Raw genomic sequence first — 56,284 nt, forward strand, 5'->3', positions numbered from 1 at the left:
TCGCTGGCAGGTGGCGATACGGCGGTCACCATTAAAGCGGCAGCGCAGCAAACTTCTGGCGTGAACGCGGCAATGGCCTATGGAACGGATGGCCCGGTTGCGGCACTCGGTTTGCAAACGCTGAGCGATCCGAAAGGGGTGCAGCCAATCTACGCGCCAACGCCGGTTGTGCGTGAAGCGGTGTTAAAAGCCTACCCGGAAATGGACGCCTGGTTAAAACCTGTGTTTGCATCTCTGGATGAAAAAACGTTACAACAGCTTAACGCCAGTATCGCGGTGGAAGGGTTAGATGCCAAAAAAGTGGCGGCTGCCTACCTGAAACAAAAAGGCTTCGTGAAATAGCTTTTGTGGAACAGGTTTTGTGAAATAAAAAAACAGGACGTTCGTTTGCCCAAAATTCATAATCGCGTCCTGCTACTGCTGGTTTTTTTGCTGGTAGTGGCGGGCGCAGTATTACCGTTTATCAACTTTGCGCCCAACCGCCTGGTTTCCGGGGAGCCTATCGCGCTCAGCCAACTCCCGGCGCAAACCTGGTTGCTGTTCTCTGTCCCGGTATTCGTTCTGGCAATCCTCGTGCTGACACCATGTCGGCCACTCCCATTGTTGCTGACTCTCATGGTGGGCGAGTTCCTGTTCATCGCCATTTTGTGGCGGCTTGGACAAACGGCGACGCAATTTGCTCAGCAAGGCAGCATGCTTGCGCGGACATCGCCCGGCAGCGGATTGTGGATGTCGTTAACGCTGTGCTTGCTACTGTGTGCCGATGTTATCAACCGCCTGTCGGCAAAAGCGCTGTGGCGATTGCTGCTGAATCTGCAAATCTGGATTGTGCCTTTTGGTTTGTTACTCAGCGGCTACTTTGCCGATCTTTCTTTGCTAAAAGAGTATGCCAACCGCCAGGAAGTTTTTGACGATGCTTTATTGCGCCACCTGGCTTTGCTGGTCGGAACGTTGTTGCCCGCATTACTGATTGGCGTGCCGTTAGGTGTGTTTTGTTATACCCGTTCGGCCTGGCAATCCTCGGTGTTTTCGGTGCTCAACGTCATTCAAACCGTGCCGTCGGTAGCCTTATTTGGTTTGTTGATTGCGCCACTGGCGGGATTAGTCAAACTGGCGCCATGGTTGGCTTCGCTCGGCGTGAGTGGGATTGGCATCGCTCCAGCGTTAATCGCCCTGGTGTTGTACGCGCTATTGCCCCTGGTGCGTGGTGTGGTCGCCGGGTTGCAGCAAGTCCCGCGCAATATCATTGAAAGTGCCGAAGGCATGGGCATGTCGCGCTGGCAGATATTCTGGCAGGCCGAAGTGCCACTGGCGCTGCCGGTTTTGTTGAGAAGCCTGCGCGTCGTCTGCGTGCAAACCATCGGTATGACGGTGATTGCCGCGCTGATTGGGGCCGGTGGTTTCGGGGCGATCATTTTCCAGGGGCTGCTCAGTAGCGCGCTGGATTTGGTGTTGCTCGGCGTGATTCCGGTTATTGCATTGGCGGTTGTTTTTGACGCACTTTTTAAACTGTTTATCTCATTGCTTGAGGAAAAACAGCCATGATTGAATTTGAAAATGTCAGCAAGTTTTTCCAGGGCGAGGCGGCGGTCAGTGATTTGTCGTTGAACATCAAAGAAGGGCAGTTCACGGTGCTGATTGGCACTTCCGGCTCGGGCAAGTCCACCACGCTGAAAATGATTAACCGCCTGGTGGAGCACGATACCGGGCGAATCCGCTTTGCCGGAGAAGAAATCCGTAATTTTGATGCGAAAACGCTGCGCCGCCGGATGGGGTACGCGATTCAATCTATCGGCCTGTTCCCGCACTGGAATGTGGCGCAGAACATTGCCACTGTGCCGCAATTGCTAAAGTGGCCGAAAGCGCGAATCAACGCGCGTATCGACGAATTGCTGGACTTACTCGGCCTTGAAGCCGCGCAGTTTCGTGACCGCTATCCGCATCAGCTTTCTGGTGGGCAACAGCAGCGCGTCGGCGTGGCACGGGCGCTGGCGGCTGACCCGGAAGTGCTGCTGATGGATGAGCCATTCGGCGCGCTCGATCCCGTCACCCGTGGGGCGCTACAGCAGGAAATTATCCGTATTCACCAGTTGCTCGGGCGCACCATTGTGCTGGTCACGCACGATATCGACGAAGCGCTGACCCTTGCCGACCGTATTGTGCTGATGGACAACGGGCAGGTGATTCAACAAGGCACGCCGTTGGAACTTTTAACCCGCCCGGCGACAGATTTTGTGCGTGATTTCTTCGGTCGTAGCGAGCTGGGCGTGCGGCTGCTTTCGCTGCGCCATGTTGCCGACCGGGTGAGAACTCATGAGCGAATAGAAGGTGAGCCGATAAGCGAATCCGTCACGTTACGTGAAGCGCTGTCATTGTTTGTCCATCGCCAGTGCCGGCAGTTGCCGGTGGTGAATCAGCACGGCGAACCCTGCGGCGTACTGCATTTTAGTGATTTGGTTGAGGGTGAAAATGCGCCTGCTACGTGACCCCTTATTGTGGCTGATTGCGGTATTCATCGCATTATTGGCGGTGATGCCATCCAGCAGCACGTTGTTCAGCTGGCTGTTTCCAGAACTGGAAAGGCCGGTTTATCTGCAAGACAGTTTTATGGCGCTGGCATTTAAACATTTGATGCTGGTCGGTGTTTCCAGCGTGGTGGCGATTGTGATTGGCGTCGGGTTGGGCGTTGCGGTAACGCGCCCGGCGGGGCTGGAGTTTCGTTCACTAGTTGAAACTATTACCGCTGCCGGGCAAACCTTCCCGCCGGTGGCAGTGTTGGCGATTGCCGTTCCGGTGATGGGTTTTGGCCAACAGCCTGCCATTATTGCGCTCGTGCTTTACGGTTTATTGCCCATTTTACAAGGGACGTTGGCGGGAATAGGGGCGGTGCCGGAAGCGACAAAAGAGATTGCGATGGGGGCCGGGATGAGCCGTTGGCAAATGCTGCGAAAAGTGGAGTTGCCACTGGCAGCACCGCTGATTCTGGCGGGCATCCGAACATCGGTGATTATTAATATTGGTACTGCGGCGATTGCGTCAACCGTGGGTGCCAGCACTTTAGGTTCACCGATAATCATTGGCCTGAGCGGTTTTAACACCGCATACGTGATTCAGGGCGCTCTACTGGTTGCGCTGGCGGCAATTGTTGTCGACCGCCTGTTTGAGCGCGTTTTGCGTCATATCACGCGCCATGCAGAATAACGATATAACCTACCAGCATCACGCCGCCAATTCCGCCGATAGCCATGACCAGCATGCCGCCCACGAGGGCAATTTTACTCAGTTTCATCTTCGCTCCTTATATTGCGGGGGAGATTATAAGATGAAGCCGGCTTGTTAATGAACCTTTAAATTTATCTTATGCGTGCTCAGTCGAATGGCCGTTGCTCATCAGCGGGAAAATTTGCAGGCCCGCGCAGCGCCAAAGTTCCAGTTGGTCGAGCTGATGAGTGGTCGGCGTATCGCCACACCATACCAATAATGTCTGTTGGGCGAATATTTCCGGACGAAGCTGATGCAGCGGGTGCGCCAGCACATCAATCCGCCAGCCTTGTTGGATTGCCATCCATGCTGCCATCCACAAACGCGTGGTATCTGGCGTATCCCAGCCCACCAACAACGCATCTTTACCGCTACGCTTACGTGCCGATGAGAGGCATAACGCGATGTAATTAATCAGTGCGCCGTCCAGCAGGCTTAACAGGGTATTGAGGGTGACTTGTTGGCATTGAAGGCGACGACGCAGAGGGATGTAGAGTTGTTGAACAAGAGTTTCAGCCGGATAATCACGGCCCACATCCGCAATCCAGGCGCGAAGACGAGAAGGGTTACCGCTTTGCAAATGGTGAAGTAACAATTCCTGGCGTTCTCGCCAGCCACTTTCCATATCCTGAAGTTCGCCGCTCAGAAGGGCTTTCACCTTGCTGACCTGAACCCCATTTTCAATCCAGTGTTTGATTTCACGGATACGTTCGATGTCGGCATCATCAAACAGCCGATGGCCGCCATCCGTTCGCTGCGGTTTCAGTAGCCCGTAACGCCGTTGCCAGGCACGCAACGTTACGGGGTTGATATCACAAAGCACAGCCACTTCACCAATGGTAAAAAGTGCCATGTTATCCCCACAGTCTGCCCGGGAAGCCCCCGTATAACTGTAGTCAGTCGCATACACTCTGTGTAATTTTTACTTAACAATGTAACTAAAAATTAATCATCAAAGTACCAGTAGCCCTGATTAACCAGTTCGGTCAATACGTTAACAAACTCGGGGTTTTGCAGCGCATCGCCCAATTCGTTTTGGCTTACCGTGGTGTAACGGCACAATGCATCAGCAGCCTCTGGAACGGGAGCTTCCATAGGTTCGCTATTAACGAAGAACTGACCATCAACATTGAGAACACGTAAACCACTTAAGCGCGTCAGACATTCGCCCCCGAGCAACGCATCGACGAGTTCGTCTTGCTGATAGGGCGGTTCAGCCGGGGCGACATCGAGTTCGTGACGCGGAGTGGTGACGAAGCGGCCGAACCACTGTTTGAAATCTTCAGGCTGGCTGATGACTTCCATCATCATGTCGCGCAGGCGGTTGAGCTCATAGCTTTCAACTTTGCCAGGATGCTCGCGAACCGTTAAATCCGGGTCGCTGTAGTGCTCGCCGCCCAGATCGTTTTCCAGTGCGTAATCGGCAAAGCTGCTGATCAAATCGCGGCCATTTGGCCCACGGAAACCGACGGAATAATTGAGCGCCGTTTCATGCGTGAAGCCATCGTGTGGGAAACCAGGCGGAATATACAGAATGTCGCCAGGCTCCAGATCTTCATCAATAATCGGCTCGAACGGATCAACGTGCAGCAAGGCCGGATGCGGGCAGAACTGGCGCATTGGCAGTTTATCGCCCACACGCCAGCGACGGCTGCCCATCCCCTGAATGATAAACACATCGTATTGGTCGATATGCGGACCCACACCGCCACCCGGCACCGAGAAGGAGATCATCAGGTCGTCTAAACGCCAGTCAGGCAAAACGCGGAATGGGCGCACCAGTTCCGCAGACGGCGCATGCCAATGGTTTACGGCTTGAGCCAGCAGCGACCAACCGGTATCACCTAAATTGTCAAAATGCTCAAATGGCCCGTTAGCGGCTTGCCATTGGCCATTGGTATGACTGACCAGGCGGCTGTCCACTTCTGCTTCCATAGCAAGACCGGCTAATTCGTCCGGGGTAATCGGATCGACAAAATCAGGAAACGCATTTTTTAAAACGACTGGCTTTTTCTGCCAGTATTTCGCCATAAATTCAGGCCAGTCTAAATTGAGTTGATAATCCATTTTTTGATACCAGTGGAGGATAAACGGGCTCGATTATAGAGACGCTCGCCCACAGGCCGCCTTGTTGTGTATCAAGGCTTGCTCACAGTAGCGGCGAAAAAACAATACAGCCCTACAGCAAAAAGTGGGACAATAGTGGCTGTTTATACAGTAGAAGTGGTTCCCATGGCTTTGTCCTCCGCGCAAAAAGAGCAAATCGCCGCCTGGTATAAGGCGCTACAACAGCAGATCCCGGACTTTATTCCGCGCCCACCGCAACGGCAGATGATTGCAGAAGTGGCAAAAACACTGGCGGGTGAAGCGGGGCGTCATCTGGCGATTGAAGCACCGACTGGCGTGGGGAAAACCCTTTCCTACCTGATTCCGGGCATTGCGATTGCCCGCGGCGAACAAAAAACGCTGGTGGTCAGTACCGCTAACGTCGCATTGCAGGATCAAATATTTAGCAAGGATCTGCCCTTGCTCCGCAAAATTATCCCTGACTTAAAATTCACCGCCGCCTTCGGGCGCGGGCGTTATGTATGCCCGCGTAATCTTGCTGCACTGGCGACGGACAACCTGGCGCAGGGCGACTTGTTGGCGTTCCTCGAAGATGAAATGGCTCCGACCAGCAAAGACGAACAACAGCGCTGCGGCAAGCTGAAAACCGATCTTGATGCGTACAAGTGGGACGGACTGCGTGACCATGCATCACAAAATATTGAAGATGATTTATGGCGGCGTCTGAGCACCGACAAAGCCAGTTGTCTGGGGCGAAATTGCCACTGGTATCGCGAATGCCCATTCTTTGTGGCGCGGCGTGAAATAGACGATGCCGAGGTGGTGGTCGCGAATCATGCGCTGGTAATGGCGGCAATGGAAAGTGATGCTGTGCTACCGGAAGCCAAAAACCTGCTGTTGATTTTAGATGAAGGCCACCATCTGCCGGATGTGGCACGTGACGCGCTGGAAATGAGTGCCGAAGTCACGCCGGGTTATAGCCGTTTGCAGTTCGATCTCTTTACCAAACTGGTGGAAACCTGCATGGCGCAGTTCCGCCCAAAAAGTCCGCCGCCGCTGACCAATCCAGAGCGTTTGACCAACCATTGCGATGAAATTTACGAACTCTTAAGCTCGTTTAGCAGCATTGTGTCGTTATGGCTGGCGGGTGAACAAGAAGCCGAACATCGCTTTGAAATGGGCATTCTTCCTGAAGAACTGATGGTGATTTGCAAACGGCTGGCGAAGCTGATGGAAGGGCTGCGCAGCCTGTCAGAAGCGTTGCTTAACGATCTTGGCGAAAAAACCGGTAGCCACGATATTGTGCGTTTGCACCGCGCGTTACTACACATGAACCGCGCGCTGGGTTATTTCGAGACGCAGAGCAAACTGTGGCGGCTGTCAGCGATGGAACAGGCATCTGGTGCGCCGGTTTCAAAATGGGTGACGCGGGAAATCCGCGAAGGCCAGCCGCATCTGTTCTTCCATTGCGTCGGCATTCGCGTCAGCGATCAGCTCGAAAAACTGGTGTGGCGCAATGTGCCGCATGTCATCGTCACTTCCGCCACGCTGCGTTCATTAAATAAATTCGACCGCCTGAAAGAGATGAGCGGGTTAGACGAACATGCGGGTGACCGGTTTGTCGCGCTGGACTCGCCGTTTAATCATGTCGAGCAAGGCAAACTGGTCATCCCACAGTTAACCGTCGAACCAACGATGGAAAACGAAGCCCGGCATCTGGCTGAAATGGCAGCGTTTTTCCGCGCTGAACTGGCGAAAGGTGAACATAAAGGCATGCTGGTGCTGTTTGCCAGCAACCGTGCGATGCAGGTGTTTTTAACCCATGTCACCGATTTGCGTCTGACGTTGTTAGTGCAAGGCGATCAGCCACGTTATCGGCTGGTGGAGATGCACCGCAAACGCGTCGAACAGGGCGAAACCAGCGTGCTGGTTGGCCTGCAATCTTTTGCAGAAGGCCTCGATTTAAAAGGCGATTTACTCAGCCAGGTGCATATCCATAAAATCGCTTTCCCACCGATTGATAGCCCGGTTGTGCTTACCGAGGGCGAGTGGCTAAAAACCCTGAAACGCTATCCTTTTGAAGTACAGAGTTTACCGAGTGCTTCGTTTAATCTTATTCAGCAGGTTGGTCGCTTGATTCGTAGCCACGGTTGTTACGGCGAAGTGGTGATTTATGATCGCCGCCTGTTGACCAAAAATTATGGGCAGCGTTTACTGGGTGCATTGCCGGTGTTTCCGATCAGTCAGCCTGAAGCGCCATCAGCTAAACCGATTGATACCAAACCTAAAAAAACGGTGCGGCGCAAACGTGTGAGCAAAAAATAGAAAGGAGAGTCTGAATGGATTACCGTAAAATAATCAAAGAAATAGGGCGAGGTAAAAACCATGCCCGCTCCCTGGATTTTGATACCGCTCGTGGCTTATATGCCCATATGCTCAGAGGCGAAGTACCTGAACTTGAACTCGGTGGCGTGTTGATTGCGTTGCGCATCAAAGGCGAAGGCGAGGAGGAAATGCTCGGCTTTTATAATGCGATGAAGCACCATGTCATCTCCCTGACGCCTCCGGTCAACAAGCCGATGCCGATTGTGATCCCTTCTTATAACGGCGCGCGTAAACAAGCCAACCTCACGCCATTATTAGCGATGTTACTCAACCGCCTCGGTTTTCCGGTGGTGGTGCATGGCGTCAGCCACGATCCCACTCGGGTATTAACCGAAACCATTTTTACGTTGATGGGCATTGAACCCACGCTTCATGCGGGCCAGGCGCAAGCCAAACTGGACTCGCATCATCCGGTCTATATCCCGATCGGTGCGCTTTGCCCGCCGATGGAAGATCAGCTCGCCATGCGCTGGCGTATGGGGGTGCGTAACAGTGCGCATACGCTCGCCAAACTGGCGACACCGTTTGATGAAGATGCCGCACTTCGTCTTGCCAGCGTTTCCCATCCTGAATATGTCCCGAAAGTGGCGAAGTTCTTTGCTGATATTGGCGGGCGTGGCCTGCTGATGCACGGAACAGAAGGGGAAGTTTATGCTAACCCTCAACGCTGCCCGCAGATTACGCTTATTGATAGTTTAGGATCACGTGTTGTGAGCGAACGTCAGACAGACGTCAATGAAGATGAAATCGTGTTGCCAGCGGGTAAAGATCCCGACGTGACCGCCCGTTGGATTGAGCGCTGTGTGGCGGGTGTTGAACCTATTCCGCAATCATTGAAAATACAAATGGCATGCTGTCTGGTGGCGACGGGTGAAGTGGCTACGTTTGAAGACGGTTTACTTCGCGTTAATCAGTCATTCTGAATAGCTGAATGCAAAGCAAAAAAAAGCCCGCGGTAAATGGCCGCGGGCAACAAGGGTTAAAACAGGGTCAAGCAGGGTGGAGCATCGCTCCAAATGTATGAGGGTAAATCAGGGCAATACCGCAGGGTTATTTATAGATAACCGCAGTACCGCTCATTTTGCCGTTGGTGTTAGCAGAAGTAATTGAGTACGCTTTTGCGCCAGCTTGTTCTGCTTTAGAAGCCAGTTGCGCTTCCAGGCCATCCAGAGTCGTTGCGTTATCAGCAGAAACCACACCGATTTTGTTCATGTTCTGTGCTTCAGATGGGCTAATAGATTGTGCAGCGAATGCGCCGAAAGAAAGAGTGGTCAGGGCGATAGCGGCTACAGCATATTTGATGGTTTTCATAGTATATTTCTCGCAGGTTATTCTGTTTAAGGTGACGTTGTTCCGTCGATGTGATTATGGTCACACTTTTGAGCAGAATAATAAATCGAATAGAATTGACTGGCTTGTTCAAATTTTTTGAATTTAAGTTAAATCATTGAAATAAGTGATGATTAGCACGCGAATCATCATTCCGGGTTGTGTGATCCAGATCCCGCTTCGCTTTCCGCATTTTTTGCTACTTTTTTTCATAAGATAGAACTGGTCTGGCCTGCAATCGCTTGCGCACTCTTTTTACGATAATGTGTGGATTTGCTCTTTCCGCTGCGACACTTACTTTTATAATGAAGACCTTACTTAACTCATGACTCAAGAGGTTCGATGGAGATCAAGCTGCACTCCAACGCCACTACCACGCCGCGTACCCGCAAATATATTCAAAGCTCTGACAAAACCGACAGTGAACTGGCGGAGGAGTTGAATATTTCTGTGGATACCGTCAGGCGCTGGCGTAAGCGAGATGACTGTTATGACAAATCTCATCGGCCTAATACCATTCATCGTGCGTTGAGCCATGAGCAGGAGGCGATGCTGGTCTTTCTGCGAGTACGTTTATCACTTTCCCTGGATGAGCTTGTGGAAGCCGCGCAATTGCTGGTCCAGCAGGGTATTTCGCGCGCCAGTGTCAGCAGAACATTGCAAAACTGGCAGCAATCCCGGCTCGCTAAACCTGATTTAAAGCAGCCGGTCGGACATTTGCGCCTTGATGTGTTTTCGCTTCCTGAAAGCATTAGCCATAAACACGGCTCGTTGCTGGCCTTTAGTTGTCCGGTTTCTGGGTTTTTGGCGGTGGCATTGCGTGAACGAGGCGAACAACAATCCCTTGATGCGCTGGTCGGTTTTTTGCAGCAGGGTTTACTATTGAAAGTGCGGTCATTAACGGCCTGTTCTACCACGCTGACCCAACAACTGGCGCAACAACTTGGGGTTCCCTTGCATGAAGCCCAGCCGGAAGCCTGGCTTGAAAGAGCCGCAAGCGGTGAGTGGACGCAAACGCTGGAACAGTTACTTAACGGTGAGCGTTACGATAGGCGTTTGGGTTTTGGCGCGGTGTTGCTGGAATTTGAAGATTTGCTGAATAAGAGGATTATCCGCAGCCGACTTAAAAATCTCACCCCGGCTGCGTGGCTAAAAACTCGTTAATTAATCAGGCTCAACGCATGGTCAAGAATCTTCTCCCCGTTGACCATACCGTAATCCATCATATTAATGGTTTCCACTCGCTTATTAAGCGGCGCGGCAATCTGTTTGCAGTCTGCGAGCTTATAGGCGATTTGCGGGCCAAGCAGTGCGCAGTCAAAAGCAGTAATCGCGTTTTTAAAATCGCTCATTCCTTTCGCCTGAATCTCGACTTCAAGCTGGCGTTTCACCGCCGCTTCCTGCATGCGTTTGACGACCAGACTGGTCGACATGCCTAAATCACATACCAGTAGAATCTTTTTCATTTGTCTTTCCTTTGCAGATGTCGAGTAAGAATTGCGTCAGTAACAGTGCGGGGCGGCCGCTGGCCTGGGTGAATTTACCCCGACTCAACGCGGTGCCGCTGACATCTAAATGCGCCCAAGGCGACTGGTGGCAAAACTTACTTAAGAATTGGGCGGCGGATACCGCGATGGCCGCGTTATTGGGCGGTGTGTTCGTGAGGTCGGCAATATGGCTTTTGACTTGCGAATCAAAGCTTTCGTCGAGCGGCAGCGGCCAGATTCGGTCCTGGGTTAAATCGGCTGCCTGCTGCAATTGGTGGCTAAGGGGGGAATCATTACTCATCAGCCCGGAGATGTCATACCCCAGGGCTTTGACTACGGCCCCGGTTAGGGTGGCGACATCAATTAACGCTGCCGGATTAAAGCGCGTTGAGGCGTAGCTCAGCGCATCCGCTAAAACCAGGCGACCTTCAGCATCGGTATTTATAATTTCGACGCTATGACCGGCGTGCGATTTCACCACATCACCCGGCAGCATGGCGTTAACGCCAGGCATGTTTTCGGCCAACGCCATCACGGCGACAACATTGAGCGGGAGTTGCAGCGTTTTGACGATTTCCATCAGCCCGAACACCACGGCAGCACCACACATATCGTATTTCATGGTGCGCATTCCTTCGCCTTCTTTCAGCCACATCCCGCCGGTATCGAAGGTAATGCCTTTGCCGACAAACGCGTAATACGGTGCGTTTTCCGTGCCACCTTGCCAGCGCAGCGTCACCAACCGGGGCGGGTTGTCGCTGCCTTTTCCTGTGGCATCAAGACAACCTAAACCCTGCTTGCGAATGGCGTTTTCATCAAGGATTTCACAGTGCGTTTGCGGATGCTCGCGCGCCCAGCTTTCAGCTTGTTGGGCCACATCATGCGGGCGGCAGTCATTTGCCGGAGTGTCGGCCAGTTTGCGCGAAAGCAGCATACCTTGAGCAACTGCCTGCGTTTGCGCAGCCAGTTCTGACGATTGCGGATTGTGTTCTGCCACCAGCAATAGCAGTTGCCCGTGACTTTGCGCTTGCTGGGCGCGATATCCCAACTGCGGCAACTGATAGAAACGGTTCATCACTGCCACCAGGAAGGTGCGCAGGCGTGCAAAAACGACACGGTTTGCCAGGTCAAAACCTGAGATATCGACGGCGACAGGGTGTGAAAGCGGGCCTGGCAAAACGCTATTCAGGTATTCTGTTAACTGGCGCAGCACTTCAGGACGCTCAATTTTTGCCGCAGATAAAAGCGTCAGTTGCAGGCATTTGCTGCTTAAACCGAAAGTGGTGGTTTGCGATTCACTGGAGAGCGCCATTTCATCCAGCAGCGGGCGCAGCGTTTGCGGCCACGCGTTGGCGTGAGCTTTCCACAGTATTAAATGCGCATCAGCCGGACATTGCGTAAGGGGGGTTAACTGACATTTCATACGATTACCTCGGCGGTAATACGTTCGATATAGGCATCAAGCCACGCCTGGTCTGCCGGGCGAATCAGCGTGTGTTTTCCTTCGCGGGTGGTCAAAAATACCGCTGGCGTTTGTGCGGTCGTGGCGACTGAAAACGAGAAGTTATCAATGGTCGTGGCTGCACCGTATTCACCGCGGTTATTCATACACACCACCGACAAATCACCGGCGCGACCATAGCGGGCAATCAATTGGCTTTCGAGGTCGTAAACCGCTGATTCAGCCGCCTGTTGTGGCGACATTCCGCGCCCCATGCGGCTGACGATTTCGTAGCTGATGCAGCCTTTCATCAAGTCTTCGCCAAGGCCAGTGGCGGTGGCGGCACCAATCTGGCTGTCGGCATAAAAACCGGAACCCGATACCGGTGAATCGCCCACGCGCCCAGGGCGTTTCATAAACAAGCCGCTGGTGGAGGTGGCGACGCACATCTGCTGATTTTGATCGAGCGTAATCACGCCAACGGTATCGTGGCCGGTATACGGGCTGAGGCCGCGATCCAGCGTTTCACGTTTACGCTTGAGATAATGCTGATGGGCGCGATCGGTCAGCATGTTTTTGCGCTCAAAACCTTGCGCGAGCGCCCAGGTTTGCGCGCCTTCGCCGACCATAAAACTGTTGAAGCGCTCGCGGCTTAAGGCTTGCGCCACCAGAATCGGGTTAGCGATATCACGGATACTGGCAACCGCGCCGATGGCGAGCGTTGAACCGTCCATAAACGCAGCGTCCAGTTCAACCACACCTTGTTCGTTAGGCAAACCGCCGTAACCAACCGATTTATAAAATGGATAATCTTCAACGCACGTTACTGCACGAACCGCTGCGCCACTGGCGTCGTTGTTCCCTTGCAATAACTGCGCGGCTTCACTGACCCCTTCCCAGGCCATACGCCAGGTCGCTATCACGCCCCAGTTTTTCGATAACGTCATGTTTTACTTACTCCGTGGCGGGTTTAGTGGTGGCAGAAATTTCCGGGGTTTCATTCGCCCGGTATTGCTTGTCCACGACTTTAAGGAACGGCAGATAGATGATGGCGCCAATCAACAGATTGATGAGCTGAATTACAGCACCGCTGAGATGCCCGGTAACGATAAACCCGCTTAATACTGGCGGCAGCGTCCACGGGATATAGACCCCAGTGGTGGTGGCGACCCAACCTATCGACATGGTGATGTATTGCACCGTTACGAGCACCAGCGGTACCAGGTTAAATGGGATAAGCATTATCGGGTTCATGATGACTGGCAGGCCAAACAGCACCGGCTCGTTAATGTTGAAGATGGAAGAACCGGCAGCGAGACGCGAAACATTTTTAATATGCTGGCTGCGGGCAAATAACAGCATAGCAATCACCAGAGACAAGGTGGCTCCCGCGCCGCCCATCCAAATCATGTCGTAGAACTGCTCGGTGACAACATGCGGAGGCAGCAAACCTGCCTGCGTTGCGGTCAGGTTCTCCATCTGGTTTTCCATCCAGAATGGACGCAGGATGCCGTTGACCATCGAGCCTGAGTTAATCCCTACTGACCACAGACTGGTGATGCTAAAGCAAGTAAATAACGCGCCAACATAGGAAGTCCCGAAGTGGCGAATTGGCGTAGCCAGCACTTCATAAACAAACTGGTGAATAGTGTGGTAATCCGTGCGGGCGAACAGCACGCGAATCGCAAGCGCAATCACCAGAATCAGCAGCGATGGAATCAAAGCCGCGAACGATTTTTGTACCGCGGGTGGTACGCCATCCGGCATACGGATCACCCAATTGCGGCTTAGCATCCAGGCAAATAATTCAGTGCTGGCAATTGCACCGAGCATCGCGACAAACAAACCCTTTGAACCCAACCATTCCATCGGAATGAGATTGCCAATTTCCTGGGTTTTAGCGAAGGGGGTAAGAATCAGGAAGCAGGAGAGAGACAAAATCCCGGCGGACATTTTGTCGATGTCATAGCGCTCCGCCAGGCGATAAGCGACCAGGAAACTAATGAACACCGCCATGGTCGAGAAGATGGCATTAAACGGGATTTCGATAGTGGCAGACCAACCTTCACCAAAAATCGACGCCATAAACTGTTGATAGGCAGTGCTTGGGAAAGAGGAGATAACCAGCAGGATTGAACCGACAATAATAAAAGGCATAAACGAGATATACGCATCGCGAATGGCCCCGAGGTGGCGTTGTTGCGCCATTCTTCCGGCAAGTGGCATCAGCTTTGCTTCTATTGCGGCCATCAGGTTTTTCATTGTTACCGCTCCGTAAGGAATCACAAGAGACAATTCTTGTGTTGTATACAGTAGACATTGTTAGCGGCGAATAAAGTGAGTTAATTCACAGATGGTTAATAAAAGTATCAAGTGATTACTTATGGTGAGGTTAGCTGTCGGATGACGCTGGCGCTTATCCGACCTACGCCGTTCCTGAAGGGTTTGTAGGGTGGATAAGCGCCAGCGTCATCCACCATAAGGCAGGATTTACATCAGTCCCAACAGCCGAGGAATGAAGAGGGAAATCTCAGGAATGTAGGTAATCATCATCAGTGAGACAAACAGCGCGGCATAGAAGGGCAGCAACGGTTTGATCAGATTCTGAATTTTAACGCCTGTGATGGAGCAGCCGACAAACAGTGCGCTGCCAACCGGAGGAGTCAGCAAGCCGACGCACAAGTTAGCCACCATCATGATGCCGAAGTGAACCGGATCCATCCCCAAATCTTGCGCGATAGGCAGGAAGATTGGCGTGAAGATAAGTACCGCTGGCGTCATATCCATAAAGATGCCGACAATGAGCAGCACGATGTTGATAAGCAACAGAATCACCAGCGGGTTATCTGAGACACCCATCAGCGCATCGCTAATCATGTAGGGAATATCCGCGTTGGTCATGGCCCAGGACATGCCAACCGAGAAACCAATGAGCAGCAGAACAATCGAGGTTGTCACCACCGAATCAAGGATGAGCTTTGGCAAATCACGCCATTTCACTTCGCGATAGATAAGCACCGAAAGGACGAAGGTGTAAACCACCGCGATGGCTGAGGCTTCCGTTGCGGTGAATACGCCGCCCAGAATCCCGCCCATGACGATAATCACCAGCAACAGGCTTGGCAACGCGTCGAGAAACGCTTTTGCCGCTTGTGCGCAGGTTGGACGTGCAGATACCGGATAGCCGCGGCGCCGGGAGATAATCCAACACACCAGCATGATTGACAGGCCCATTAAGATGCCCGGCAAATAACCGGCCATAAATAACGATGCCACCGATACGCCACCCGCCGTCAGCGAGAACACAATCAGCACGTTAGAAGGCGGAATCAGCAGCCCGGTAATGCACGATGAAACGTTCACCGCCGTTGAAAACGCCGGGTCATAACCTTCTTTATTTTGAATCGGGGAAAGTGTTCCCCCTACGGCTGCGGCAGCGGCAACAGCCGAACCGGAGATGGAGCCAAACATCATATTCGCCAGGACGTTGACGTGGCCCAGAGAACCGGGAATACGGCCCACCATAATTTGCGCGAGATTAATTAAGCGTATGGCTATTCCGCCGCTGTTCATTAGCGTTCCGGCAAAAATAAAGAACGGAATCGCCAGCAGCGCAAAGTTATCCAGGCCATTGGCGAGACGCTGCGAAACAGTGATGACCGCCACATCCCACGGGAACATCAGCAACATAGAGGAAACGGTGGCAATCCCAATCGCAAACGAAATAGGCACCCCGATAAACACCAGAACGAAGAACGCACCAAATAAGGTGAGGGCGATATAAGTTTCCATTATTTCCCTTCCTTGCTGACCAAAGTGTGAGCGTCGGTCAGGATAAAATAGAGTGAGTAAAACATCATAATTGCCCCGCTTAATGGCAGCACAATGTAGACATAACCCATCGGGATTTGTAACGCCGCTGAGAGCTGCGAAGTGGCTAATGTTTTTTCAATCAGCTTCAGGCCACCGTTGACGATAACCGTCGCCGAAAACAGCAATATCAGCGAGTTGATAACGATGTTAAGCAGCGGTTTTTTATTATCTGGCAGCATCATCGAAAGGAAATCGATGGAAAGATGGCGTTGTGCGCCAACGGTATAAGATGCGCCCAGCAGTCCCACCCAGATCATCAGAAAACGTGCCAGTTCATCAGTGAGGGTACTGGGTTGATTGAGGACGTAGCGGCTAAAAACCTGCCACACCACGCAGACGACCAGAGCAACCATCACCAGTACGGAAAAAGTGGCAATAGTCCGGTCTACCGCAAGCTTTATGGGCTTAAGTATCATGTTTGCATACCTGAAATTTAACCTGGAAGAGCGGGCGATGACTGATCACCCGCTGAAACTTACCGCTCTAAATCACTCAGCAGCGGATTCAAATTTAGCCAGCAACGCAGCCTGTTTAGGATCTTTGGCGAAGTCGTCATACAGCGGTTTTACTGCGGCGCGGAATGGGGCTTTATCAACGCTGACGATAGTCGCGCCCATGGCTTTAGCCTGAGCACGTGAGTCAGCATCGACTTTCTCCCAAAGCTTTTGTTGATACGCTTCGGAGTTTTTCGCCGCTTTCATCAGGATTTGCTGCTGTTCAGGTGACAGCTTTTGCCAGGTTTTCGTGGAGATAACGAGGAAGTCAGGGATGGAAGTATGTTCATCTTCGGAGAACACTTTAGCGATTTCGATATGGCGAGTCTGAACCCATGACGGCACGTTATTTTCTGCACCATCAACCACGCCTTGTTGCATTGCGGTATACACTTCACCGAATGAAATAGGAGTGGGTGAACCGCCCATCAATTCAACCATTTTTAATGTTGTAGGGCTTGCCTGGACACGAATTTTAAGCCCTTTTAAATCTTCTGGTTTGGTAATCGGTTTTTTAGCATAGAAACTACGGGTGCCGGCAACATAGGCAGAAATACCGAAGAACCCTTTATCTTTTGTTGATTCCATAATTTCTTTGCCGACTTCACCAAACACCACGCGATTAAAATGCTGCTGGTCTTTAAATAAATACGGCAAATTATAAATAGCGTAAGTATTGTCAAAAGATTCCAAATCACTGGCCGAACCTTTCGTCATATCCAGCGCACCGTTTTGCAAAAGCTCCAGTGTTTCGCGCGCGCTGCCCATTTGGCTGCTTGGGTAAATACGAATACGCATATTACCATCAGAAAGTTGTTGTACCTCTTTGGCTAATTCTTCAAATGCCAGATGCACAACATGGCTACGCTCCAGGTTATGTGCCAGTTTTAAGGTGATTTTATCTGCGGCATTTGCGCCAGTGGCACATAAAGTCATCAGTGAGGCACAGAGTATTTGGCGAGGTAGAGTTAAAAATTTCATAAATAATGCTCCCTGCATAAAATATTAAGTGAGGATGAGAGATTGTTATTGCTGTATGACAGCTTATTGTATTTGTCCGATAACCAGGGTGTGTCGAGGTCACATTTTTAATCGAATGGGATTGGTTTAGATCTTTTTTGTGCCCTTGCTCACCTTTCTGAATTTATTAATAAATGCAATTTTGATTGCGGGAGTGATTAATTTTCGGATTAAAGCGCTGAATACAAGGAAATACCGATGTTTTAATGCGGAATTACTATGGCTTTTTATTAATATGTTAATTAGAACTTAAACTTAACAATAAAATAACGGTCTCCTGTTGTGGAAACCGTTATTATTGGAACCCCTCAGTGGATTTCTTGAGACTATTTATAAATAGTCGCGGTGCCGAACATACGTTCATTACCGCTAGCCGAGTTAACAATAAAACCTTTTGCTCCTTCTTCTTTCGCTTTCTCTCCAAGTTTGGCTTGCAGATCATCAAGGCTTGAAGCGCCAGTGACAGAAACGGTTCCTGCCGGACGTAGTTGGCCTGTGTTCATATCACTCATTTCTTGGGCCGCCATGGTAGCAAACGGTAATGCCGCAAGGGTGACAACCGCAGAAAAATACAGCAATTTTTTCATAATCACATCCTCATCGCTTTTAGGGGTCGATTAAAAAAACATCAACACTGAAAGTGTAGGTCTAATGTGATAATTAAAGGACGCAAAAAATTGATGAACTCATGCTCATTTTTTGAACGACATTGCTTGACGAAATTCTTACAAATCATACAGATACAGGCTCATGATTTTGTTGGTTTTATCGTGCGTCCGGGCGAATCAGATCGAAGCGCTGCGTTTCATCAATGGTGTAATAAGCTGACGGGCCACCCGCGCGCAGCACAGGTTTCGCCAGCGCAGTCTGATAAATACCGTCTATCAGCAAGGCTTCATCAATATGCACCGCGACAACTTCGCCCAGCACCAGCCAGCTATCAATCGCCGTACCGTCGGCACTCGTTAACTGAATGCATTGCGACAAACGACATTCAAAGTTAACCGGGCTTTCTGCGACCCGGCTGGCTTTAACTTTTTGACCAGGAACGGCAGTTAATCCGGCGCGGGTAAATTCATCTTCACCGTGTGGAATTGACGCTGAGGTTTCATTCATCTGCTCCGCCAGTTCGCGTGTCGCAAGGTTCCAGACGAACTCTTTAGTGTCGAGAATATTTTGCACGCTGTCTTTCCAGCCGCTGCTGGCAAAACCAATAATCGGTGGGCGATAATTAAAACAATTAAAGAAGCTATACGGGGCCAGATTACGGTTCCCGTGGCTGTCATATGAAGCAATCCAGCCGATAGGGCGAGGGCCGACGATCGCGTTAAGCGGATCATGTGGTAAACCGTGGCCATCGGCAGGTTCATAGTAATAGCGTTTCGCGGACATAAAACCTCTGCTTGCGTGATGAAATTGACGTGGCGTGTTTACGCCGCTGGCTTCACAGAGTATCTTACGCGCCCACACAAGGAGAAGCCGCAATGAAAACCTCTGACACTACCAAACCGGGTCTGCACCCTCGCAACCGTCATCGTAACCGTTATGATTTCCCGGCGCTGACGCAAAGTAGCCCGGCGCTGAGCGCGTTTTTACGCCCTGGCCCACACGGCGATACGACGGTTGATTTTGCCGATCCGCTGGCGGTGAAAGCATTGAACCAGGCGCTGCTGGCCCATTTCTACGGTGTGAAACATTGGGATATTCCAGAAGGTTTTCTCTGCCCGCCAGTGCCAGGTCGCGCTGACTATATTCACCATCTAGCCGATTTGCTGGCAGAAGGGAATGGCGGCGTGGTGCCTTCTCAGGCTTCTGTGTTGGATGTGGGCGTGGGCGCGAACTGTATTTATCCGCTTATCGGGCAGCATGAATACGGCTGGCGTTTTACCGGGACGGATGTTGACCCGGAAGCGATGCGCAGTGCGACCGCTATTATTGACGCCAATCCGGGGCTTTCGCGCCTGATTCGTGTGCGTCGCCAGAAAACCCCGACCGCGATTCTGCCAGGCGTGATCCACAAGAATGAAATGTTCGATGCCACGCTGTGCAACCCGCCGTTCCATGATTCAGCGCAGGCGGCACGCAGCGGCAGCGAGCGTAAACGCGTTAACCTCGGCCAGGCTAAAGACGGCGCCCTGAATTTTGGTGGTCGTGAGCAAGAGCTGTGGTGTGAAGGTGGCGAAGTCGCATTCGTCAGCCAGATGGCGAAAGAGAGTAAAGAATTTGGGCGTCAGGTGCAGTGGTTCACTTCACTCGTATCACGTGGCGAAAACCTGCCGCTGATTTATCGCGCATTGCAGGAAGCGGGCGTGGAAAAAGTGGTGAAGAAAGAGATGGCCCAGGGGCAGAAACAGAGTCGTTTCATTGCCTGGACCTTTATGAACGACGCACAGCGCGCTCGTTGGGCCGCTACGCGTTATAAATAGTCACACCGTAGGATTTGCTGGTGGCAGCGTTCCCGCTGCTGCCTGCGTATCCTGTAGCGCCTGAGTGGCATCGGCACCCGGTTGCATCACTTGCACTGTTTGCACTGGCGGGCGAATGCCTGCCGCATCAAAGTGCTTTTTCACCATCCCATCTAATGCAAATCGCACCGACCACTGCTTCAGCGGCTGGGTTGTGAACGACACACGCACTGTAAATGCCTGATTAGTCAGCCCGACAATCCCGGCAAACGACGGTTCGCCAATCACCAGTTTGCGAATATCTTCCTGCTCCATCAGTTCATGCACCGCTTCTTTCAGAATACGGTTGGCTTTGTCGACATCCTCCTGTCGGTCTACGTCATAGTTGGCAACAAACGAACCAATGCCGCGCACAAAGTTGGCGAACGTGGTGATCGATGACCACGGAATGATGTGATACGCCCCGGTGTCCTGGCGCACCCCAACCGAACGAATCGACATGCGCTCAACGCTGCCGGTAATCGGCCCGATAGTGACTAAATCTCCAGTGTTCATCCCATTTTCAAACTGAATAAACACCCCGGTAATAATGTCTTTGACCAGCGTTTGCGCCCCGAAACTGATGGCTAACCCCAGAGCGCCAGCCCCGGCGAGTAGCGGCGCGATATTCACCCCAATTTCTGACAATAAAATCATAATGGTTATGGTGCTGATAACGACCGCCAGCGCGTTACGGAACAAGGTAAGCAGCGTGCGGGTACGTGCGCTGGGCATCGGGCGACCATGAATATCAGACGCCAGGCGGTTTTCAATCAGGCTTGCCAGCAGCGTCCAGCCAACGGCTGAGAACAGCAAAATCAGCACAATGCGGATGAGAATGTCGATAGTTTTCTCACCGGCACCGTTGGTGAGCCATGCCCACATATCAAACAGTCCCCAGGCATTGAACAGCATCATCACGGCAACGCACACGGTCAGAATACGCGCCAGTTTTAGCAGCGCTGAAATCCAGCCATTCAGCCGTTTTTGCAGTTCCGGGTAATTGCGCTGAACCTGTGGTGAAAGCGAGATGGTTTTCGCCAGCCAGCGTGACAGCATTCCTGAGATAAACGCCGCAATACTGATAATCGCCAGGCTATGCAGAGAAGCCGCCATCATCCATTTAAGGCTGTTACCAGGATCGAATAGCGAGAAGAAGAACAACACCACAAAGTAAGCGCTCGCCAGCCAGTGCCAGACCAGCGCGAAGGCGCGAATAAACAGGCTGAAAAACGCCATCGAGCGGTCAGCCAGTTGAATCAGGCTTTGTTGAATATGGCGTTTATTGGTGAATATCAGATACAACGCCCAAAGCATGATGCACAGCATAATCAAAACATTGGTTATCGCGCCGACCTGCACGTTGACCTGGTTGGAGATAATCGGCACCGCGACCAGAATGCCGTAGCCAATCAGGCTGCTTAAACCAGCAAGGCGGATATTCCAGTATCGCGCGTTTTGGTCAGTGACCGGGAAGGGGCGTAAATCGGGGAAACGCGGGCAGAATATTAAACGCAATATCGCTTTGAAGAATTCTATTAACGCAAAGGCATTCAGGAACAGCCCCTGCTGGCGGGCGATGGTGCGACTGCCTGCGTTCATCATGTCGCTAAATATTTGCCCGACGAAAATCGTTAATGCCAGGAGCAGCAAGTCGATGATAAATGCGCCAATGATCATCAGCGGCAGATGGAACCAGCTCGAGCGGTCGCGGTTCTTTTTGCGCCCCCATTTACCCATGCGCGTCCAGACCGGCGTCATACAGGTGCGGATCAACAAATAGAAAGCGAAAACGCTGACGGCGAGCATCGTAAAATGCGTGAGTGCGTTATAGAAAGTTTGTGGATTAAACGACTTATGCGGAGCACCGGTAATATTGCGGTGCAGTTGAGCAAAACGCTGGGCTAATTCACCGCCGTAATGGCGACTGACATCGGTGACATTTTCGAGCACCGTTTTGTCCTCGCTCAGTTGCTCAGGCGGCACAATGGCGGGAACCGGCTCTGGCGGTGGCGTGGCAGCCACTTTGCGTAGTTGTTCAATTAACTCATTGCGCGATTGCGAGTTATCCAGCACATCGGCCAGCGCGGAATAGGCTTTCTTTTTTTCTTCAAGATTAGGTTCGGCGGGTGGGGCGGTAGTGTTCTGTTGAGAGGAAGCCGCAGCCGCAGCGGGGAGGCTGACAGCCTGAGTTTGAAAGCTAAACATGCACAGCAGGAGCAAGAGTAGCGGCACGGCGTTCCTCCGGACTGAAAGTCAGACAAAGGAATAATTATAGAGGGGAGGGAGAAGGCGGCGAGAAAACGGGAATTATCTGGTGTGAACGTTGGACTGATGTCGGATGACGCTGCGCTTATCCGACCTACGCCGGGATTGGTTTTGTAGGGGGGATAAGCCGTAGGCGTCATCCACCAACTTTAAAGCGGCGGGGTCGCATTCGCTTACCCGCCCTGGACGTTATTTTAAGAAACGTGCTGCAAGAATTCCTGTAAACGCTGGCTTGGCGGGTTCTCAATCAACTCTAGCGGGTTGCCATCTTCAGCAATGCGGCCCTTATCAATAAAGATCAGGCGCGATGCGACTTTGGCAGCAAAACCAACTTCGTGAGTCACGATAACCATCGTCATGCCTTCTTCGGCCAGATCCTGCATAACCTTCAGAACTTCATGGCGCAGTTCCGGGTCAAGTGCAGACGTTGGCTCATCGAACAGCATCATTTTCGGCTTAACCGCCAGCGCACGGGCAATGGCCACACGTTGTTGCTGACCGCCGGAAAGCTCTGAAGGATAGTGATGCGCACGCTCGGCGAGGCCCACTTTTGCCAGCAGTTCTTTAGCCAATTTATCGGCCGCGTCTTTTTTCAAACCACGGACACGAATCGGGCCAAAGGCGACGTTTTCCAGCGCAGTCAGGTGTGGGAACAGATAAAACTGCTGGAACACCATGCCGGCTTCCTGACGAATCAGGCGCTCATCAACTTTCGGATCGTTTACTTTCAGACCATCAACGAACAGGTCGCCGCTGGTGATATCTTCAAGTTTGTTAATGCAGCGCAGCAGCGTGGATTTACCCGAACCAGACGGCCCGATAATAACGACGACTTCACCTTGTTTAATATCGAGATCGATATTGTGCAGCACCTGGGTTTTGCCAAAGTGCTTAGAAACATTTTTAAATTCAATCACAGGATTTTCATCCTTCTTTCAAGGCGACGCAGCACGAAGCTCAGCACCAAAGTAATAATCAGATAGCAGACCGCAACGGCGCTCCAGATCTCCAGCGCACGGAAGTTTCCGGCAATAATTTCTTGCCCCTGACGGGTCAATTCAGCCACACCGATAACGATGAACAGCGACGTATCTTTGATACTGATAATCCACTGGTTGCCCAATGGCGGCAGCATACGACGCAGCGCCAGCGGCATAATCACGTGGCGAATAGTTTCACGCTTAGACAAGCCCAATGCCAGGCCTGCTTCCTGAAAACCTTTATGAATTGACAGCACCGCACCACGGGTAATTTCCGCAATGTACGCGCCGGAGTTGATCATAATCGTCACGACGGCGGCGCTGAACGGGTCAATGCGCAGGTCGTTAAAGGCCATTGGCAGGGCAAAGTAAATAAACATGACCTGCACCACAATTGGCGTACCGCGAATCACTTCAATGAATACTAATGCGATGTGGTTGGCAATCCAGCCGCCGTAAGTACGGGCGAAGCCTGCGACCAGACCAATTATCAGACCGCCGCAAAGCCCGAGGACCGAAATCCACAAGGTCATTTTGGCGCCTTCAATTAAAAGCGGGATTGCAGGCCAAATGGCACTCCAGTCGAACTCCATGATTAATTCCTATATGTTACCGTGGTTCAAAAATAGCAGGGGCGAAAGTCGCCCCTGAGGTCTTACTTAAATCATTTTAGAGTTATTATTTTGGCTCAGTGCCGAACCATTTTTTGTAGATTTCGTTGTATTTGCCGTTCTCTTTCAGGGTTTTCAGCGCGCCGTTAACTTTAGTGCGCAGGTCGTCGCTGCCTTTAGGGAAGGCGATACCGTACTGCTGTGCTTCAAGAGAATCGCCCACGGCTTTGAATTTGCCCTGGCCCGCAGTCTTGATGAAGTACAGGATGTTTGGTGTGTCGTGCAGAACAGCGTCAGCACGGTTAGTGCCCAGTTCCATGTAGGCGTTGTCGATGTTCGGGAACTGACGCAGGTCTTTAGTTTTGATATTCGCTTTCGCGTAATCAACAGAACCGGTGCCGCCCTTAACTGCAACAACTTTACCATCAAGGTCTTTCACGCTTTTTACGCTGTCGTTGTCGGCTTTAACCATCACCAACAGGCCGCTTTTGTAGTAGCCATCAGAGAATTCGATCGCTTTTTTACGTTCTTCGGTGATGGTGATACCCGCCAGCGCGAGGTCAATGTTTTTGGTTTGCAGCGCAGGAATGATGCCGCTGAAATCCATAGGCTTAAGGGTATATTCCAGTTTTAATTCTTTTGCTACGGCATCCCACAAATCGATATCAAAGCCGACGTACTTATCGCCTTGTTTAAACTCGAAAGGAACAAATGCGGTATCGGTCGCAACGACCAGTTTCTTATCAGCGGCGTGGGAAGAAACCGCAAAAGCCAGAGTGAGTGCAGCCAGTGAAACTTTCAAAATCGACTTCATAGCATTTCCTTGTTTATCCATGGGGCAATCCCCTGCATCAGTAAGCCGCAGCATGGAAGAATCGTGCCAGATCTACAACATACTGTTTTGCAAGGATGTGAATTTGTAACATTGCACAAAAATGGTTGCAAGCCAGCTGCGGCGCACTGTTGTGGTGCCCAGTTTTGGTGCGAGATTGCGTGAGCAAGACCGATGTTTAGTTTTACCGCAGTTTAAGGTGGTAAAACAATCATCCGTTAACGATTGTGTGAAGTGATTATTACAAATGAGTAACTTATGCGGCGAGGATAAACAATTACGTGCGCTAAAATGGTGCAGGCATCCTCCCGAAAACGGGAGGATGAGATAACAATTTAATCCCCAGACAGGGATTTAAATGGCCATTAATCGATATTTGATTCGATAAACCACAGGAATTTATCCAGATCGCGTGAAGCGGCTGTCAGGATGTCTGCGGTATCTTCATCTTTAGCTTCGCTGATAGCTTTACGCACGTCGTTTGCCACAATCGCGTAACGATCGGCCAACTCTTTCAGGTGATCCTGAACGCTGTGGATGTCCAGCGGATAGCTTTTTAATGGTGTTTTGCTGTTAATGACTTGGGTGGTACCGAGAGCCACGCCTCCGAGTTGAACGGCGCGTTCTGCCATGGTGTCAAGATGGTCGGTAAGAGCTGTGCGGAACCCGTCCAGCATTTCATGAATGGCAATAAAGTTTGCACCACGCATGTTCCAGTGCGCTTGCTTGGTAATCAACGACAAATCAATGAACTGAATAACCTGGCGATTAAGCAGCTCAACGGTGGCTTTCTTTTCGCTGTCTGCAACATCATTACGGGTATGCAGTAAGGTAGTAGATTTGGTTTTTACCAGTTTAGCGGTAGTCATAATCTTTCGTCCTCTTGATGTTATGTCCAATGAATTACCGGAAATAAGTATAGCACCGGTTTTAATTCTTGTTGGAGCAGATAATACCTATCAGATTAATAGCAGAGGCCGGATGGATTTTAGTAACTCATTGTTAGTAAATTACTTTATATTATTTATGACGAGGTGTAACGATAATAAACAGAAGATGTGCTGTGAATGGGAATTATTTTTATTTAAATCTAAGAGTAATCCTGAATATAAAGTCTTGAACGGTGATGAATATTTACCGTGATCGCAATAACCACGGTAAATAATGAAGAGAATTAATTTACGTCAACGCTGGTAATCTGCGGTTCGCGCTTAATCGTCAGGGTTGAGCCGATGGAAGCCGCGATGATGGAGAGCAGCGCCAGCCATTGCACCAGGGTCAGATGCTCACCGAGGAACAACATGCCAGACAACGCTGCAAGCCCCGGCTCCATGCTCATTAATGTGCCAAATGTGCGTGTTGGTAAGCGGGTCAATGCAATCATTTCAAGCGAGTAGGGAAGTGCTGTAGACAAAATCGCTACACCCAGGCCGAGCGGTAAAAGCGACCAATGCCAGAGCGCTTCACCAGCTTGCCATGCTCCAATCGGTACAAAAATAACGGCAGCAATCAGTGAACCGAAGGCAACCGTTGCTGGGCCATGGTCAGCACCTGCCTTTTGGCCAAACAGAATATAAATCGCCCAGCAAGCCCCGGCGCCCAGTGCAAAAGCGGCACCGGTTAAATCGACGCTCGAAATAGATTGCCCCAGAGGCAGCAAGAACCACAGTCCCAGCACGGCCAGAATCACCCACACAAAATCCACTGCGCGTCGGGAAGAGAACAACGCGACGGCAAGCGGGCCTGTGAATTCCAGGGCAACGGCAATGCCCAACGGCACCGTCTGAATAGACAAATAGAAGAGGTAGTTCATCCCACCGAGCGCCAGTCCATACATTAATAATGGGAAGCGTTGTTCGGCTTTAAAGCGTAATCGCCAGGGTTTAAAAATCACTACCAGAATCAACGTACCCAAAGTCAGACGCAGTGCCGTCACACCGGGTGCGCCGACGAGCGGGAAGAGTGATTTTGCAAGTGATGCGCCACTCTGAATGGAAGTCATGGCAATCAAAAGAACAACAATGGGTAACCATACTGGGGTTTTACGGGGGGATAACGGCATCCTGCGTCCTGTCAGTCAGAGTCTGGTTTGGTCAAGAAATTAAAAGTAACCCCAGTGTAAATGATTAACTTATGGCTGGTTGAGAATTCATTGAAAAAAATAATAGTCTGATGCAGTAACATAACTGCGTGATTGCATAAGATTTGTTCGAATCTGTTTAAGAATTATCTGGATGACGATGTTGCGTTTCATGACAATAATTGCTGCGGTTTATGGCAAGAAGTCCATGAATTGAAGGGATTATGATGTAATGGAAATGTTCTGTTACATGAAAGGATTCTTTAGACAACGTAAATGTCGAAGAGTTTCTTACACAATTTTGATATATTAAAAACTTAGAAGTTACTTGAAGCACATTTGAGGTGGTTTATGAAAAAAATTGCATGTCTTTCAGCATTAGCTTGTGTTCTGGCCGTTTCCGTTGGTACCGCATCTGCAACTAGCACCGTAACCGGTGGCTACGCACAAAGCGATATGCAGGGCGTTGCTAACAAAGCTGGCGGTTTCAACTTGAAATACCGTTACGAAAACGACACTCAGCTGGGTTACATCGCTTCTTTCACTCACACTGAGAAAAGCCGTACCGAAGATGGCGTTTACAACAAAGGTCAATACTACGGCATCACTGCTGGTCCAGCTTTCCGCATCAACGACTGGGCAAGCATCTACGGTGTAGTCGGTGTTGGTTACGGTAAAGCACTGGCAACCGCATACCCAGATCACGATTCAACTAGCGACTACGGTTTCTCTTACGGCGCTGGTCTGCAGTTCAACCCAATCGAAAACGTTGCTCTTGACGTTTCCTACGAGCAGAGCCGCATCCGTAACGTTGATGTTGGCACCTGGATCGCAGGCGTGGGTTACCGCTTCTAATTTCACTCTTTAATTGAGTGAAAAAAAATCCGCCTCTCGGGGCGGATTTTTTATGCGCTGAATTTGAGTTAACGCGTTTGCGTTTCAAACACATCCGTCTGCAAATGAGTATAGTCCACCTTCTTGAGCTTAAAGTTGGTGATATAGATTGGCCCCGCTTTTTGCTCAGAGATGAACTTGTATTTCGGCGTTAACTCTTTGGTTTTAATCCCGGTCCACGCTGAGAAGAAGTTCAGGAAATCATTGGCTGAACGGCGCGCTTTAATCTGACGATGCGCGGTATCATCGCTTGAAAGCACCATAAACGGCACCTGGAAGTTTTGCTGGAACTCGTCATCATGTGCCAGATATTGCACATCGGTGCCACGTTCTTTGAACGCCAGTCCGTGGTCTGAAAAGTAAACCATCGAGAAACTGTCACCGGTATTTTGCAGTTGCTGATAGAGCTGTTTGAGCAAGTCGTCGGTCTGCGTCATGGTATACAGATAACAAGATGTCTCTTTCGACTGCACAAAATCTTTGTATTTGCCCTGAGTCCGGTCGCAGGCCTGGGGATGTGAACCCATCAAGTGCAGCACAATTAATTGCGGGGTAGTGTGCTGGGTGGCAAACACCTGCGCCGTCATCTTTAATAATGCTTCGTCACGGGTATTTTTATCCGCTTCAAAATCACCATTTTTCAAAAAATGCACTTCATCCGCACGCTTGGCGATGCTGGCAATGGCGGTATCGTATTCACCGATTTGCCCCTGGTTTGAGAACCACCATGTCTGGAAACCAGCACGGTTGGCGAGGGTGATAATGCTGTCCTGATATTGCGGTTTGCCATCAATAACCCGGTTGAGCGTCATCCCCAATGATTTCTGCGTTGAACCACTGGCGGCAACATAATCCATAAACAAGTTGCCATTGACCTGGCTGGCGAAAGGCGTGTTATCCCAGTGACCACCGAAAGCCCCCAGCGCATCACGCCGTGCGCTCTCACCAATCACCACCACATAAGTGTGATACTTCGGTTTAACCGCCAGCACATTCCAGGTGTCCTTCATCTGAGCGAAGGCCTGCATCCGCGTCTGTTCGTCGATCACTTCCTGGTTATTGACTACCACATCTTTGACGAACCGGAACACCGGATAACCGGAATCTTTGAATTTAAATACGCCACCGTAAGCCAGATTTTGCACCGGAGCCACAAAGAAACAAACCACGCTGACAACCAGACATAAACTGTCGAAATGACACCAGTTTCTTTTCTTCGGCGCGACTTTACGACGCACGGCAATAATGCCAAGCGCCAGAATAAATACCGACACCAAATAGCTGTACCACGGGAAGATAGTCATCAATTCCGTGGATTCTTCGAAGTTGGTCGAATGCAGGGCCAGCAAGGTATTAAAGTTGGGAGAACCGTAGGCCTGACCAAACGGGAAATACATCGCGGCTATCAAACTGCAAATTGCCAGCAAACCTTTCTGGAATTTAGGCGCGCTGCGCCAAAGCAGCAGCAATACGCAGCTAAAAGCCACCGCATACAGAATGCTAAATTCATAACCGAGAGCGAAGTTAATCAGCAAAGACTGAAGGAAATAAAAGCCAGTCCACGGATTGAGCGCAATTGCGCGGGTCGTCAGGGTTTCTTTAACCGTTAAATTCATGTTTACCGAGATCTACTAAACGCCATGCGAAAACCCTGGCGACGAGGGTAAGAACCTGCCTGACAGACGGAAAAGAAGGGGGAACTGGACCGCATCTGCGAGCCGCTTCATGTGCAGGGCTGCAAGAAGATAGAGCGGTACGATAAGAAGATCAACTGATAAGAGAAATGTGTTTTGCGAAGCAGGTAACAAAACCGACAAATGGTAGGGTTAAAGTGCGACTAAACGGTAATTTCAGGGAATCTAATGAAAGGAAAAACTAACAGCTGGGATAGCCGACGTGAGTCAGACTACTGGTGAAGAAGGCAGGGCGGCTGCCTATGACTTCGGTTTTTCGCCCTGCTGTGGTTTGCCGGAAACCCAATCACATAACATATTGAGCAGCATCAGCCGCACTTGAAACGGGGAATGTGTAAACACGCTCATGCACCTCTTAAATTCATTCATCTTGTCCTCCTAATAACATCTGCTGCCTTCAATTCCTTTTAAGGCTGACTGCATTACATACAGATATAGCACAGGCTATATTGTATAGCTATTGCTAATTCGTTAAATTTTTGTGCTTGGGTGATGCTGGTTTACAATGGGGCCAAAGCTCGTCATCGGACGATGCCGCACCCCTGCATGAGGAAGCATCATGAGCCGTACGCCAGGCCAAAAAAATAAACCAAAAATGACGCAGTTGGTAAACGTTGAAGAGCATGTCGAAGGCTTTCGGCAGGTGCGTGAAGCGCATCGCCGTGAATTGATTGATGACTACGTTGAGCTGATTTCTGATTTGATTCGTGAAGTGGGGGAAGTGCGCCAGGTTGATATGGCGGCAAGGCTTGGCGTCTCTCAGCCAACTGTTGCTAAAATGTTAAAAAGGCTGGCCTCGGTGGGGCTTATTGAACAAATTCCATGGCGCGGCGTATTTCTGACGGCAGAAGGCGAGAAGCTGGCGCAAATGAGCCGTGAGCGTCATCAAATCGTTGAAAACTTTTTTCTCGCACTCGGCATCAGCCCTGAAACGGCCAGAATTGACGCCGAAGGTGTTGAGCACCACGTGAGTGAAGAAACGCTGGAAGCCTTCCGCTTGTTTAGCGAGCAGCGGGGATTTAAGTAGCAATGTTACTGAACCTGGTGCGCCCGTTTGCTCGCGATCGCTTTCTTCATCTATTGCTTATCGTGGGCGTTATTCTGAGTTTTGCCGCGCCTTTTCAGCCGCAGCATTGGGTTCATGCCATTGACTGGCACACTATCATTACGCTTGCGGGCTTAATGATGTTGACCAAAGGCGTGGAACTGAGCGGTTATTTCGATGTGCTGGGCCGCCGCATGGTGAAGCGGTTTGATAATGAACGAACGCTGGCGATATTTCTCGTCAGCGCAGCGGCATTACTTTCAACGTTTCTGACTAACGACGTCGCGCTGTTTATTATCGTGCCGCTGACTATCACGCTGAAAAAATTGTGTGCGATACCGATTAATCGTCTCATCATATTTGAGGCATTAGCGGTCAACGCAGGCTCGATGCTCACGCCCATTGGCAACCCGCAGAATATTTTGCTGTGGGGACGCTCGGGCTTATCGTTCGGTGAATTTACCTGGCAAATGGTGCCGCTGGCGCTGGCGATAATGTTCAGCTTGTTGGTGCTGTGCTGGTTCTGTTTTCCGCATAAAAAGCTCACGTATCACGCTCACGATAAACTTCATGACTGGCAGCCGCGTCTGGTGATGAGTTGCGTCGCGTTCTACATTATCTTTATCGTCGCGCTGGAATTAAAGCAGGAAATATGGGGACTGGCCGTGGTGGCTGTGGGTTTTTTACTGCTGGCAAGGCGCGTATTGCTGAGTATCGACTGGAGTCTATTGCTGGTATTTATGGTGATGTTTATCGACGTCTACCTGATTACGCAGCTTCCGGTATTACAACAGACTTTGTCAGGAATAAATCAACTCCCGGCCGGTGGATTGTTTGCGTTAGGAATAGGTCTCTCACAGTTTATCAGTAATGTTCCATCGACCATTTTATTACTGAATTACGTTCCTGCTTCCCTGTTACTCGCCTTTGCAGTCAACATCGGTGGTTTTGGGTTATTGCCGGGATCGCTGGCGAATTTGATTGCATTACGCATGGCAAATGACCGCCGCATCTGGATTCGCTTTCACTATTATTCACTGCCAATGCTGTTATGGTCGGCCCTGCTGGGCTACGGTATTTTGCTGTTGCTTAAGCAATTATAAAATAAGGGGCTTTTCAGCCCCTTATTCAAGATTACGCGTTAAACGGCGCTTCTTTTTTCAGCGCTCGCTCAATCACATTCAACACACCTTGCTCATTGCAGTGCCCGGTCTGATAAGCGGCGATTTGCTTAATTTTTTCCGGCGCATTCGCCATCGCAAAACCATATTTTGCCTGGCGTAGCATTTCGATATCGTTCCCGCCATCGCCAAACGTCACCACTTCGCTGTCATCAATGCCCCATTTTTCCTGCAATATTCGCAAGCCATTCGCTTTGTGAACACCGGGAATAATCAGGTCAATTGAGCCATGACCGCTGGTGACTGGCACCATAATTCCGTCGAATTGCGCAGCCAGAGAATCCATGGTGTCGTCTAATAAATTATCTGGCAGATTCAGGGCAAATTTAAAGAACACGTCATCCAGATTTGAGAAGTTTTCGACCACTTCCAGACGGTGATAATAACTGCGCGCCATTTTGATAAACGCGTCGTCATAGCTTTTCAGGGTATAACCGTTGTGTTTGCCGCAAGCGATGATATCCACATGCGGCAACGTCAAAAGATGATCGATGACGGTGTTGAATTCCTGCTTTGTCAGCTCACCGTTAAAGGTATCTTTGCCTTCGCTGACTACCCAACCGCCATTATCGGCCACGAAGGAAATCTCGTGGGCGATCTCCGGGAAGAATGAAATGAGCTGGTAATATTGGTTGCCGCTGGCGACCACAAATCGAATGCCTTGTTCTTTCATCTGCGCATAAAGCTCCGCAAAACGCGCACGGTTGTACTCTTTATTATCGTCCAGGAACGTACCATCCATGTCGACGGCAATTAATTTCACACTCATCGAACTCTCCCTTCAAGCGAATTGGTCACAAGATCGGTTGGTTTAGCGACGGCTTTCGCAACCAGTGCGGCGACCACCATTAAACTCAATACCACTAACATAGCCAGGCGCAGGCCGTAATGTTCGCCTAAGAAGCCTAACAACGGCGGGCCAACTAAAAAAGCGATATAGCCGGAAGCCGCCACCACACTGACGCGAGTTGCCGGATCCGGGCCGGTATCGCCTGCTGCGGAAATCGTTAATGGGAAACCGAGAGAGGTTCCCAGTCCCCATAAAATAACGGAAATACCCGCCACAAAGGTGTTATCCACAAAGATGATTAAGCCGATGCCTAAGATCCCCATCATTGCGCAGGCGCGAACCACGGCTACACGGCTGTAGCGATCGATAAACCAGCCGCCGGTAAAACGCCCTACGGTCATGCCCAGCGTGAAACCGACATAAATCATTGAACCTGAGGTTGGGCTAAAACCATGGCCATCGACCATCAGTAGTGGCAGCCAGTCGTTGGCAGAACCTTCAGCAAACGCCATTGCCAGTACAATCGTGCCAATTAAAATCAGCTGTAAATCTTTATAAAATGGCGGATGAGGTTCGTGCCCATTATCAGTATTAGCATCGGCATTATTTTTCCCGACACCGTGTGGGATTGCAGTAATGGCAATAATAATCGGCGTGATAACCACCAGGCCAATCACTAAAAGATGCCCATACGCGGTGACGTTAAGGGCGGTCAGACTCATGCCAATTCCCGCGCCTGCTAATGTGCCGAGGCTATAAAAGCCGTGCATCATGGGTAATACGGTCTTTTTTAGCAGCCCTTCAACAATTGCGCCTTCGACGTTCATTGCCACTTCAGCCGAACCCAGTCCAGCCCCGAGGATTGCCAGGCCAGTTGCGAACAGAACAGGAGACGCCAGGAACAACGCGGCGCCCATCACCAGCATGCCAGTGACCATCAGCGTCATGCCGCTGCGAATAATATTGCGCGTACCAAACCGCTTAACCAGCCAGCCGGAACATAAAATGCCGCTCATCGAACCAATCGACAGGCCAAATAGCACGATACCCATACCGGCAGTTGAAACGCTGAGTGTGTCACGAATGGCTGGAGTACGGGTGGCCCAGGAGGCCATGACGAGGCCGGGCAGGAAGAAAAAGGCGAACAGCGCCCAGGTGCGATGTTGAGTCGCTTTGCGATGACTAATGGCGGCAGACATGGAAGTACCGGTTGGCGGCGAATGGAAATTACACTAGCAAGTTTGTGTACATTTGTACACATTGCCTGGTAAACTCTTTTGCGTCTGTTTTTACCGAGCGAAAATGATGACTAAAGCACCGCGACGCAATGACCCCGACCGCCGTTCACGTATTTTGCACGCCACGCTGGATATGCTGGTGGAACATGGAATTAGCCATATCACGCACCGCAAAATTGCCGAAGCGGCAGGTGTCTCGCTGGGATCGATGACCTACTATTTCGACGGCATCGAATCGCTTTTGAGCGAAGCCTTTACACAGTTTGCGCACCAGATGTCTGACGATTATCGTTGTCGCATTGAGCAGGCCCGTAATCGCGATGAAGCCTGCGAAGCGATAGTCGACATGATTTGCGGTGAGAAAATCGCCACGTCATACAACCTGCAAGTGATGTATCAACTCTATGCATACGCAAATCGCAATCCTGAACTAAAAATCATCATGCAGGATTGGATGTGTCGCAGCCAGCAAGCGCTCGAGGCGTTTTTTGACCCGATAACCGCTCGCATGCTGGATGCTTTTATCGAAGGTATGACACTGCATTATGTGACGGACAGGCATCCGTTGAGTCGTGAGGACTTGAGCAGGATGCTGGCAAAAATTGCCGGTTAGATTGGACAGGGTATTCTTATCAGTCAATCGTCGTACCCGCACTCATATTGACCACAGTTGCCGTCATCGCCCCTGCGTTTTCTGACGCCAGAAATGTCATTAACTCTGCAATCTGCGAAAGCGTGGGCAGACGTTTTAACATCGTACTTTGTGCCGCCCCTCCTACCCACTGTTCCACGCTCAAACCCATCGCTTGTGCCTTTGGCTCGAAAACTTCTCTGGTATAGGAACCAGCCTGAACGGCATCAGAAATAGCATGTGATCGGACGCAGACGACGCGAATATTCTTCGGGGCGAGTTCGCTGGCGAGCGCTTTAATGAAGGCTTCTGTGCCAGCGTGCTACCGATAGCGCCGCTGCCCCCGAAGATCACCACGATTTTATCTTTAAGTAACATCACGAATCCTCGCTCACTAGCTCTCAGTATTCAAATTATGAAGGATGGGTTTAGATTTGGTGGTGATTAAGGCGTGACTGGAGCAGAGATGGGCAAGAGTTTGATTTGAAAGGGAACACGAATTTCAGGCAATAAAAAACCCATCAACCTTGAACCAAAGAGGCGGGGTTGATGGGCTCCACAAATTGGGGACATCAAAGAAAAGCAGTGGCACTAATTAAGACTTTGTCTTGGGTAAAAAGTTCGCACTGCCATAAAAAAATCTTTTTTCTTTGTCTGCGGTACGGATCACAAACCAGGCCATATGATTACGATAAGCGTCCCCGCCAACGTTAACAACACGTTAGCGATAGCGTAGGTTCCGGCGTAGCCAAGGGCTGGAATATTACTGCGCGCGGTGTCGCTGATGATTTCCATCGCCGGTGCACAAGTTCGTGCGCCCATCATCGCCCCGAACAACAGTGCGCGGTTCATACGTAAAACATATGCACCGAACAGGAAGCAGATCACTACGGGTACCAGGCTAACGATAAGGCCGGCGATCAACATTTGCCCGCCGACTGCACCTAAACCATTGCCAATGCCGCTACCGGCACTTAACCCGACGCCCGCCATAAATACCATCAGGCCGAATTCTTTCACCATGTTCAACGCCCCTTGCGGGATGTAGCCGAACGTTGGGTGGTTGGCGCGCAAGAAGCCCAACATGATTCCGGCAAACAGCAAGCCTGCGGCGTTACCGACACCGAAACTAAACGAGCTGAACTGGAAGGTGATCATGCCGATCATCAGGCCGATAATGAAGAAGGCGCAAAAAGCGAGCAGGTCGGTAATCTGGCTATGAATCGAGATAAAACCGATGCGCTCTGCCACGGTTTTCACGCGTCGAGCGTCACCGCTAACCTGTAAAACGTCGCCTTTGTTCAGCACGATATTGTCGTCGATAGGCATTTCAATCTGGCTGCGGATAACGCGGTTCAGGAAGCAACCGTGATCGGTCAGCTTTAATTGCCCCAGGCGGCGACCTACGGCATTGTGGTTTTTCACCACAATTTCTTCGGTGACGATGCGCATGTCCAGCAGGTCACGGTCAAAAACTTCTTTACCATTACGGAAGCTTGGGTCGAGACGAGAGTGTGCGTCCGGGTAACCGACCAGCGCGATTTCATCCCCTTTTTGCAGTACAGCGTCACCATCAGGGTTTGCCAGAATACCGTTACGGCGAATACGTTCGATATAGCAACCGGTCTGGCGATAAATACCCAGTTCGCGCAGATTTTTGCCATCCGCCCAGGCAACAAGTTCAGAACCGACGCGATAGGCGCGGATAACGGGCAGGTAAACTTTGCGTGCGGCATCGGTATCCAGACCGCGTTCACGAGCGATTTGTTGAGCGCTGGTTTGCAAATCCTGGTGCTGAAGTTTTGGCAGATAACGCGCACCAACAATTAAACTCACCAGGCCGATTAGATAAGTCAGCGCGTAGCCGAGGCTCAGATTATCAAGAGAGGCGGCAAGTTCGGTTCCCGCTATGCCGGAATGGCGCAAGGTATCACCTGCACCGACCAACACGGGGGTAGAGGTCATCGAACCGGCGAGCATACCGGCGGTGAGGCCAATATCCCAGCCAAAGAGTTTCCCCAATCCGAGTGCAAGAAGCATGGCGCTGCCGACCATCACCAGTGCCAGCATTAAATAATTTTTGCCGTCGCGGAAGAAAATTGAAAAAAAGTTTGGCCCAGCTTCCACGCCAACACAAAAAATGAACAGCATGAAACCCAGATTTAGGGCGTCTGTGTTAATGGAAAAATGTTGTTGTCCGAGTAATAAAGAGACCACTAAAACACCAATGGAATTACCCAGTTGGACAGAACCGAGGCGTAATTTACCCAGACATAAGCCTAAGGTCAGAACAACAAATAATAACAGGATGTAATTCCCGCTTAACAAATCTGCGACGTTTATATTCACGAAGGATAACTTCTTGTTTACTAGTAAGCTGTTGAAAGAAATGGTTTTTTGGGTTAGGGTTTCTACTAATTACAACGCAATTTAATGTATTTTTATTGCATTAAAATATCCAGTGCACAGACCTGATAATAGCCGCTAGTTTAATCTTTATGTAGTTTTACGGCTAGTAAGAATATTGTGCGAATTGCGCGACTTATTTTTTAGCAGGGATTGCTGAAACTTATCTGACCCGGGCTGTTCTGCGTGCAGAACTGTAATTTTAAGTTCGATACAAGCGATCGTCAGGAGGATGTGTGTTCATGCGTGGACAACGTTGGTTTGGAGTCATTTGTTGCTTCGTGTTGTTTGTTGGCGTGTTTTTGTCTCAGAAGTTGAGTGCCGCCAATAGCTACCCGGGTGATAGACATTCAGAGTGGGGATTGCTGTTTTTTATCCTTCCGGGTGTTATTGCTAGCGTGTTTTCACGCCATGGCCGAGTGATCAAACCGCTGATGGGCGCAGTACTGGCTTCACCGCTTTGTCTGTTAATCATTCACTTTTGGCTTTCGCCAACGCGAACGTTCTGGCAGGAAATGGCCTGGATGTTTAGTGCTGTGTTTTGGTGTGCTCTTGGAGCATTGAGCTACTTATTTGTTCGTACATTGCTCCGCCGTCAGCGGCGATAAAAAAACCGGCTCAGTTATACAACGGAGCCGGTTTTTTTAGTTTGAGTATTTATTCCGCGTTCTGGAACAAGCTCAGGTGTTCTTTAGCGTAAGCTTCAAAATCAGTGCAACCACCGATGTGTTTCTGGTCGAGGAAAATCTGCGGTACAGTTTCAACAGGTTTACCTACGGTTTTTTCCAGATCGGCTTTGCTGATGCCTTCTGCGTGAATATCAACGTAACGGAAGTTGAAGTCATCACGCTCAGCGGTCAATTTCTCAGCCAACTCTTTAGCACGAACACAATATGGGCAGCCTGGGCGACCAAAGATTACTGCAAACATAGAATCTCCTTTATTTTTTGCGGCCGAACGAGCCGGCGAATGGCAACTATAATGCCGCTAACCGGGGGGAATGGAAAGAAGGTCTTGCCTCTTACATTGATATTCATCGTCTATATTGCAACGTAAGAGTCAGGCGCAACCAGGTTATACTCAAGTGATAATTGCCTGTGGAGACAAGCGGATGCGTTCACTCGGAGCCTTACCGAAACCTGTATTAATCCTCGAAGTTATCGGTATCGCCTTTTTATTGCTTTCTTATCTTTCCCTGAACGGTTATGTGGCATTACCCGCACCCTTTGGGAATGCGACGGCGGCCATCATCATGGTATTTTTAGGGATTGCACTCATGATCCCGGCAGCGGCATTCATGGTGTGGGCGATGGCTCAAAACGTTGCGCCGCTGCTGACCAAAGGGCAATCGCCCGTTAAGAAATCTCTTTCAGACAAGCCAAAGGATAAACACGATGACGCCGACCATTGATCTGCTGCGTTCACACCGTTCCGTTCGTCGCTACACCGACGAGCCAATTACTGACGAACAGCGTGCAGCGATTGTTGCCAGTGCCCAGGCGGCCTCAAGTTCCAGTTTTTTACAATGCACCTCGATTATCCGTATCACGGACAAATCCCTGCGTGAGCAGCTGGTTCCGCTCACCGGCGGGCAGAAGCATGTCGCGCAAGCCGCTGAATTTTGGGTGTTCTGCGCCGACTTTAACCGTCATTTGCAAATTTGCCCGGAAGCGCAGTTAGGTCTGGCCGAACAGTTGCTCCTTGGCGTGGTCGATACGGCTATTCTTGCGCAAAACGCCTTTACCGCAGCGGAGTCACTGGGATTGGGTGGCGTGTACATCGGCGGGCTGCGTAACAACATTGAAGCGGTGACGGAACTACTGAATATCCCAAAACACGTGCTACCTCTGTTTGGTTTATGCTTGGGTTGGCCCGATGAAGACCACGGTATTAAACCGCGCATCCCGGCGGCCATGATCATGCATGAAAATAGCTATCAGCCGGTCGATGAAAACGTGCTGGAGCAATACGACGAAGAGATGGCGCAATACTATCTTTCCCGTGGCAGCAATACGCGCCGCGACACGTGGAGCGATCATATTCGTCGCACAATCATCAAAGAAAACCGTCCATTTATTCTCGATTATTTGCACAAACAGGGCTGGGCTACCCGATAACAACCTCTGGCGGTGGCGCTCGCCGCCGCTGATCAATACATTTTCGCTATCAATCACCCGCCTAAACGGTATTGGTTCTGCACTATTGTCAGTCGGTATAACAGAGTTAACGCAAATTCTGATTATTCGACTCATGACAAGGAGCACCTGATGCCGATGACTACTCTTGATAACTCTCCGTATTACGCCGCAGATATTATCCGTTCCCGTATTAATGGCCTGGTGCCGCGCGTGGCTTTCATTTTGGGGTCTGGCCTGGGCGAACTGGCTGAGAAAATCGAACAACCTATTGTTTTCCCTTACGACGAACTGCCAGGCTTTCCGGTCAGCACGGTACACGGCCATGCCGGTGAGCTGGTGGTAGGGACGCTTGCGGGTGTTCCTGTCGCTTGCATGAAAGGGCGCGGTCACTTCTACGAAGGGCGCGGTATGTCAGTGATGACTAACGCGATTCGCACGTTTAAATTGCTCGGCTGTGAAATCCTGTTCTCCACAAACGCCGCGGGTTCATTGCGTCCTGAAGTGGGTCCTGGCAGCCTGGTAGCGTTGAACGACCATATTAATACCATGCCGGGTACGCCAACGGTCGGCCCTAACGATGACCGTTTCGGTGAGCGTTTCTTCTCTTTGGCAAATGCTTATGACGCCGATTACCGTGGCGTATTACAGCAAGTCGCAAAAGAGCAGGGCTTCCCACTCACCGAAGGTGTGTTTGTTTCCTATCCTGGCCCCAACTTTGAAACCGCAGCTGAGATTCGCATGATGCAAATCATCGGCGGCGATGTGGTGGGTATGTCTGTTGTGCCCGAGGTGATCAGCGCTCGCCATTGCGGCCTGAAAGTGGTGGCGGTTTCGGCGATTACCAATCTTGCTGAAGGCCTGGGAAGCGTGCAGCTTTCTCATGCGCAAACGCTGGCGGCAGCGGCACTTTCGCGCCAGAACTTTATTAATCTGATTTGCGGTTTCCTGGGCAAACTCGCCTGAGGCACTACCAACACACCGGGTAAAACACATGGCGATTAACGTTTTGGCGATTAAACCTCGCTTGAAAATCATGTTGTTTTTGCAGTATTTCATTTGGGGCGCATGGCTGGTCACACTAGGCTCATACATGATTAACACCCTCGGTTTCCGGGGGGCTGATGTCGGTATGGTCTACAGTACCAAAGGACTTGCGGCGTTATTAATGCCGGGGATCGTCGGCATTATTGCCGACAAATGGCTGCCTGCGAATCGTGTCTATGCACTCTGCCACCTGGTGTGCGCCGCAATGCTGGCCTGGGCTGCCAGCATTAATCAGCCGGGGCTGATGTTTTGGGTGATGCTGGGTAACGCGATGGCATTTATGCCAACCATTGCCCTGTCGAATACCATCTCATATGCCAGCCTCGAAAAAGCCGGGCTGGATACCGTCAGCCATTTCCCACCGATCCGCGTTTTCGGCACTATCGGTTTTATCGCCGCGATGTGGACAGTAAGCCTGATGCGATTTGAGCTGAGTAATCTCCAGCTTTATATTGCAGCGGGAGCCTCGCTGGCGCTGGCGTTGTATTCCCTGACTCTGCCAACCATTCCGGTGGCGAAAGGCGGCGTGTCGCGCTCGTGGGTGAGCCGTCTGGGTCTGGATGCGTTTGTATTATTCAAAAATCCGCGCATGGCTGTTTTCTTCTTATTCGCCATGCTGTTAGGCGCGGTTTTGCAAATAACCAATACTTTCGGCAACCCGTTCCTGCATGATTTTGCGCGTAACCCTGAATTTGCCGACAGCTTCGTGGTTCAGTACCCGTCGATTCTGCTGTCTGTTTCTCAGATGTCGGAAGTGGCGTTTATCCTGACCATTCCATTCTTCTTACGTCGCTTTGGGATTAAACAAGTGATGTTGATGAGCATGGTGGCCTGGGTGCTGCGATTCGCCTTGTTTGCCTGGGGGGACCCGTCTGCATTTGGTTTCGTATTACTGCTACTTTCGATGGTGGTTTATGGCTGCGCGTTCGATTTCTTTAATATCTCAGGTTCTGTTTTTGTGGAGCAAGAAGTCGATAAACGTATCCGGGCTAGTGCACAAGGGCTATTCATGACGATGGTTAACGGGATTGGCGCTTATCTTGGGGCGATTCTCAGTGGCTATGTGGTGGATTACTTTAGCGTTGATGGCGTCAAAGACTGGACGACGATTTGGTTGGTGTTTGCCGGATATGCATTAGTGCTGGCGGTTATTTTCCACTTCAGTTTCCAGTATCGACACAATCCTTCGCTCAAGGCTTCGGCACCGGTCGCACATTAACAGTCGGCTGGATTACAGCGAGCGGCAGGAGTGATAGTTTATGGGGCTGCCAGAACAAAGGGAGCCTCATGAGCATTTCACAGCGAGTTTATCGTACCGATTTAAAACTATTGCGCTATTTCCAGGCTGTGGCAGAAGAGCTGCATTTTGGCAAAGCTGCGGCGCGCTTAAATATGTCCCAGCCGCCGCTGAGTTTTCATATCAAAGAATTAGAGTCCCAGCTCGGCACCGTTCTGTTTATTCGCCATTCACGTAGCGTCGCGCTTACTTATGCGGGTGAAATTCTACTCGAAGAAACCCGGCGTTTGCTCGACAGCGCAAACCTTGCCCTGGCCCGAGTCGAACAAATAGGTCGTGGCGAAGGTGGGCGAATTCACCTGGGCATTGTCGGCACCGCTATCTGGGGCGGGTTGCGTCTGGGGCTGCAACAATTTATCGCTGATTATCCCGCGATTGATATTTTATTCCGCGAAAAGTCACCTGGCGTCCAGCTTTCTTTAATTGAACGCCATGACATCGACGCCGGGATCTGGCGTATGGAAACCAATCCACCTCCCGGTTTACGCAGCGAAAAACTTCACGACGCGACGTTTTTAGTGGCCTTGCCAGAAAAGCACCCCCTCACAAAACAAACCGCCATTGATATCGAGCAGTTGCGTCACGAGGCTTTTGTCACCATGACGGCGGTGCATTCTGACTGGACCTTTTTGCAGGGGGTCTGTCGGGAGGCGGGGTTCACGCCGCGTATAGTCAGGGAAGCCGTCGAGCCGCAAACGGTGCTGGCATTGGTGAGCATCGGTATCGGATTAACCATCATGGCCGACAGCTACGCGCAAATGAACTGGCCGGGCGTGACCTTCCGCCCGCTCACAAAAGCGATCCCGGCGGATCTCTATGTGGTCTACGATCCGCATCATCTGGCCTCCACAACACGCCATTTAATTGACGTGTTAAAACAGTCCCCAGATACATTGCCCGTTCGTTGAAACAACATGGCAGTGCTATGATATCCGCGCTGTCATTATTAGAGACTATCCCATTAGGCTATTTTATTTGTTAGTTTTGCCCTGGGCTGTGCTCAAAATCCTCACGTACTTCGTGTACGCTCCGGTTTTTCCGCGCAGTCCGAGCCCAAACTAACTGCATCAATCACGCCTACTGAGATTGCCTCATAGACTGGAAATGCTGAGGTGCAGGGTGAAAATCGCCATTTTGTCCCGGGATGGAACGCTTTATTCTTGTAAACGGCTTCGTGAAGCGGCATCGCGCCGGGGTCACGCCGTCGAAATTATCGATCCCCTTTCTTGCTATATGAACATCAATCCGGCAGCACCCTCTGTGCATTATAAAGGCCGCCAGCTTCCGCATTATGATGCAGTTATTCCACGTATCGGCTCGGCAATCACATTTTATGGCACTGCCGTTTTGCGCCAGTTTGAAATGCTGGGCAGCTATCCACTCAATGAATCCGTCGCGATTACCCGTGCGCGCGACAAACTGCGTTCCTTGCAGTTGATGGCGAGGCAGGGCATTGATTTGCCCGTTACCGGTTTTGCTCACTCACCTGATGACACCAGTGATTTAATCGACATGGTAGGCGGTGCTCCGCTGGTGGTAAAACTGGTGGAAGGTACACAAGGGATTGGCGTTGTGTTGGCTGAAACCCGGCAGGCGGCAGAAAGCGTGATTGATGCCTTCCGGGGTCTTAACGCTCATATTCTGGTGCAGGAATATATAAAAGAAGCGCAGGGCAGGGATATCCGCTGTCTTGTGGTCGGCAACAAAGTGGTGGCGGCAATCGAACGCCAGGCAAAACCCGGTGATTTTCGCTCCAACCTGCATCGCGGAGGCGTGGCAAATCAGGTTGAAATCACTGAACGTGAACGCGAAATCGCCCTGCATGCGGCTGCTACGCTCGGGTTGGATGTGGCGGGCGTTGATATTTTGCGCGCCGAACGCGGCCCACTGGTTATGGAAGTCAACGCGTCGCCAGGTCTGGAAGGCATTGAAAAAACAAGCGGTGTGGATATTGCGACGCTGATGATTAAATGGATTGAACAGCAAGCGCAGCCGGGATATTGCCTGAAAACAGGCGGCTAAATTCGAACGCATGAGCCATTGGGCGCATAATATTAGTATGAGGCGTTATTTTTGCGTAAGCTATGGCGCGACTTACTCACCCTTATTTAAGAGGCTACGGCATTTATGGATTCACTCGTTGTCCCGACTCTGGACATCTTACGCCGCTGGCTTGACGAAATCGGCGTGACCATTTTCGAGTGCGACACTTGCCAGGCGCTCCATCTGCCCCATATGCAGAATTTTGATGGTGTCTACGATGCGAAAATCGATCTGGTCGATAATATCGTCTTGTTCTCAGCGCTGGCCGAAGTAAAACCTTCCGCTTTGCTGCCACTGGCATCTGATTTGTCCTCTATCAACGCCAGTTCGTTAACCGTGAAAGCGTTCCTGGATATCCAGGATGACAATTTACCAAAACTTGTGGTTTGCCAGTCGCTGCAAGCGTCAGTCGGCATTACCCGTGAGCAGTTTGCTGCCTTTGTAAAACAGAGTGAAGAGCAAATCTCTATGGTGATTCTGGAAGCGTGTGCCAACCAGCTGCTCTTTATCTCTGAAGGAGAAGAAGAGCAAGATGACGGCACAATTATTCAAACCCACTTCCTGCACTAATCGTTTCTTTCCTGACCGCAGCGGCTGCCATACCCGCTGCGTTCCATGTTTTTTTATTCTGCCTTAATAGCCTCCCACCAGAATTATTCTCGCCACTCCTGCCCGTTTTGCGCCACACCATAGATGTTTTATGCTTAAAAAATTGATAAAAGTCACTTTTCTGCGTGGGCTATAGTCTCTAAGTCTGGCTACAGTTATTCTTGCGGGACGCGTAAAGCGTGCAATGTCTGCTGGGGAGGCGTCAGTCTTTTTTCACAGCAGTTTGAATAGAGATGCATGATTCTTGCATGGCCTGTGTGCGAGAAAAAAATGCGTGAAAGGTTGATTGAGTAAATTATGCTCGCGAAAGCGAGATTTACCCTTTATTCAGAAGGAATGATAACTATGTTCGCCCAACGTAAAAAATTGCTATCGGGTATGGTGGCGGGTTTGCTGATGGCCGTTTCTGCCACCACATTTGCTGCTGAACAAAAGACGCTGCACGTTTATAACTGGTCTGATTATATTGCGCCGGATACGCTGGCAAACTTCACCAAAGAAACCGGTATTAAAGTCGTTTATGACGTCTTCGACTCCAACGAAGTGTTGGAAGGGAAGTTGATGGCGGGCAGTACGGGCTACGACCTGGTTGTGCCTTCTTCGCAATTCCTCGAACGTCAGGCTCAGGCCGGGATTTTCCAGCCGCTGGATAAAAGTAAACTCCCGAACTACAAAAACCTCGATCCGGAAATGCTCAAGCTGGTCGCGCACAACGACCACGACAATAAATACGGCATTCCGTACATGATGGTCACAACCGGTATCGGTTACAACGTCGAAAAAGTCAAAGCGGCACTGGGCAAAGACGCGCCAGTGGATAGCTGGGATCTTATCCTGAAACCCGAAAACCTCGAGAAGCTGAAAAGCTGCGGTGTCTCCTTCCTTGACGCACCAAGCGAAGTCTATGCCTCCGTGTTGCACTATCTGGGCAAAGATCCTAACAGCACCGACCCGAAAGATTACACCGGGGCGGCGAACGATCTGCTGTTGAAACTGCGCCCGTCTATCCGTTATTTCCATTCTTCTCAATATATCAATGACCTGGCAAACGGCGACATCTGCGTCGCGATTGGTTGGTCAGGCGATATTCTCCAGGCAGCGAATCGCGCCAAAGAAGCAAAAAATGGCGTGAATATTGCTTATACCATTCCTAAAGAAGGGGCGATGGTGTACTTCGATATGTTCGCCATGACCGCAGATGCGAAAAACAAAGACGAAGCCTATCAGTTCCTGAATTACCTGATGCGCCCGGATGTCGTGGCGAATATCAGTAACCACGTTTATTACGCGAACGCGAACAAAGACTCCACGCCGCTGCTGAACGCAGAAATTCGCGATAACCCAGGTATTTATCCGCCAGCTGATGTGCGTGCCAAATTGTTCACACAAAGTGTGCAATCGCCAAAAGTTGACCGCGTAATTACCCGGGCGTGGACTAAAGTTAAAACAGGCAAATAAGTAAACCTGTTAGCGACTTAACAAGGTTTGCAACGGAGTGGTGCACCGAAACAGTGCATGCGCTCCAACACGAGCAGAGGCCCAGGCCTCTGTATCGTCATTAGTACGGCAACCGGGTCGTACATCTATTTCGTTTTTGCCGGAGAGCAACATATTGAACGACGCAACTCCTCGTCCACACGCGAAAACTCGCAAAGCGCTCACCCCGCTGCTTGAAGTACGCAACCTCACAAAATCCTTCGACGGGCAACACGCCGTTGATGATGTGAATCTCACCATTTATAAAGGCGAAATTTTTGCGCTGCTCGGGCCATCCGGCTGTGGTAAATCAACACTTTTACGTATGTTGGCAGGCTTTGAGCAACCGAGTGCCGGGCAGATCGTGCTTGATGGCGTCGATTTGTCGCATGTGCCGCCGTATCAGCGCCCGATCAATATGATGTTCCAGTCGTATGCACTTTTCCCGCATATGACGGTTGAACAAAATATCGCCTTCGGCCTCAAGCAAGACAAACTGCCGAAAAGTGAAATCACTCAGCGTGTGCAGGAAATGCTAACTCTTGTGCATATGCAGGAGTACGCGAAACGTAAGCCGCACCAGCTTTCTGGCGGGCAGCGCCAACGTGTCGCGCTGGCACGAAGCCTCGCGAAACGGCCAAAACTGTTGCTGCTCGATGAGCCAATGGGCGCGCTGGATAAAAAGCTGCGTGACCGTATGCAACTTGAAGTCGTCGATATTCTTGAGCGCGTGGGCGCGACCTGCGTGATGGTGACGCACGACCAGGAAGAAGCGATGACTATGGCGGGGCGCATCGCCATCATGAATCGCGGTAAATTCGAGCAAATCGGCGAGCCGGAAGAAGTCTATGAATACCCGGCAACGCGCTACAGCGCTGAATTTATCGGTTCGGTAAACGTCTTTGAAGGTCTGTTGAAAGAGCGTCAGGAAGATGGCCTGGTGATTGACAGTCCAGGGCTTGTGCATCCATTGAAAGTAGACCCGGATATTTCAGTGGTCGACGGTGTGCCGGTCTACGTTGCATTGCGCCCGGAAAAAGTGATGCTTTGTGACGAACCCCCTGCCGATGGCTACAACTTTGCGGTGGGTGAAGTGGTGCACATTGCTTACCTTGGCGACTTGTCGATATATCACGTCCGCCTGAAAAGTGGCCAGATGATCAGCGCGCAGTTGCAGAACGAGAACCGCAATCGTAAAGGAATGCCGACATGGGGCGACGAAGTGCGCCTGTGTTGGGATGCTGAAAGTTGTGTGGTGTTGACGGTTTAAGGGGGCGAAATGAGCACGATGACTGAACGCCCGGCGGAGCCACCGGCAAGCAGTTTTAAATTGTGGCTGGGAAAAATGCAAATGCGCCATGGCCGCAAGCTGGTGATCGCTTTGCCTTATCTGTGGCTAATTTTGCTGTTTATGCTGCCATTCTTGATTGTCTTTAAGATAAGTTTTGCAGAAATAGCGCGATCCATTCCACCTTACACCGATCTCGTCACCTGGGCAGACGATCAGATTTCGCTGGCGCTGAATCTGGCTAACTATCTTCAGCTAACTGACGATCCGTTATATGCCGAAGCCTATCTGCAATCGCTGCAAATGGCGGGCGTTTCTACAATTTGCTGTTTGCTGCTGGGCTATCCGTTGGCCTGGGCGGTGGCTCACAGTAAATCCTCAACACGTAATATTCTGTTGTTATTGGTTATTTTACCTTCATGGACCTCGTTCCTGATTCGCGTGTATGCGTGGATGGGGATCCTCAAAAATAACGGTGTGCTTAATAATGTGCTGATATGGTTGGGTGTTATCGATCAACCGCTGGTGATTTTACATACCAATCTCGCGGTTTATATCGGTATTGTTTATGCCTATTTACCCTTTATGGTGCTGCCGATTTATACCGCGCTGACCCGAATTGATTACTCGCTGGTGGAGGCCTCTCTGGATTTAGGTGCCCGGCCGCTGAAAACGTTCTTTAGCGTTATCGTGCCACTCACCAAAGGCGGGATTATTGCCGGCTCGATGCTGGTGTTTATTCCGGCGGTAGGAGAGTTTGTTATCCCGGAATTGCTCGGCGGGCCAGATAGCATCATGATTGGCCGCGTATTGTGGCAGGAGTTCTTCAATAACCGCGACTGGCCTGTGGCCTCAGCGGTGGCTATCACTATGCTTATCCTACTGATTGTGCCGATTATGTGGTTCCACAAATACCAGAACAAAGCGGCGGAGGACCACGCATGAACAATTTACCGGTAGTTCGTTCGCCGTGGCGTATTTTGATTTTGGTGATTGGTTTCACCTTCCTGTACGCCCCAATGTTAATGCTGGTGATTTACTCATTTAACAGCTCAAAACTGGTAACAGTATGGGCGGGGTGGTCTACACGTTGGTATGTCGAGCTATTCCACGACTCGGCGATGATGAGCGCGGTGGGGCTGAGTTTGGCCATTGCGGCTGCGGCTGCAACAGCCGCGGTTATCCTCGGCACCATTGCTGCTATGGTGATGGTGCGTTTTGGTAAGTTTCGGGGCTCCACAGGTTTTGCCTTTATGCTCACCGCACCGCTGGTTATGCCTGATGTCATTACTGGCCTGTCGTTGCTGTTGCTGTTCGTCGCGCTTGGGCATGCCATTGGCTGGCCAAGTGACCGCGGCATGTTGACCATCTGGCTTGCGCACGTCACTTTTTGTACTGCGTATGTGTCGGTTGTGATTAGCTCACGCTTGCGCGAGTTAGACCACTCAATCGAAGAAGCGGCAATGGATTTAGGCGCCACGCCGCTAAAGGTGTTTTTTGTGATCACCGTTCCGATGATTGCTCCGGCGATCGTTTCCGGCTGGTTACTGGCGTTTACCTTATCGCTCGATGATTTGGTTATTGCGAGCTTCGTCTCAGGGCCTGGGGCGACAACCTTACCGATGCTGGTATTCTCGAGTGTCAGAATGGGGGTCAACCCGGAAATTAACGCTCTGGCATCCATCATTTTGGGTGTCGTCGGGGTTATTGGATTAATTGCATGGTGGTTTATGGCGCGGGCAGAAAAGCAGCGCCTGCGCGATATCCAACGTGCAAGGCGTAGCTGAAAGGTTTAAAATCTGATAAAACCCTCAGTGCCGCGCCAGACGCGGCACTGTGACGTATGGAACACGAGGTTTGCGGAAATTTTCAGGAAACGAAGTCAAACTCAAGCCAAATTGAATGCCCCCACACTCGTTCTGGTGGCGGCAATCGCTATTCTTACTACGCGGATGCTCGATCTTATGTTGCTGTTCAACATGCTCGGGTTGCGTGGAGTGATTGATTTTGTTCATCGCAGTGTGCAAACCTGGAACCTGACGCTGATTTTCCTTGGTAGCCTGGTGATGCTTTGCATCGAGTTACGTTGTGCGTTTGTCATCATGAAAGGGCGCAACTGGGGGCGCTGGGTATTCCTTGCCACGCAGGTTATTGCGGTCTCATATTTATGGGCGGCGTCGCTGGGTTGGGGTTATCCCGAACTTTTTAGTATTCCCGGCGAGTCAAAACGTGAGATATTCCGCTCGTTAATGATGCAGAAACTCCCCGATTTACTGGTGTTGTTCCTGCTGTTTGCCCCTTCGCGCAGTCGGCTTTTTTTCAAACTTCAATAACCGCGTAGTGTTTTGCTCTGCGCCCTTCAGGATTTAATTATGCATTGCGCGCTATACCAGACTAATCGTTGCCGTTCTTGTCAGTGGATTGAACAGCAGATTTCTGAACAGCTCACCGCCAAAATGAACGAACTTCAGCAATTACTGGAGGGAGTTGCGGTGCAAGACTGGCGCGCGCCAATCAGTGGCCCTGAACACGCTTTTCGTAATAAAGCTAAAATGGTGGTCAGCGGTAGCGTAGAAAAGCCGTTGCTTGGCATGCTGCACCGCGATGGGACGCCTGAAGATTTAACCGAATGCCCGCTTTATCCAGCCTCTTTCCAGGCGGTTTTTGCCGTACTGAAACCTTTTATTGCTCGTGCGGGTTTGACGCCCTATAACGTGGCGCGTAAACGTGGCGAACTGAAATATCTTTTGCTGACGGAAAGCCAGTTAGATGGCGACATGATGCTGCGTTTTGTATTGCGTTCCGATGCAAAAATCGAGCAGCTGCGTGCGGCCCTGCCATGGCTGCAACAACAACTCCCACAGCTCAAAGTGATTTCCGCCAACATCCAGCCAGTGCATATGGCGATTATGGAAGGCGAGCAGGAGATTCCGTTCACCGAACAACAATGGCTTGAAGAAAATTTTAACGGCGTGCCGTTATATATCCGCCCGCAAAGTTTCTTCCAGACCAACCCAACGGTTGCTGCGTCGTTGTATGCCACCGCTCGCGGATGGGTGCGAGAAATGCCCGTCAAACATATGTGGGATTTATTCTGTGGAGTTGGCGGCTTTGGGCTGCACTGCGCCACACCGGATATGAAACTGACTGGAATTGAAATTGCCCCAGAAGCGATTGCTTCAGCTCGCCAATCAGCCGAAAAACTCGGCTTAACCGATATTCACTTCCAGGCGCTGGATTCCACGAAATTTGCTACTGAGCAGGTAGATATTCCTGACCTGGTTTTAGTGAATCCGCCAAGACGTGGCATCGGCCAGGCGCTGTGTTATTTCCTGAACAACATGGCTCCGAAATACATCATCTATTCAAGTTGTAATGCGCAGACGATGGCACAGGATATTGCTTCGCTGGCGGAATACCGGGTTGAGAGAGTACAGCTGTTTGATATGTTCCCGCATACGGCGCATTACGAGGTATTGGCGTTGTTGGTGCGGCTGCCTTCACCTTAATCTCCAAAACCTGGATAGAAGGAAATCGACTCGTGTGACATCTATCCAGGTAAAGAAAATAATATGACTAATCAATTCTCTGCATTTGGAAATGGCACTGCTGGAGTATAAGAATCCTGCTGCTCGGGCTGGGTATAGATTGAATTCTCATACTCTTCCATTATAGGGAATGTTAAGGTAGCACAGATAAGAGGTGTAATCAGGCCACACCAGAAAATAGTATGATTACTCTTGGTCATATTATCCCTTTTCCAATAATAAACAGGGGAGAAAAATATCCATATCCAATGTGGTAATTTTGTATATCCGGCCGCGGTTAAATTGATTCGGTCTTTAATAAATAATGTCATAGGTAGGGCGTAACCTATAAATTTAAGTGAAATAAAAATCACAGGGCTTGAATGTAGCTGCAAATATGTTATTGGAATGAAAGATATCGGACAAAAAACCAGTAACCAAATATAAAGGTTATTCAAAGGAGGGCGAGAGGAATTAGATTGTAGAACACTATTATTTTCCATTTAAATCATCCATGTAAAATTCAGTCATGTATTTTACATAATAATTTATCTAGTGCAAAAACGTCACCGCCATCCTTAATTAGATGTAATTTAAGTAAAAATGCGTGTTTTGTTCATTATTCAAATGTACGAATTCAGATTGTACATTTATACTTTAAATGATTGGGTCTATTTCATCAGAACGATACTTGTGAGAATATCGGCCAGAAGGTAAAAACACAATCTGACCTGGATGTTTAGAATATGTAAATAATTACTGCGGGAACCACTGGTCGCTAATCTTCTTATACGTCCCGTCAGCTTTAATCGCTGCCAGCGCGGTATTCAGTTTGGTCAGCAATGCCTTGTTATCCGGGCGAACCGCAATCCCCAGGCCCGTACCGAAGTATTCTGCATCAGTCACGTGCTCGCCCACCGCCCCTAACTGCGGGTTGGTTTTCAACCATTCGTTCACGACAGCCGTGTCGCCAAATACGCCATCAATACGCCCATTTTTCAGGTCGATAATCGCATTCTGGTAGCTATCGTAAGAAACGGTTTTAATTTCCGGGTGTTTATCCTGGAGATATTTCTGATGTGTGGTGCCGTTTTCCATGCCGATACGTTTGCCTTTCAGTTCGTCAAAAGACTTAAAGGCCCCTTTTTTGGCAATCACCACCGCTGAGTTGGCATAGTACGGTGCAGTGAAGGAAACTTGTTTGCTGCGTTCAGGGGTAATATCCATGCCGGAAATTACGGCATCGTATTTACGGAATTTAAGCGACGGGATCAGGCTGTCAAATGCATGGTTAGTGAATGTGCATTCAGCTTGCATTTGTTTGCATAAAGCTTTTGCCAGGTCGATATCAAAGCCGACAATCTGATTATTGGCATCCAGCGATTCAAATGGCGGATAAGTCGCCGAAGAACCAAAGTTGATTTTGTCGGCCGCGGCCACGTTGAATGCGGCTGTGGCGAACAGTGCGGCCAAAATAAACTTCTTCATGTGTGTAGCTCCTGTCTGTCGTGTTTTATTGTATTCACCGTTTTCCGGCGTCAAAAAATCATGCCAGCATATGAATTTATATGCAAATAAAATGTATAATTATATTTTTACGGGCGTAAAAAAGGCGGGGGATTCCCCGCCGTTTTCTGTGATTCGCTATCGTTTAATTTCGACGTTCAAATGCCAGAGCGCGACGTTCTACCACACGCATTATGAGCGTCAGTAAACCGTTCACGACCAGATAAACCAGGCCTGCGGCACCGAACACCATCACATCGTAAGTCCGTCCATACAGCAACTGCCCGTGGCCCATCACTTCCATCAGCGTAATGGTGTACGCCAGCGAAGTACTTTTAAACACTAAAACCACTTCGTTTGAGTAAGACGAGAGGGCGCGTTTAAATGCATAAGGAAGCAAAATGGCGAGCGTATCCTTTTTGCTCATTCCCAATGCGCCACAAGATTGCCACTGTCCCTCAGGAATCGCGCGAATCGCCCCGTAAAACAGTTGCGTGGTATAAGCCGCACTGTTTAACGAAAGGGCAATCAATGCACACAACCACGGCTCAGAAAGCAGATGCCACAACACCGGGTAATTTTGGATTGACGGGAATTGACCAGGGCCGTAGTAAATCAGGAAGATTTGCACCAGCAAAGGCGTACCAGTAAACAGGGTGATGTAGGCACGTACAATATGAACCAATACCGGTGTTTTCAGCGTCAAAACGATGGTGAAAAACAGCGATAAAATCAACGCGACCACAATTGACGCTACGGTCAGAGTCAGGCTGGTATGCAGGCCTTTAAACAGTTCCGGTAAATACTCAAGCATCAGCCGGGTCTCCGTTCAAAACGAGTCGCTCTCTGGTCAATACGTTTGAGCACGTACTGGCTGATGAGGGTGATCACGAGGTAGATCGCGGCAGCGACCACATACCAGGTAAATGGCTCCTGGGTACGGGTGGCGATACTCTTGGTTTGTAACATCAAATCGTTAACGCTTATCAGCGAAACCAGTGCGGTATCTTTAAGCAAAACTAACCACTGGTTGCCTAAACCAGGCAGCGCATGGCGCCACATTTGCGGCATCACCAGACGGAAGAAAATCGCTGCTTTCGATAAACCTAATGCCTGGCCGGACTCCCATTGCCCAATTGGTACGGCTTTGAGTGCGCCACGCAAAGTTTGCGAAGCATAAGCCGAGTAGAGCAAGGAAAGTGCAATGACACCGCACAGGAACGGGCTGACATCGAAATTCTCGATCTGTAATTGGATGGGGATCTGCGCAAAACCAAGATTGAGCGTGAAGCCATCTGAGAGGATAAGCAGTAACTGTGAGGAGCCGAAATAAATAAACAGCACCACCAGAATTTCAGGTAAGCCGCGCAGCACCGTCACCCAAGCTGAACCCAGCCAGGCTATCGGACGCCATTTTGCAGACTCCCATACGGCAAAAATCATCGCCAGAGCCAGGCCGATGATTAGCGCACAAACGGCAAGGCCGACGGTCATCCCGGCGGCGCTTGCTAAAGTAAACATTTCGTTCATTCAGATTACTTCTGGAACCATTTTTCGTAGATGGTTTTGTAGGTACCATCTTGCTTCACTTTTTCAAGTGCAGTGTTGAACTTCGCCTGCAGGTCAGTGTTGCCCTGACGAACAGCGATGCCCAGGCCTGTACCGAAGTAGTCTTTATCCGTCACTTTATCGCCAATGGCGGCTAGTTTAGGATCGGCTTTCAGCCATTCGGTAACGACAGCAGTGTCACCAAATACCGCGTCAATACGGCCACTTTCCATATCCAGCTTGGCATTCATGTAGCTGTCGTAAGGAACGGTGGTGATTTCTGGATGTTTATCCATGATAAATTTCTGGTGCGTGGAGCCGTTCTGCATACCCACTTTTTTGCCTTTCAGCGCACTGATATCAGCAATTTTGCCTTTCTGGCCGACAAACAGCGCAGAGTTTTCATAGTATGGGGTGCTGAAAAGTACCTGTTTTTCACGCTCTGGAGTGATGTCCATGCCTGAGATTACCGCGTCGATACGGCGGAATTTCAAACTTGGGATCAGACTATCAAATGCTTGATTGCTAAAGGTACAGGTTGCATCGATCTCTTTACACAACGCATTGGCTAAATCGACATCAAAACCAACAATCTTGTTGCTGGCATCCATCGATTCAAACGGAGGGTAAGACGCTTCCATAGCAAAACGAATAGTTTGTGCAGCCGACGCGGAAAGGCTCAGGCTGGCTAATAATGTGGCAAGCAGAACTTTTTTCATGGTTATTTTCCCGGATACATCAGTGTGACAGATAGAATTTAAACGCTTCGGTCTGTGGTTTTGCGAAGCAACTCGCATCACCTTGCTCGACGATGTGGCCATTTTCCATGTAAACCACACGGCTTGCGGTTTTACGCGCAACTTCCACTTCGTGGGTCACGATGACCTGAGTGATGTTGGTTTCTGCCAACTCACGTATGATGCTGACGATCTGCGCGGTGATTTCCGGATCCAGTGCTGCGGTGGGTTCATCGAACAGCAGGATCTGTGGTTCCATCATCAAGGCACGTGCAATCGCGACACGCTGCTGCTGGCCACCGGAAAGGTGCAGCGGATAGCGGTCCATATACGGTTTCAGGCGTAAACGCTCAAGCAGTTTGTCGGCACGCTGACGCGCTTCATCTTTGCTGATCCCCAGAACGCGACAAGGCGCTTCCATCAGGTTTTGCAGCACAGTGAGATGAGGCCAAAGATTATATTGCTGGAACACCATGCCAACATTGCGACGCAATTCACGAATGGCTTTATCGCCAGGCGCTTTTGCAAAGTCAAAATGGTTATCCGCAATGGTGAGTTGCCCGGAGCGCGGCATCTCAAGCAGATTGAGTACGCGCAGAAGCGAGCTTTTACCTGCGCCGCTTGGACCAAGCAGCACCAGCGTTTCGCCCTGTGGGCAACTAAGGGTGATATCGAACAGCGCCTGGTGTGCGCCGTAAAAACAATTAATGCCGTTTAGTTGAATACTCATGCGCATATGTTGAATAGCAATTGAAGCCGCAAAGGGTACCTTTAACAGAATAGTTATGCAATCTTTGTGCGTTAAAACCTAAAAATAACTACTCACATGCATTAAAGGTAGCACAATATAGCGGGGCGGGGTGAAGGCAAGAATAAATGTCGGAGTTATGTCAAAACTCCAGACTATTTACATGGGTTATGAATTTCACCCCGCCGATTGCGTGAATATTAGACAGTTGTTAGTTGGTTTCTATTGCCTGACGCAGGCTACCTGAAGGTGCATGGCTGTTTTCGCCTAAATAACGCACGTCATCCACTGCCCAGCACTGACCCTCACGAATCATCAATACTTCATCGTTCCAGCTTTGACTGCCTTTAGTCAGTTTCACACGCAACGGAATATTCCGTGCGTCGGTGTTGGGAATGGTTGATGCAGAAGCCACTTCGGCGGTGTCTGCGCCGTCTGCATTGCTGGTAAACATATTGCTGCGCATAAATTCATTCTGCGCGTTTGGCGAAGCGCTGGCTTTCTGGAGTTGCTGCGCCAGAGAATCGCTCATATAAGGACGTAAGCCGGTAATGGCGCTGCTGCCCTGGGTTTTATGGGTTAATTGATAATCGTAAAATTTCTGTGCCACGCTATCCGGGCCGCCCTCAATACAAGGGCCGCTGCGGGTGCCAATATCTTTAAAAGCGGGAGTAACGGGAGTAGTGCAGGCCGTGAGGAGCAGAGCGCACGGAAGAAGAACCAAAACTGAGCTGCGCATTTTTATTTCCTTATTTTCTCAGGAGGACTCACTTAGCATAGCGTATCGCTGTCAAAACCCGTCATACTTCGAGCTGCCTCTTTGTTGGCTGCGCGAACTCACCCGAATCACTTAGTTTACTAAGCTCGTCGGGATTCGTTTACTTGCCGCCGCGATGCCGCTCGAATTATTTAGGGTTTAATATGTTGATTCAAAAAAGAGAGAGGGAAGCGAATGCAGTGGCGAATTAGCCTGATCATTTTCGTAGCTTTGCTGGTGGGGTGCTCCAGTAAGCCTGAAGTTGCTGAAAAAACCGTTGTCGATAAAGGCGATTTTAAAGTCGACACCAGCCACACCGCGAGGAATGCCTATCCACGTGTAAAAGTGTTGGTTATTCACTACACCGCCGATGACTTTGCCGGTTCGCTAACCACTTTAACTGAACAAAATGTCAGTTCACATTATCTCATTCCTGACACCCCTCCGGTATCTGGCGGCAAGCCTGTTATCTGGCAATTAGTGCCTGAGAGCGAATTGGCGTGGCACGCAGGAGTGAGTTTTTGGCGTGGCGCAACGCGGATTAATGACACCTCGATTGGTATCGAGCTTGAGAATAAAGGTTTTACGCGTCAGGGCCGTGGAAAGCAGTTTTATCCCTTCAATGCGGCGCAGATCTCGGTGCTGGAGAAACTGGCGAAAGTGATTATCGCGCGTTACAACATCGAGCCGCAAAACGTCGTCGCCCATGCGGATATTGCCCCGCAACGTAAAGTTGACCCAGGTCCGCTATTCCCGTGGCAGCAACTGGCTCAACAGGGCGTGGGTGCCTGGCCGGATGCGCACCGAGTCGCGTTTTATCTCGATGGCCGTGGGCCTTACCAGCCGGTGGACAGGCGAGGTTTGCTCGAGTTGTTATCGCGTTATGGTTATCAGGTCACGCCTGATATGGCGTGGGAGCAGCAAAAGAGAGTGATCCAGGCTTTCCAGATGCACTTCCGCCCAACGAAATATTCCGGTGATGCGGATGCGCAAACTGAGGCAATAGCGGAAGCGCTACTTGAAAAATACGGGCAAGGTTGATTAGCGATGCAATAACGTACCGTGGTCACGCAGCCAGAGCGCGGTACGCCGGATACCTTCATCAAGCGTAACAA

60 protein-coding genes and 1 pseudogene (2 of these 61 running past the window's edge) are annotated in these 56,284 nt (G+C 50.4%); 27 read left to right on the forward strand and 34 right to left on the reverse strand.

The genetic code is table 11. The annotated features are described in order from the left end of the window. The 4 genes in view from osmF to AC0IWZ_RS05750 are tightly spaced (at most 45 nt apart) and all read left to right on the forward strand, a layout consistent with a single transcriptional unit that may run on beyond the window. On the forward strand, positions 1-342 hold the 3' end of the coding sequence (gene osmF / locus AC0IWZ_RS05735) for a glycine betaine ABC transporter substrate-binding protein OsmF (protein ID WP_471677874.1). Its footprint begins 570 nt before the window's first position; the window shows 342 of its 912 coding nt (coding positions 571-912); the start codon falls outside the window, past its left edge; it ends in the stop codon at positions 340-342. Between the two features lie 45 nt (positions 343-387). Next, entirely contained in the window at positions 388-1,545 is a 1,158-nt protein-coding gene (locus AC0IWZ_RS05740) for an ABC transporter permease (protein ID WP_471677873.1), read from the forward strand. Continuing rightward, on the forward strand, positions 1,542-2,486 hold the full coding sequence (locus AC0IWZ_RS05745) for an ABC transporter ATP-binding protein (RefSeq protein ID WP_172895105.1): 945 nt from the start codon (positions 1,542-1,544) through the stop codon (positions 2,484-2,486). The genes AC0IWZ_RS05740 and AC0IWZ_RS05745 overlap by 4 nt, the downstream gene beginning before the upstream one ends. Next, positions 2,470-3,201: an ABC transporter permease gene (locus tag AC0IWZ_RS05750; RefSeq protein WP_471677871.1), complete on the forward strand. Its 732-nt coding sequence runs from the start codon at positions 2,470-2,472 to the stop codon at positions 3,199-3,201. Before AC0IWZ_RS05745 ends, AC0IWZ_RS05750 begins: the two co-directional genes overlap by 17 nt. Here AC0IWZ_RS05750 and AC0IWZ_RS05755 read toward each other — a convergent pair. The 3 genes from AC0IWZ_RS05755 to AC0IWZ_RS05765 form a co-directional block, all read right to left on the reverse strand. Continuing rightward, entirely contained in the window at positions 3,182-3,289 is a 108-nt protein-coding gene (locus AC0IWZ_RS05755; RefSeq protein WP_034494204.1) for a membrane protein, read from the reverse strand. The two genes, AC0IWZ_RS05750 and AC0IWZ_RS05755, sit on opposite strands and share 20 nt — an antisense overlap. A gap of 69 nt (positions 3,290-3,358) precedes the next feature. Next, positions 3,359-4,114, reverse strand: a complete 756-nt coding sequence (locus AC0IWZ_RS05760) for a MerR family transcriptional regulator (protein ID WP_471677869.1) — start codon at positions 4,112-4,114, stop codon at positions 3,359-3,361. 92 nt (positions 4,115-4,206) lie between these two features. After that, positions 4,207-5,328 (reverse strand): ribosomal protein uL16 3-hydroxylase, encoded by a 1,122-nt coding sequence (locus tag AC0IWZ_RS05765; RefSeq protein WP_471677867.1) that lies wholly within the window; start codon positions 5,326-5,328, stop codon positions 4,207-4,209. 165 nt (positions 5,329-5,493) lie between these two features. Between AC0IWZ_RS05765 and dinG the strand changes: the two genes are divergently transcribed. Beyond that, a complete protein-coding gene (gene dinG / locus AC0IWZ_RS05770; protein ID WP_471677866.1) occupies positions 5,494-7,653 on the forward strand; it encodes an ATP-dependent DNA helicase DinG in 2,160 nt (719 codons plus the stop codon). 14 nt (positions 7,654-7,667) lie between these two features. Beyond that, complete coding sequence (ybiB, locus tag AC0IWZ_RS05775) at positions 7,668-8,636, forward strand: DNA-binding protein YbiB (RefSeq protein ID WP_471677864.1); 969 nt, start codon at positions 7,668-7,670, stop codon at positions 8,634-8,636. 127 nt (positions 8,637-8,763) lie between these two features. On the opposite strand, the gene ybiJ is transcribed toward ybiB, so the two are convergent. After that, entirely contained in the window at positions 8,764-9,024 is a 261-nt protein-coding gene (gene ybiJ / locus AC0IWZ_RS05780; RefSeq protein WP_034494209.1) for a DUF1471 family protein YbiJ, read from the reverse strand. Positions 9,025-9,384: 360 nt separating this feature from the next. On the opposite strand from ybiJ, the gene AC0IWZ_RS05785 reads away from it, so the two are divergent. After that, positions 9,385-10,206, forward strand: coding sequence for a helix-turn-helix domain-containing protein (locus AC0IWZ_RS05785; protein ID WP_471677863.1), 822 nt, complete (start codon positions 9,385-9,387; stop codon positions 10,204-10,206). Here the strand turns inward: AC0IWZ_RS05785 and AC0IWZ_RS05790 are convergent. From AC0IWZ_RS05790 to AC0IWZ_RS05830, 9 genes are all read right to left on the reverse strand, one after another. Continuing rightward, a complete protein-coding gene (locus AC0IWZ_RS05790; protein ID WP_034494211.1) occupies positions 10,203-10,508 on the reverse strand; it encodes a PTS sugar transporter subunit IIB in 306 nt (101 codons plus the stop codon). The genes AC0IWZ_RS05785 and AC0IWZ_RS05790 overlap by 4 nt on opposite strands. Further along, positions 10,483-11,952 (reverse strand): leucyl aminopeptidase, encoded by a 1,470-nt coding sequence (locus tag AC0IWZ_RS05795; RefSeq protein WP_471677862.1) that lies wholly within the window; start codon positions 11,950-11,952, stop codon positions 10,483-10,485. Before AC0IWZ_RS05795 ends, AC0IWZ_RS05790 begins: the two co-directional genes overlap by 26 nt. Further along, complete coding sequence (locus AC0IWZ_RS05800; protein ID WP_471677861.1) at positions 11,949-12,917, reverse strand: N(4)-(beta-N-acetylglucosaminyl)-L-asparaginase; 969 nt, start codon at positions 12,915-12,917, stop codon at positions 11,949-11,951. Before AC0IWZ_RS05800 ends, AC0IWZ_RS05795 begins: the two co-directional genes overlap by 4 nt. Positions 12,918-12,924: 7 nt before the next feature. Then, positions 12,925-14,232 (reverse strand): PTS cellobiose transporter subunit IIC, encoded by a 1,308-nt coding sequence (gene celB / locus AC0IWZ_RS05805; protein ID WP_115629927.1) that lies wholly within the window; start codon positions 14,230-14,232, stop codon positions 12,925-12,927. A gap of 228 nt (positions 14,233-14,460) precedes the next feature. Further along, positions 14,461-15,762: a TRAP transporter large permease gene (locus AC0IWZ_RS05810; RefSeq protein ID WP_115629925.1), complete on the reverse strand. Its 1,302-nt coding sequence runs from the start codon at positions 15,760-15,762 to the stop codon at positions 14,461-14,463. Next, positions 15,762-16,259, reverse strand: a complete 498-nt coding sequence (locus tag AC0IWZ_RS05815; protein ID WP_259267390.1) for a TRAP transporter small permease — start codon at positions 16,257-16,259, stop codon at positions 15,762-15,764. The genes AC0IWZ_RS05810 and AC0IWZ_RS05815 overlap by 1 nt, the downstream gene beginning before the upstream one ends. A gap of 72 nt (positions 16,260-16,331) precedes the next feature. Continuing rightward, on the reverse strand, positions 16,332-17,318 hold the full coding sequence (locus tag AC0IWZ_RS05820) for a TRAP transporter substrate-binding protein (RefSeq protein ID WP_410372176.1): 987 nt from the start codon (positions 17,316-17,318) through the stop codon (positions 16,332-16,334). A gap of 365 nt (positions 17,319-17,683) precedes the next feature. Then, on the reverse strand, positions 17,684-17,944 hold the full coding sequence (mcbA, locus tag AC0IWZ_RS05825) for a DUF1471 family periplasmic protein McbA (RefSeq protein WP_034494222.1): 261 nt from the start codon (positions 17,942-17,944) through the stop codon (positions 17,684-17,686). Positions 17,945-18,122: 178 nt separating this feature from the next. Then, a complete protein-coding gene (locus AC0IWZ_RS05830) occupies positions 18,123-18,749 on the reverse strand; it encodes a flavin reductase family protein (protein WP_471677860.1) in 627 nt (208 codons plus the stop codon). Positions 18,750-18,841: 92 nt separating this feature from the next. Here AC0IWZ_RS05830 and rlmF point away from each other — a divergent pair, with 92 nt between their 5' ends. After that, positions 18,842-19,783, forward strand: coding sequence for a 23S rRNA (adenine(1618)-N(6))-methyltransferase RlmF (gene rlmF / locus AC0IWZ_RS05835; RefSeq protein ID WP_034494225.1), 942 nt, complete (start codon positions 18,842-18,844; stop codon positions 19,781-19,783). On the opposite strand, the gene ybiO is transcribed toward rlmF, so the two are convergent. The 6 genes from ybiO to rhtA all read right to left on the reverse strand — a co-directional run bounded on the left by ybiO (position 19,784) and on the right by rhtA (position 26,554). Continuing rightward, complete coding sequence (gene ybiO / locus AC0IWZ_RS05840) at positions 19,784-22,036, reverse strand: mechanosensitive channel protein (RefSeq protein ID WP_471677859.1); 2,253 nt, start codon at positions 22,034-22,036, stop codon at positions 19,784-19,786. A gap of 227 nt (positions 22,037-22,263) precedes the next feature. Continuing rightward, the gene (gene glnQ, locus AC0IWZ_RS05845) at positions 22,264-22,986 is read right to left on the reverse strand and encodes a glutamine ABC transporter ATP-binding protein GlnQ (protein ID WP_034494230.1); all 723 of its coding nucleotides are present in this window, start codon (positions 22,984-22,986) and stop codon (positions 22,264-22,266) included. Further along, a complete protein-coding gene (gene glnP / locus AC0IWZ_RS05850) occupies positions 22,983-23,642 on the reverse strand; it encodes a glutamine ABC transporter permease GlnP (protein WP_471677858.1) in 660 nt (219 codons plus the stop codon). The genes glnQ and glnP overlap by 4 nt, the downstream gene beginning before the upstream one ends. 85 nt (positions 23,643-23,727) lie before the next feature. Beyond that, positions 23,728-24,474, reverse strand: coding sequence for a glutamine ABC transporter substrate-binding protein GlnH (glnH, locus tag AC0IWZ_RS05855; protein ID WP_034494585.1), 747 nt, complete (start codon positions 24,472-24,474; stop codon positions 23,728-23,730). 383 nt (positions 24,475-24,857) lie between these two features. Beyond that, positions 24,858-25,361, reverse strand: a complete 504-nt coding sequence (dps, locus tag AC0IWZ_RS05860) for a DNA starvation/stationary phase protection protein Dps (protein WP_034494233.1) — start codon at positions 25,359-25,361, stop codon at positions 24,858-24,860. Between the two features lie 305 nt (positions 25,362-25,666). Further along, a complete protein-coding gene (rhtA, locus tag AC0IWZ_RS05865; protein ID WP_034494235.1) occupies positions 25,667-26,554 on the reverse strand; it encodes a threonine/homoserine exporter RhtA in 888 nt (295 codons plus the stop codon). Between the two features lie 369 nt (positions 26,555-26,923). Between rhtA and ompX the strand changes: the two genes are divergently transcribed. After that, complete coding sequence (gene ompX, locus AC0IWZ_RS05870) at positions 26,924-27,427, forward strand: outer membrane protein OmpX (RefSeq protein WP_034494237.1); 504 nt, start codon at positions 26,924-26,926, stop codon at positions 27,425-27,427. A gap of 68 nt (positions 27,428-27,495) precedes the next feature. Here ompX and AC0IWZ_RS05875 read toward each other — a convergent pair whose 3' ends face one another. Both AC0IWZ_RS05875 and mntS read right to left on the reverse strand, forming a co-directional pair. Continuing rightward, entirely contained in the window at positions 27,496-29,082 is a 1,587-nt protein-coding gene (locus AC0IWZ_RS05875; RefSeq protein ID WP_471677857.1) for a sulfatase-like hydrolase/transferase, read from the reverse strand. A 318-nt stretch (positions 29,083-29,400) separates the two neighbouring features. After that, on the reverse strand, positions 29,401-29,529 hold the full coding sequence (mntS, locus tag AC0IWZ_RS05880; RefSeq protein ID WP_034456469.1) for a manganase accumulation protein MntS: 129 nt from the start codon (positions 29,527-29,529) through the stop codon (positions 29,401-29,403). Between the two features lie 190 nt (positions 29,530-29,719). On the opposite strand from mntS, the gene mntR reads away from it, so the two are divergent. Next, positions 29,720-30,187 (forward strand): manganese-binding transcriptional regulator MntR, encoded by a 468-nt coding sequence (gene mntR, locus AC0IWZ_RS05885; RefSeq protein WP_034494239.1) that lies wholly within the window; start codon positions 29,720-29,722, stop codon positions 30,185-30,187. A gap of 2 nt (positions 30,188-30,189) precedes the next feature. Further along, positions 30,190-31,308, forward strand: coding sequence for an SLC13 family permease (locus AC0IWZ_RS05890; protein WP_471677855.1), 1,119 nt, complete (start codon positions 30,190-30,192; stop codon positions 31,306-31,308). A gap of 31 nt (positions 31,309-31,339) precedes the next feature. Here the strand turns inward: AC0IWZ_RS05890 and AC0IWZ_RS05895 are convergent, their stop codons facing one another. Then, positions 31,340-32,155, reverse strand: a complete 816-nt coding sequence (locus AC0IWZ_RS05895; protein WP_471677854.1) for a Cof-type HAD-IIB family hydrolase — start codon at positions 32,153-32,155, stop codon at positions 31,340-31,342. Beyond that, complete coding sequence (locus AC0IWZ_RS05900) at positions 32,152-33,375, reverse strand: MFS transporter (RefSeq protein WP_471677853.1); 1,224 nt, start codon at positions 33,373-33,375, stop codon at positions 32,152-32,154. Before AC0IWZ_RS05900 ends, AC0IWZ_RS05895 begins: the two co-directional genes overlap by 4 nt. A gap of 106 nt (positions 33,376-33,481) precedes the next feature. Between AC0IWZ_RS05900 and AC0IWZ_RS05905 the strand changes: the two genes are divergently transcribed. Then, positions 33,482-34,027 (forward strand): TetR/AcrR family transcriptional regulator, encoded by a 546-nt coding sequence (locus AC0IWZ_RS05905; RefSeq protein WP_034494587.1) that lies wholly within the window; start codon positions 33,482-33,484, stop codon positions 34,025-34,027. Between the two features lie 19 nt (positions 34,028-34,046). On the opposite strand, the pseudogene AC0IWZ_RS05910 reads toward AC0IWZ_RS05905, so the two are convergent. Next, positions 34,047-34,364: pseudogene (locus tag AC0IWZ_RS05910) on the reverse strand (SDR family oxidoreductase); the annotation flags it as partial. 347 nt (positions 34,365-34,711) lie between these two features. Beyond that, a complete protein-coding gene (locus AC0IWZ_RS05915; RefSeq protein ID WP_034494245.1) occupies positions 34,712-36,394 on the reverse strand; it encodes an aspartate:alanine antiporter in 1,683 nt (560 codons plus the stop codon). A gap of 299 nt (positions 36,395-36,693) precedes the next feature. Here AC0IWZ_RS05915 and AC0IWZ_RS05920 point away from each other — a divergent pair, with 299 nt between their 5' ends. Then, positions 36,694-37,059, forward strand: coding sequence for an inner membrane protein YbjM (locus AC0IWZ_RS05920; RefSeq protein WP_034494246.1), 366 nt, complete (start codon positions 36,694-36,696; stop codon positions 37,057-37,059). A gap of 49 nt (positions 37,060-37,108) precedes the next feature. Here AC0IWZ_RS05920 and AC0IWZ_RS05925 read toward each other — a convergent pair whose 3' ends face one another. Continuing rightward, on the reverse strand, positions 37,109-37,381 hold the full coding sequence (locus AC0IWZ_RS05925) for a GrxA family glutaredoxin (RefSeq protein WP_034456459.1): 273 nt from the start codon (positions 37,379-37,381) through the stop codon (positions 37,109-37,111). A 181-nt stretch (positions 37,382-37,562) separates the two neighbouring features. Here AC0IWZ_RS05925 and AC0IWZ_RS05930 point away from each other — a divergent pair, with 181 nt between their 5' ends. The 13 genes from AC0IWZ_RS05930 to rlmC all read left to right on the forward strand — a co-directional run bounded on the left by AC0IWZ_RS05930 (position 37,563) and on the right by rlmC (position 49,855). Next, complete coding sequence (locus AC0IWZ_RS05930) at positions 37,563-37,862, forward strand: YbjC family protein (protein ID WP_034494248.1); 300 nt, start codon at positions 37,563-37,565, stop codon at positions 37,860-37,862. Beyond that, positions 37,846-38,568, forward strand: a complete 723-nt coding sequence (gene nfsA, locus AC0IWZ_RS05935) for an oxygen-insensitive NADPH nitroreductase (RefSeq protein ID WP_034494249.1) — start codon at positions 37,846-37,848, stop codon at positions 38,566-38,568. The genes AC0IWZ_RS05930 and nfsA overlap by 17 nt, the downstream gene beginning before the upstream one ends. Positions 38,569-38,718: 150 nt before the next feature. After that, entirely contained in the window at positions 38,719-39,552 is an 834-nt protein-coding gene (xapA, locus tag AC0IWZ_RS05940; protein ID WP_115629883.1) for a xanthosine phosphorylase, read from the forward strand. Between the two features lie 43 nt (positions 39,553-39,595). Then, positions 39,596-40,852 carry a nucleoside permease gene (locus tag AC0IWZ_RS05945; RefSeq protein WP_115631867.1) on the forward strand — a complete coding sequence of 419 codons (1,257 nt, stop codon included), beginning with the start codon at positions 39,596-39,598 and terminating at the stop codon, positions 40,850-40,852. 68 nt (positions 40,853-40,920) lie between these two features. After that, positions 40,921-41,838: a LysR family transcriptional regulator gene (locus AC0IWZ_RS05950; RefSeq protein ID WP_034494253.1), complete on the forward strand. Its 918-nt coding sequence runs from the start codon at positions 40,921-40,923 to the stop codon at positions 41,836-41,838. 211 nt (positions 41,839-42,049) lie between these two features. Beyond that, entirely contained in the window at positions 42,050-42,952 is a 903-nt protein-coding gene (gene rimK / locus AC0IWZ_RS05955; RefSeq protein WP_172895063.1) for a 30S ribosomal protein S6--L-glutamate ligase, read from the forward strand. 105 nt (positions 42,953-43,057) lie between these two features. Next, on the forward strand, positions 43,058-43,543 hold the full coding sequence (locus tag AC0IWZ_RS05960) for a YbjN domain-containing protein (protein ID WP_034494256.1): 486 nt from the start codon (positions 43,058-43,060) through the stop codon (positions 43,541-43,543). A 384-nt stretch (positions 43,544-43,927) separates the two neighbouring features. Continuing rightward, entirely contained in the window at positions 43,928-45,040 is a 1,113-nt protein-coding gene (potF, locus tag AC0IWZ_RS05965; RefSeq protein ID WP_034494259.1) for a spermidine/putrescine ABC transporter substrate-binding protein PotF, read from the forward strand. Positions 45,041-45,194: 154 nt separating this feature from the next. Then, positions 45,195-46,328 carry a putrescine ABC transporter ATP-binding subunit PotG gene (potG, locus tag AC0IWZ_RS05970; protein ID WP_115629877.1) on the forward strand — a complete coding sequence of 378 codons (1,134 nt, stop codon included), beginning with the start codon at positions 45,195-45,197 and terminating at the stop codon, positions 46,326-46,328. A 9-nt stretch (positions 46,329-46,337) separates the two neighbouring features. Continuing rightward, positions 46,338-47,291, forward strand: coding sequence for a putrescine ABC transporter permease PotH (gene potH / locus AC0IWZ_RS05975; protein WP_471677852.1), 954 nt, complete (start codon positions 46,338-46,340; stop codon positions 47,289-47,291). Then, positions 47,288-48,133, forward strand: a complete 846-nt coding sequence (potI, locus tag AC0IWZ_RS05980; protein WP_471677851.1) for a putrescine ABC transporter permease PotI — start codon at positions 47,288-47,290, stop codon at positions 48,131-48,133. Before potH ends, potI begins: the two co-directional genes overlap by 4 nt. Before the next feature lie 78 nt (positions 48,134-48,211). Continuing rightward, a complete protein-coding gene (locus AC0IWZ_RS05985) occupies positions 48,212-48,679 on the forward strand; it encodes a YbjO family protein (RefSeq protein ID WP_172896150.1) in 468 nt (155 codons plus the stop codon). Positions 48,680-48,718: 39 nt separating this feature from the next. Continuing rightward, positions 48,719-49,855: a 23S rRNA (uracil(747)-C(5))-methyltransferase RlmC gene (gene rlmC / locus AC0IWZ_RS05990; RefSeq protein ID WP_471677849.1), complete on the forward strand. Its 1,137-nt coding sequence runs from the start codon at positions 48,719-48,721 to the stop codon at positions 49,853-49,855. Positions 49,856-49,926: 71 nt separating this feature from the next. Here the strand turns inward: rlmC and AC0IWZ_RS05995 are convergent, their stop codons facing one another. From AC0IWZ_RS05995 to AC0IWZ_RS06025, 7 genes are all read right to left on the reverse strand, one after another. Further along, positions 49,927-50,376 carry a hypothetical protein gene (locus AC0IWZ_RS05995; protein WP_471677848.1) on the reverse strand — a complete coding sequence of 150 codons (450 nt, stop codon included), beginning with the start codon at positions 50,374-50,376 and terminating at the stop codon, positions 49,927-49,929. Positions 50,377-50,629: 253 nt separating this feature from the next. Next, positions 50,630-51,361: an arginine ABC transporter substrate-binding protein ArtJ gene (artJ, locus tag AC0IWZ_RS06000; protein WP_471677846.1), complete on the reverse strand. Its 732-nt coding sequence runs from the start codon at positions 51,359-51,361 to the stop codon at positions 50,630-50,632. A 163-nt stretch (positions 51,362-51,524) separates the two neighbouring features. After that, positions 51,525-52,193, reverse strand: a complete 669-nt coding sequence (artM, locus tag AC0IWZ_RS06005) for an arginine ABC transporter permease ArtM (RefSeq protein WP_034494266.1) — start codon at positions 52,191-52,193, stop codon at positions 51,525-51,527. Then, positions 52,193-52,909: an arginine ABC transporter permease ArtQ gene (gene artQ, locus AC0IWZ_RS06010; protein ID WP_034494267.1), complete on the reverse strand. Its 717-nt coding sequence runs from the start codon at positions 52,907-52,909 to the stop codon at positions 52,193-52,195. The genes artM and artQ overlap by 1 nt, the downstream gene beginning before the upstream one ends. Positions 52,910-52,914: 5 nt before the next feature. Further along, entirely contained in the window at positions 52,915-53,646 is a 732-nt protein-coding gene (artJ, locus tag AC0IWZ_RS06015) for an arginine ABC transporter substrate-binding protein (protein ID WP_034494270.1), read from the reverse strand. Positions 53,647-53,665: 19 nt separating this feature from the next. Further along, complete coding sequence (gene artP, locus AC0IWZ_RS06020; RefSeq protein WP_115631865.1) at positions 53,666-54,394, reverse strand: arginine ABC transporter ATP-binding protein ArtP; 729 nt, start codon at positions 54,392-54,394, stop codon at positions 53,666-53,668. A 229-nt stretch (positions 54,395-54,623) separates the two neighbouring features. Then, positions 54,624-55,151: a lipoprotein gene (locus AC0IWZ_RS06025; protein ID WP_034494272.1), complete on the reverse strand. Its 528-nt coding sequence runs from the start codon at positions 55,149-55,151 to the stop codon at positions 54,624-54,626. Between the two features lie 213 nt (positions 55,152-55,364). Here AC0IWZ_RS06025 and AC0IWZ_RS06030 point away from each other — a divergent pair, with 213 nt between their 5' ends. Continuing rightward, complete coding sequence (locus AC0IWZ_RS06030; RefSeq protein WP_471677845.1) at positions 55,365-56,210, forward strand: N-acetylmuramoyl-L-alanine amidase; 846 nt, start codon at positions 55,365-55,367, stop codon at positions 56,208-56,210. On the opposite strand, the gene AC0IWZ_RS06035 is transcribed toward AC0IWZ_RS06030, so the two are convergent. Next, positions 56,211-56,284, reverse strand: the end of a protein-coding gene (locus AC0IWZ_RS06035; protein ID WP_034494597.1) for an NAD-dependent epimerase/dehydratase family protein. The gene runs 937 nt beyond the window's last position; only the last 74 of its 1,011 coding nucleotides appear in the window; the start codon falls outside the window, past its right edge; it ends in the stop codon at positions 56,211-56,213.

This window comes from Buttiauxella sp. AC142 (genome assembly GCF_979253435.1).

Excerpts from the sequence above, each read along its gene's own strand:
- potI (WP_471677851.1), top strand. The coding sequence starts at position 47,288 with ATGAACAATTTACCGGTAGTTCGTTCGCCGTGGCGTATTTTGATTTTG.
- AC0IWZ_RS05920 (WP_034494246.1), top strand. The coding sequence starts at position 36,694 with ATGCGTGGACAACGTTGGTTTGGAGTCATTTGTTGCTTCGTGTTGTTT.
- AC0IWZ_RS05765 (WP_471677867.1), bottom strand. The coding sequence starts at position 5,328 with ATGGATTATCAACTCAATTTAGACTGGCCTGAATTTATGGCGAAATAC.
- ybiJ (WP_034494209.1), bottom strand. The coding sequence starts at position 9,024 with ATGAAAACCATCAAATATGCTGTAGCCGCTATCGCCCTGACCACTCTT.
- artQ (WP_034494267.1), bottom strand. The coding sequence starts at position 52,909 with ATGAACGAAATGTTTACTTTAGCAAGCGCCGCCGGGATGACCGTCGGC.
- potF (WP_034494259.1), top strand. The coding sequence starts at position 43,928 with ATGTTCGCCCAACGTAAAAAATTGCTATCGGGTATGGTGGCGGGTTTG.
- AC0IWZ_RS05900 (WP_471677853.1), bottom strand. The coding sequence starts at position 33,375 with ATGTCTGCCGCCATTAGTCATCGCAAAGCGACTCAACATCGCACCTGG.
- AC0IWZ_RS05820 (WP_410372176.1), bottom strand. The coding sequence starts at position 17,318 with ATGAAATTTTTAACTCTACCTCGCCAAATACTCTGTGCCTCACTGATG.
- AC0IWZ_RS05790 (WP_034494211.1), bottom strand. The coding sequence starts at position 10,508 with ATGAAAAAGATTCTACTGGTATGTGATTTAGGCATGTCGACCAGTCTG.
- celB (WP_115629927.1), bottom strand. The coding sequence starts at position 14,232 with ATGAAAAACCTGATGGCCGCAATAGAAGCAAAGCTGATGCCACTTGCC.
- artJ (WP_034494270.1), bottom strand. The coding sequence starts at position 53,646 with ATGAAAAAAGTTCTGCTTGCCACATTATTAGCCAGCCTGAGCCTTTCC.
- mntS (WP_034456469.1), bottom strand. The coding sequence starts at position 29,529 with ATGAATGAATTTAAGAGGTGCATGAGCGTGTTTACACATTCCCCGTTT.
- AC0IWZ_RS05785 (WP_471677863.1), top strand. The coding sequence starts at position 9,385 with ATGGAGATCAAGCTGCACTCCAACGCCACTACCACGCCGCGTACCCGC.
- AC0IWZ_RS05925 (WP_034456459.1), bottom strand. The coding sequence starts at position 37,381 with ATGTTTGCAGTAATCTTTGGTCGCCCAGGCTGCCCATATTGTGTTCGT.
- AC0IWZ_RS05755 (WP_034494204.1), bottom strand. The coding sequence starts at position 3,289 with ATGAAACTGAGTAAAATTGCCCTCGTGGGCGGCATGCTGGTCATGGCT.
- AC0IWZ_RS06030 (WP_471677845.1), top strand. The coding sequence starts at position 55,365 with ATGCAGTGGCGAATTAGCCTGATCATTTTCGTAGCTTTGCTGGTGGGG.
- glnH (WP_034494585.1), bottom strand. The coding sequence starts at position 24,474 with ATGAAGTCGATTTTGAAAGTTTCACTGGCTGCACTCACTCTGGCTTTT.
- AC0IWZ_RS05875 (WP_471677857.1), bottom strand. The coding sequence starts at position 29,082 with ATGAATTTAACGGTTAAAGAAACCCTGACGACCCGCGCAATTGCGCTC.
- AC0IWZ_RS05830 (WP_471677860.1), bottom strand. The coding sequence starts at position 18,749 with ATGTCCGCGAAACGCTATTACTATGAACCTGCCGATGGCCACGGTTTA.
- mntR (WP_034494239.1), top strand. The coding sequence starts at position 29,720 with ATGAGCCGTACGCCAGGCCAAAAAAATAAACCAAAAATGACGCAGTTG.
- ompX (WP_034494237.1), top strand. The coding sequence starts at position 26,924 with ATGAAAAAAATTGCATGTCTTTCAGCATTAGCTTGTGTTCTGGCCGTT.
- dinG (WP_471677866.1), top strand. The coding sequence starts at position 5,494 with ATGGCTTTGTCCTCCGCGCAAAAAGAGCAAATCGCCGCCTGGTATAAG.
- artJ (WP_471677846.1), bottom strand. The coding sequence starts at position 51,361 with ATGAAGAAGTTTATTTTGGCCGCACTGTTCGCCACAGCCGCATTCAAC.
- artP (WP_115631865.1), bottom strand. The coding sequence starts at position 54,394 with ATGAGTATTCAACTAAACGGCATTAATTGTTTTTACGGCGCACACCAG.
- rlmF (WP_034494225.1), top strand. The coding sequence starts at position 18,842 with ATGAAAACCTCTGACACTACCAAACCGGGTCTGCACCCTCGCAACCGT.
- AC0IWZ_RS05995 (WP_471677848.1), bottom strand. The coding sequence starts at position 50,376 with ATGGAAAATAATAGTGTTCTACAATCTAATTCCTCTCGCCCTCCTTTG.
- artM (WP_034494266.1), bottom strand. The coding sequence starts at position 52,193 with ATGCTTGAGTATTTACCGGAACTGTTTAAAGGCCTGCATACCAGCCTG.
- nfsA (WP_034494249.1), top strand. The coding sequence starts at position 37,846 with ATGACGCCGACCATTGATCTGCTGCGTTCACACCGTTCCGTTCGTCGC.
- AC0IWZ_RS05815 (WP_259267390.1), bottom strand. The coding sequence starts at position 16,259 with ATGATACTTAAGCCCATAAAGCTTGCGGTAGACCGGACTATTGCCACT.
- xapA (WP_115629883.1), top strand. The coding sequence starts at position 38,719 with ATGCCGATGACTACTCTTGATAACTCTCCGTATTACGCCGCAGATATT.
- potH (WP_471677852.1), top strand. The coding sequence starts at position 46,338 with ATGAGCACGATGACTGAACGCCCGGCGGAGCCACCGGCAAGCAGTTTT.
- rhtA (WP_034494235.1), bottom strand. The coding sequence starts at position 26,554 with ATGCCGTTATCCCCCCGTAAAACCCCAGTATGGTTACCCATTGTTGTT.
- glnP (WP_471677858.1), bottom strand. The coding sequence starts at position 23,642 with ATGGAGTTCGACTGGAGTGCCATTTGGCCTGCAATCCCGCTTTTAATT.
- AC0IWZ_RS05745 (WP_172895105.1), top strand. The coding sequence starts at position 1,542 with ATGATTGAATTTGAAAATGTCAGCAAGTTTTTCCAGGGCGAGGCGGCG.
- AC0IWZ_RS05950 (WP_034494253.1), top strand. The coding sequence starts at position 40,921 with ATGAGCATTTCACAGCGAGTTTATCGTACCGATTTAAAACTATTGCGC.
- AC0IWZ_RS05895 (WP_471677854.1), bottom strand. The coding sequence starts at position 32,155 with ATGAGTGTGAAATTAATTGCCGTCGACATGGATGGTACGTTCCTGGAC.
- dps (WP_034494233.1), bottom strand. The coding sequence starts at position 25,361 with ATGACTACCGCTAAACTGGTAAAAACCAAATCTACTACCTTACTGCAT.
- AC0IWZ_RS05795 (WP_471677862.1), bottom strand. The coding sequence starts at position 11,952 with ATGAAATGTCAGTTAACCCCCCTTACGCAATGTCCGGCTGATGCGCAT.
- AC0IWZ_RS05800 (WP_471677861.1), bottom strand. The coding sequence starts at position 12,917 with ATGACGTTATCGAAAAACTGGGGCGTGATAGCGACCTGGCGTATGGCC.
- AC0IWZ_RS05960 (WP_034494256.1), top strand. The coding sequence starts at position 43,058 with ATGGATTCACTCGTTGTCCCGACTCTGGACATCTTACGCCGCTGGCTT.
- mcbA (WP_034494222.1), bottom strand. The coding sequence starts at position 17,944 with ATGAAAAAATTGCTGTATTTTTCTGCGGTTGTCACCCTTGCGGCATTA.
- AC0IWZ_RS05930 (WP_034494248.1), top strand. The coding sequence starts at position 37,563 with ATGCGTTCACTCGGAGCCTTACCGAAACCTGTATTAATCCTCGAAGTT.
- AC0IWZ_RS05905 (WP_034494587.1), top strand. The coding sequence starts at position 33,482 with ATGACTAAAGCACCGCGACGCAATGACCCCGACCGCCGTTCACGTATT.
- AC0IWZ_RS05750 (WP_471677871.1), top strand. The coding sequence starts at position 2,470 with ATGCGCCTGCTACGTGACCCCTTATTGTGGCTGATTGCGGTATTCATC.
- rlmC (WP_471677849.1), top strand. The coding sequence starts at position 48,719 with ATGCATTGCGCGCTATACCAGACTAATCGTTGCCGTTCTTGTCAGTGG.
- AC0IWZ_RS06025 (WP_034494272.1), bottom strand. The coding sequence starts at position 55,151 with ATGCGCAGCTCAGTTTTGGTTCTTCTTCCGTGCGCTCTGCTCCTCACG.
- ybiB (WP_471677864.1), top strand. The coding sequence starts at position 7,668 with ATGGATTACCGTAAAATAATCAAAGAAATAGGGCGAGGTAAAAACCAT.
- AC0IWZ_RS05760 (WP_471677869.1), bottom strand. The coding sequence starts at position 4,114 with ATGGCACTTTTTACCATTGGTGAAGTGGCTGTGCTTTGTGATATCAAC.
- AC0IWZ_RS05810 (WP_115629925.1), bottom strand. The coding sequence starts at position 15,762 with ATGGAAACTTATATCGCCCTCACCTTATTTGGTGCGTTCTTCGTTCTG.
- AC0IWZ_RS05890 (WP_471677855.1), top strand. The coding sequence starts at position 30,190 with ATGTTACTGAACCTGGTGCGCCCGTTTGCTCGCGATCGCTTTCTTCAT.